Origin of the sequence: Stenotrophomonas sp. CASM110, from assembly GCF_049384345.1 — a bacterium.
GTDB lineage: Bacteria > Pseudomonadota > Gammaproteobacteria > Xanthomonadales > Xanthomonadaceae > Stenotrophomonas > Stenotrophomonas muris.
Genome location: NZ_JBMRGI010000005.1, coordinates 170,861 through 228,531 on the forward strand (window position 1 = coordinate 170,861; position 57,671 = coordinate 228,531).

At 66.5% G+C, this 57,671-nt stretch carries 45 protein-coding genes (2 of these 45 running past the window's edge); 20 read left to right on the plus strand and 25 right to left on the minus strand.

Annotated elements, in window-relative coordinates:
- The 6 genes from mrcB to VG561_RS05875 form a co-directional block, all read left to right on the plus strand.
- Positions 1 to 1,446 carry the 3' portion of a penicillin-binding protein 1B gene (gene mrcB / locus VG561_RS05850; protein ID WP_014648100.1) on the plus strand. 993 nt of this gene lie to the left of the window's left edge, so the window shows 1,446 of its 2,439 coding nt (coding positions 994–2,439); its start codon lies off the left edge, out of view; its stop codon occupies positions 1,444 to 1,446.
- Positions 1,443 to 1,979 carry a hypothetical protein gene (locus tag VG561_RS05855; protein ID WP_014648099.1) on the plus strand — a complete coding sequence of 179 codons (537 nt, stop codon included), beginning with the start codon at positions 1,443 to 1,445 and terminating at the stop codon, positions 1,977 to 1,979. The genes mrcB and VG561_RS05855 overlap by 4 nt, the downstream gene beginning before the upstream one ends.
- Positions 1,980 to 2,687: 708 nt before the next feature.
- Complete coding sequence (locus VG561_RS05860) at positions 2,688 to 4,958, plus strand: methyl-accepting chemotaxis protein (RefSeq protein ID WP_111206957.1); 2,271 nt, start codon at positions 2,688 to 2,690, stop codon at positions 4,956 to 4,958.
- Between the two features lie 37 nt (positions 4,959 to 4,995).
- Positions 4,996 to 5,865: a CheR family methyltransferase gene (locus VG561_RS05865; protein ID WP_423179455.1), complete on the plus strand. Its 870-nt coding sequence runs from the start codon at positions 4,996 to 4,998 to the stop codon at positions 5,863 to 5,865.
- Positions 5,862 to 6,458, plus strand: coding sequence for a chemoreceptor glutamine deamidase CheD (gene cheD, locus VG561_RS05870; RefSeq protein WP_014037083.1), 597 nt, complete (start codon positions 5,862 to 5,864; stop codon positions 6,456 to 6,458). Before VG561_RS05865 ends, cheD begins: the two co-directional genes overlap by 4 nt.
- On the plus strand, positions 6,455 to 7,528 hold the full coding sequence (locus VG561_RS05875) for a protein-glutamate methylesterase/protein-glutamine glutaminase (RefSeq protein WP_423179456.1): 1,074 nt from the start codon (positions 6,455 to 6,457) through the stop codon (positions 7,526 to 7,528). The genes cheD and VG561_RS05875 overlap by 4 nt, the downstream gene beginning before the upstream one ends.
- Before the next feature lie 125 nt (positions 7,529 to 7,653).
- Here VG561_RS05875 and VG561_RS05880 read toward each other — a convergent pair whose 3' ends face one another.
- From VG561_RS05880 to VG561_RS05905, 6 genes are all read right to left on the minus strand, one after another.
- Positions 7,654 to 7,803, minus strand: a complete 150-nt coding sequence (locus VG561_RS05880) for a hypothetical protein (RefSeq protein ID WP_423179474.1) — start codon at positions 7,801 to 7,803, stop codon at positions 7,654 to 7,656.
- Between the two features lie 26 nt (positions 7,804 to 7,829).
- The gene (locus VG561_RS05885; protein WP_423179457.1) at positions 7,830 to 8,453 is read right to left on the minus strand and encodes a hypothetical protein; all 624 of its coding nucleotides are present in this window, start codon (positions 8,451 to 8,453) and stop codon (positions 7,830 to 7,832) included.
- A 2-nt stretch (positions 8,454 to 8,455) separates the two neighbouring features.
- Positions 8,456 to 9,622 carry a DUF262 domain-containing protein gene (locus VG561_RS05890; RefSeq protein ID WP_423179458.1) on the minus strand — a complete coding sequence of 389 codons (1,167 nt, stop codon included), beginning with the start codon at positions 9,620 to 9,622 and terminating at the stop codon, positions 8,456 to 8,458.
- 175 nt (positions 9,623 to 9,797) lie between these two features.
- The gene (gene acnB, locus VG561_RS05895; RefSeq protein ID WP_423179459.1) at positions 9,798 to 12,389 is read right to left on the minus strand and encodes a bifunctional aconitate hydratase 2/2-methylisocitrate dehydratase; all 2,592 of its coding nucleotides are present in this window, start codon (positions 12,387 to 12,389) and stop codon (positions 9,798 to 9,800) included.
- Positions 12,390 to 12,432: 43 nt separating this feature from the next.
- A complete protein-coding gene (locus VG561_RS05900; RefSeq protein WP_005416402.1) occupies positions 12,433 to 12,831 on the minus strand; it encodes a type II toxin-antitoxin system VapC family toxin in 399 nt (132 codons plus the stop codon).
- Between the two features lie 6 nt (positions 12,832 to 12,837).
- Positions 12,838 to 13,062 carry an AbrB/MazE/SpoVT family DNA-binding domain-containing protein gene (locus VG561_RS05905; protein WP_005409505.1) on the minus strand — a complete coding sequence of 75 codons (225 nt, stop codon included), beginning with the start codon at positions 13,060 to 13,062 and terminating at the stop codon, positions 12,838 to 12,840.
- A gap of 302 nt (positions 13,063 to 13,364) precedes the next feature.
- Here VG561_RS05905 and acnA point away from each other — a divergent pair, with 302 nt between their 5' ends.
- Positions 13,365 to 16,118 carry an aconitate hydratase AcnA gene (gene acnA / locus VG561_RS05910; RefSeq protein WP_423179460.1) on the plus strand — a complete coding sequence of 918 codons (2,754 nt, stop codon included), beginning with the start codon at positions 13,365 to 13,367 and terminating at the stop codon, positions 16,116 to 16,118.
- Between the two features lie 128 nt (positions 16,119 to 16,246).
- On the opposite strand, the gene VG561_RS05915 is transcribed toward acnA, so the two are convergent.
- On the minus strand, positions 16,247 to 17,797 hold the full coding sequence (locus VG561_RS05915) for a BCCT family transporter (protein ID WP_014647012.1): 1,551 nt from the start codon (positions 17,795 to 17,797) through the stop codon (positions 16,247 to 16,249).
- 168 nt (positions 17,798 to 17,965) lie between these two features.
- On the opposite strand from VG561_RS05915, the gene betI reads away from it, so the two are divergent.
- The 5 genes from betI (at position 17,966) to VG561_RS05940 (ending at position 24,782) form a co-directional block, all read left to right on the plus strand.
- On the plus strand, positions 17,966 to 18,556 hold the full coding sequence (betI, locus tag VG561_RS05920; protein ID WP_014647011.1) for a transcriptional regulator BetI: 591 nt from the start codon (positions 17,966 to 17,968) through the stop codon (positions 18,554 to 18,556).
- Between the two features lie 38 nt (positions 18,557 to 18,594).
- Complete coding sequence (betB, locus tag VG561_RS05925; RefSeq protein ID WP_014647010.1) at positions 18,595 to 20,067, plus strand: betaine-aldehyde dehydrogenase; 1,473 nt, start codon at positions 18,595 to 18,597, stop codon at positions 20,065 to 20,067.
- Between the two features lie 101 nt (positions 20,068 to 20,168).
- Positions 20,169 to 21,851 carry a choline dehydrogenase gene (betA, locus tag VG561_RS05930; protein WP_014647009.1) on the plus strand — a complete coding sequence of 561 codons (1,683 nt, stop codon included), beginning with the start codon at positions 20,169 to 20,171 and terminating at the stop codon, positions 21,849 to 21,851.
- A 220-nt stretch (positions 21,852 to 22,071) separates the two neighbouring features.
- The gene (locus tag VG561_RS05935) at positions 22,072 to 23,748 is read left to right on the plus strand and encodes a long-chain fatty acid--CoA ligase (RefSeq protein ID WP_014647008.1); all 1,677 of its coding nucleotides are present in this window, start codon (positions 22,072 to 22,074) and stop codon (positions 23,746 to 23,748) included.
- A 161-nt stretch (positions 23,749 to 23,909) separates the two neighbouring features.
- Positions 23,910 to 24,782: a crotonase/enoyl-CoA hydratase family protein gene (locus VG561_RS05940; protein ID WP_423179461.1), complete on the plus strand. Its 873-nt coding sequence runs from the start codon at positions 23,910 to 23,912 to the stop codon at positions 24,780 to 24,782.
- A 70-nt stretch (positions 24,783 to 24,852) separates the two neighbouring features.
- On the opposite strand, the gene VG561_RS05945 is transcribed toward VG561_RS05940, so the two are convergent.
- The 8 genes from VG561_RS05945 to VG561_RS05980 all read right to left on the minus strand — a co-directional run bounded on the left by VG561_RS05945 (position 24,853) and on the right by VG561_RS05980 (position 36,860).
- Positions 24,853 to 27,030, minus strand: coding sequence for a response regulator (locus VG561_RS05945; RefSeq protein WP_046430396.1), 2,178 nt, complete (start codon positions 27,028 to 27,030; stop codon positions 24,853 to 24,855).
- The gene (locus VG561_RS05950) at positions 27,027 to 28,172 is read right to left on the minus strand and encodes a response regulator (RefSeq protein ID WP_032959453.1); all 1,146 of its coding nucleotides are present in this window, start codon (positions 28,170 to 28,172) and stop codon (positions 27,027 to 27,029) included. Before VG561_RS05950 ends, VG561_RS05945 begins: the two co-directional genes overlap by 4 nt.
- Positions 28,173 to 28,377: 205 nt before the next feature.
- Positions 28,378 to 29,889 carry a lysine--tRNA ligase gene (gene lysS, locus VG561_RS05955; protein WP_049440102.1) on the minus strand — a complete coding sequence of 504 codons (1,512 nt, stop codon included), beginning with the start codon at positions 29,887 to 29,889 and terminating at the stop codon, positions 28,378 to 28,380.
- 187 nt (positions 29,890 to 30,076) lie between these two features.
- The gene (locus tag VG561_RS05960) at positions 30,077 to 31,717 is read right to left on the minus strand and encodes an acetolactate synthase large subunit (RefSeq protein WP_111206961.1); all 1,641 of its coding nucleotides are present in this window, start codon (positions 31,715 to 31,717) and stop codon (positions 30,077 to 30,079) included.
- 62 nt (positions 31,718 to 31,779) lie between these two features.
- Entirely contained in the window at positions 31,780 to 33,165 is a 1,386-nt protein-coding gene (locus VG561_RS05965; protein ID WP_423179462.1) for an NAD-dependent succinate-semialdehyde dehydrogenase, read from the minus strand.
- Positions 33,166 to 33,864: 699 nt separating this feature from the next.
- Entirely contained in the window at positions 33,865 to 34,647 is a 783-nt protein-coding gene (locus tag VG561_RS05970) for a helix-turn-helix transcriptional regulator (RefSeq protein ID WP_021204557.1), read from the minus strand.
- 156 nt (positions 34,648 to 34,803) lie between these two features.
- Positions 34,804 to 35,929, minus strand: a protein-coding gene (gene prfB, locus VG561_RS05975) for a peptide chain release factor 2 (protein WP_014037064.1) whose coding sequence is annotated in 2 segments (ribosomal slippage) — positions 34,804 to 35,853 and positions 35,855 to 35,929 — 1,125 coding nt in all. Because the reading frame shifts where the segments join, the coding sequence is not laid out codon by codon here.
- Positions 35,930 to 35,999: 70 nt separating this feature from the next.
- Positions 36,000 to 36,860, minus strand: coding sequence for a LytTR family DNA-binding domain-containing protein (locus tag VG561_RS05980; RefSeq protein WP_069118454.1), 861 nt, complete (start codon positions 36,858 to 36,860; stop codon positions 36,000 to 36,002).
- Between the two features lie 175 nt (positions 36,861 to 37,035).
- Here VG561_RS05980 and VG561_RS05985 point away from each other — a divergent pair, with 175 nt between their 5' ends.
- A complete protein-coding gene (locus VG561_RS05985; protein WP_049418897.1) occupies positions 37,036 to 38,235 on the plus strand; it encodes an acyltransferase family protein in 1,200 nt (399 codons plus the stop codon).
- 102 nt (positions 38,236 to 38,337) lie between these two features.
- Here VG561_RS05985 and VG561_RS05990 read toward each other — a convergent pair whose 3' ends face one another.
- Positions 38,338 to 41,250 (minus strand): VIT domain-containing protein, encoded by a 2,913-nt coding sequence (locus VG561_RS05990; protein ID WP_423179463.1) that lies wholly within the window; start codon positions 41,248 to 41,250, stop codon positions 38,338 to 38,340.
- A gap of 142 nt (positions 41,251 to 41,392) precedes the next feature.
- Positions 41,393 to 43,150: a single-stranded-DNA-specific exonuclease RecJ gene (gene recJ / locus VG561_RS05995; protein ID WP_142234666.1), complete on the minus strand. Its 1,758-nt coding sequence runs from the start codon at positions 43,148 to 43,150 to the stop codon at positions 41,393 to 41,395.
- Positions 43,151 to 43,296: 146 nt separating this feature from the next.
- Here recJ and VG561_RS06000 point away from each other — a divergent pair, with 146 nt between their 5' ends.
- The gene (locus VG561_RS06000; protein WP_423179464.1) at positions 43,297 to 44,337 is read left to right on the plus strand and encodes a DUF1176 domain-containing protein; all 1,041 of its coding nucleotides are present in this window, start codon (positions 43,297 to 43,299) and stop codon (positions 44,335 to 44,337) included.
- A gap of 112 nt (positions 44,338 to 44,449) precedes the next feature.
- Here VG561_RS06000 and VG561_RS06005 read toward each other — a convergent pair whose 3' ends face one another.
- The 5 genes from VG561_RS06005 to dapB form a co-directional block, all read right to left on the minus strand.
- Positions 44,450 to 45,367: a phosphoglycerate mutase gene (locus tag VG561_RS06005; RefSeq protein ID WP_423179465.1), complete on the minus strand. Its 918-nt coding sequence runs from the start codon at positions 45,365 to 45,367 to the stop codon at positions 44,450 to 44,452.
- Positions 45,368 to 45,371: 4 nt separating this feature from the next.
- Positions 45,372 to 45,836, minus strand: coding sequence for a transcription elongation factor GreA (greA, locus tag VG561_RS06010; protein WP_026347191.1), 465 nt, complete (start codon positions 45,834 to 45,836; stop codon positions 45,372 to 45,374).
- Positions 45,837 to 45,844: 8 nt separating this feature from the next.
- A complete protein-coding gene (gene carB, locus VG561_RS06015; RefSeq protein ID WP_046429957.1) occupies positions 45,845 to 49,087 on the minus strand; it encodes a carbamoyl-phosphate synthase large subunit in 3,243 nt (1,080 codons plus the stop codon).
- A gap of 149 nt (positions 49,088 to 49,236) precedes the next feature.
- On the minus strand, positions 49,237 to 50,364 hold the full coding sequence (gene carA, locus VG561_RS06020; protein WP_014646993.1) for a glutamine-hydrolyzing carbamoyl-phosphate synthase small subunit: 1,128 nt from the start codon (positions 50,362 to 50,364) through the stop codon (positions 49,237 to 49,239).
- 336 nt (positions 50,365 to 50,700) lie between these two features.
- Entirely contained in the window at positions 50,701 to 51,420 is a 720-nt protein-coding gene (dapB, locus tag VG561_RS06025) for a 4-hydroxy-tetrahydrodipicolinate reductase (protein WP_080052982.1), read from the minus strand.
- Positions 51,421 to 51,509: 89 nt separating this feature from the next.
- Between dapB and VG561_RS06030 the strand changes: the two genes are divergently transcribed.
- The 4 genes from VG561_RS06030 to VG561_RS06045 all read left to right on the plus strand — a co-directional run bounded on the left by VG561_RS06030 (position 51,510) and on the right by VG561_RS06045 (position 53,917).
- On the plus strand, positions 51,510 to 52,271 hold the full coding sequence (locus VG561_RS06030; protein ID WP_423179466.1) for a 3-oxoacyl-ACP reductase: 762 nt from the start codon (positions 51,510 to 51,512) through the stop codon (positions 52,269 to 52,271).
- 4 nt (positions 52,272 to 52,275) lie between these two features.
- Positions 52,276 to 52,671: a MerR family transcriptional regulator gene (locus VG561_RS06035; RefSeq protein ID WP_075077086.1), complete on the plus strand. Its 396-nt coding sequence runs from the start codon at positions 52,276 to 52,278 to the stop codon at positions 52,669 to 52,671.
- Between the two features lie 55 nt (positions 52,672 to 52,726).
- Positions 52,727 to 53,308 (plus strand): NAD(P)H-dependent oxidoreductase, encoded by a 582-nt coding sequence (locus tag VG561_RS06040; RefSeq protein ID WP_049408776.1) that lies wholly within the window; start codon positions 52,727 to 52,729, stop codon positions 53,306 to 53,308.
- A gap of 147 nt (positions 53,309 to 53,455) precedes the next feature.
- Positions 53,456 to 53,917 carry a DUF4304 domain-containing protein gene (locus VG561_RS06045; protein WP_423179467.1) on the plus strand — a complete coding sequence of 154 codons (462 nt, stop codon included), beginning with the start codon at positions 53,456 to 53,458 and terminating at the stop codon, positions 53,915 to 53,917.
- Between the two features lie 127 nt (positions 53,918 to 54,044).
- Here VG561_RS06045 and VG561_RS06050 read toward each other — a convergent pair whose 3' ends face one another.
- The 3 genes from VG561_RS06050 to VG561_RS06060 are packed head-to-tail and all read right to left on the minus strand — an operon-like array spanning position 54,045 to position 56,406.
- Positions 54,045 to 54,290, minus strand: a complete 246-nt coding sequence (locus VG561_RS06050) for a DUF6587 family protein (protein WP_032959473.1) — start codon at positions 54,288 to 54,290, stop codon at positions 54,045 to 54,047.
- A complete protein-coding gene (feoB, locus tag VG561_RS06055) occupies positions 54,290 to 56,155 on the minus strand; it encodes a ferrous iron transporter B (protein WP_032959475.1) in 1,866 nt (621 codons plus the stop codon). Before feoB ends, VG561_RS06050 begins: the two co-directional genes overlap by 1 nt.
- Positions 56,152 to 56,406, minus strand: a complete 255-nt coding sequence (locus VG561_RS06060; RefSeq protein ID WP_005416370.1) for a FeoA family protein — start codon at positions 56,404 to 56,406, stop codon at positions 56,152 to 56,154. Before VG561_RS06060 ends, feoB begins: the two co-directional genes overlap by 4 nt.
- Positions 56,407 to 56,525: 119 nt before the next feature.
- Here VG561_RS06060 and VG561_RS06065 point away from each other — a divergent pair, with 119 nt between their 5' ends.
- Positions 56,526 to 57,314, plus strand: coding sequence for an enoyl-CoA hydratase/isomerase family protein (locus tag VG561_RS06065; protein ID WP_014037048.1), 789 nt, complete (start codon positions 56,526 to 56,528; stop codon positions 57,312 to 57,314).
- A gap of 2 nt (positions 57,315 to 57,316) precedes the next feature.
- Positions 57,317 to 57,671, plus strand: partial view of a VOC family protein gene (locus VG561_RS06070; RefSeq protein WP_197621131.1) — the 5' portion only. 47 nt of this gene lie beyond the right edge of the window; the window shows 355 of its 402 coding nt (coding positions 1–355); its start codon is at positions 57,317 to 57,319; its stop codon lies off the right edge, out of view.

A 57,671-nucleotide genomic window follows, 5' to 3' on the forward strand; every position in this document is an offset into this window, starting at 1 on the left:
CCGGAGCGCGCGCTGGATCGCCGCAACTTCGTGCTGGGCAAGCTGCACGAGGCCACGCTGATCGACGATGCCGAGTACCAGCGCGCGCTGAAGGCACCGCTGGGCGTGCCCAAGACGCCGGGCCTGGTGGCAGCCAACCGCTTCCCGGCCTACGTTGACCTGGTCCGCCGCCAGCTCGGCCATGACTATCCGGAATCGGCGCTGCAGGGCGCGGGCCTGAGCGTGATGACCGGCATGTCGCCGTCCGCGCAGGCCTATGCCGAAGGCGCGGTGACCCGCACCATCAAGTCGCTGGAAAGCAAGCGCCGCCCCGAGCTGCAGGCCGGCATGGTGCTGACCGACGTGCACAACGGCGACGTGCTGGCGGTGATCGGCAGCCGCGAGGTGTCCGAGGTCGGCTTCAACCGCGCGATCGAGGCGCAGCGTCCGGTCGGTTCGCTGCTCAAGCCGTTCGTCTACCTGCTGGCCCTGGCGCAGCCGGACCGTTACTCGCTGGCCAGCTGGGTGGATGATTCGCCGGTGACGGTGCAGCTCGGCCGCGGCCGCAACTGGAGTCCCGGCAACGCGGACAACCGCAGCCACGGCACGGTGCGCCTGATCGACGCACTGGCGCATTCCTACAACCAGGCCACGGTGCGCGTGGGCATGCAGGTCGGCCCGGAGCGCGTGACCCAGCTGATCCATGTCCTGGCCGGCATCAAGGCTGACGCCAACCCGGCGGTGATCCTCGGCTCGACCGACCAGAGCCCGTACGCGATGGCGCAGCTGTACCAGTTCCTGGCGTCCGGCGGCGAGATCCAGCCGCTGCACGCGGTGCGTGGCGTGCTCGATCCGCAGGGCAAGCTGCTCAAGCGGTACGACAAGACCCCGGCACCGGCGCAGGAAGGCGACTCGATTGCCGCCAACCTGATCAGTGTCGGCCTGCAGCAGGTGGTCGCCAGCGGTACCGCGCAGCGGCTCAATGCCGATGGCCTCGGCCGCCTGCAGCCCGCCGGCAAGACCGGCACCACCAACGATGGCCGTGACAGCTGGTATGCCGGCTACACCGGTGATCACCTGGCAGTGATCTGGATCGGCAACGACCAGAACGCGCAGGCCGGCCTGTATGGCGCCACCGGCGCGATGCGGGTCTGGTCGGGCATCTTCCAGCGCCTGCCGAGCGCGCCGCTGCGGGTCAGCAACAAGGGCCTGGACTGGCAGTCGGTGGCCCCCACCGGCCTCAACAGCACCGATGAAGGCTGCCCCGGCGCGCGTCGTTTCCCGTTCGTGGTGGGCTATGCGCCTGCCTATGCGCCGTGCGCGCCGGCCGCGTCGCCGGAGGGGCAGGGCGAGGCCGAAGGCGAGGGCGGTGGCTGGCGCAGCTGGTTCGGCCTGGACCGCAAGCCGGAAGCGCCTGCCGAACCTGCCGCGGCACCTGCCGCCGCCACTCCTCCCCCGAGCCGATGATGCCGATGAACATGCGATCCCTGCTGCAGCCCCTGGCCCTGACCGGCCTCAGCCTGGCCCTGGCCGCCTGCGTGAGCAGCGCACCACCGGTGGTCAAGCCGGTCGATACCACCACGCCGGCGCAGCGCCTGGCTGCGGTGGATGCTGCAGCGGGTCCGGACGACAAGGAATTGTCGGTACAGCCGCTGCGTGATTCGCAGGTGGAAGATCTGCGGGTAACCGCACTGGCACAACGCCAGGCGAACGACCTGGCCGGCGCGGCCAGCAGCCTGGACCACGCGCTGGAGATCGTGGCGGGTGACCCGGCAGTGCTGCAGGAACGTGCCGAACTGGCGCTGCTGCAGGGCCAGTGGGCGCAGGCGGAGACGTTCGCGCGCAAGGCGGTGGATCTGGGCTCGAAGACCGGGCCGCTGTGCCGCCGGCATTGGGCGACGATCGAGCAGTCGCGCCTGGCGCGGGGCGAGAAGGAGAATGCGGTGTCGGCGCATGCGCAGATTGAGGGCTGCACGGTGCCGGGGATCAAGCGGTACTGAATTTCCAGCCAACGGCGCAGCCCCTCGTGGCTGTGGGTTGGTCGCTGAAGCCAGAAGCAAAAGCCGCGCTTGGCCGGGCGGGGTGGGTTCGCGGGGGACGCCGTGAACCCGTCCCTGGGGGCTTGGCCGCGGCATCCATGCCGCGGACACCCCCGCGAACCCACCCCGCCCAACCTCTGACAGTTTCCGTGTGCGTCCAGCCACGGAAAAGAAAAAGAAAATCAAAAGCGGGTCGCGCGCTGCGCGCACTCGTTGTGGGGTCGTATCCGTTTTCCGCAGGAAAACGGATACGACCCCTTCTTGTTTCCGTTCCACCCACCGCTTCTGAAAGGGCAGTCGAGCAAGCTCGACGCGACGCCGCGCGTGCATCCGTCACTGGAAACTGTCGAGGGTGGGGCGGGAGGGGCAGGCAGGACCGTTGGCGCCATGGATGGCGCCATCGAGCCCCCATGGATGGGTTCACGGCGTGTCCTGCCTGCACACCCCGACCCGGCCAACCCGTAGCTACCCATCGCCATGACCTGCCGTTGCCGTTGCTTCAAAAGCCTGCCGCAGGCAGCGCCGCAGCCGCCGCTGCAAGGAAACCTGAATACGTTCGGACACCGCACCTCAATCCCCCGCCCGCGCGGCCGATAACGGGGTTGTCACGGCGTATCCCGCCGCTGACCGGCACGGCGCCGCCCGCCCGCTTCGACCTGGTCCTGCTCGATGAATCTCCTGCATCGCTGGCAACACTACTTCCGCAATCTTTCCGTCCGGCGCAAGCTCAACCTGCTGACGCTGCTCATCGCGCTCGGCGTGATCGCGCTCTCGGTGATCGCCGCCCGCATGCAGTACCTGGACCTGACCGAAACCCGCAAGAGCGCGCTGAAGACCCAGGTCCAACTGAGCTACGGCATCCTGCAGCACTACCACCGCCTGGCCGGTACCGGCGAGCTCAGCGAAGAGGCCGCCAAGAGCGCCGCGCTGCAGGCGCTGGAGGTCATGCGCGCCGGGAACGATACCTACTACTTCAACATCTACGACACCGGCTACCGCCTGCTGATGCACCCGTTCCGCAAGGACCTGGTCGGCAAGGACATGAAGGACTTCCGTACCGACGACGGCGTACGGATCTACTACGACCAGGTCGAAGCGGCTCGCGCCGGCGGCGGCTTCGTCAACTACCGCTGGGCCAAGCCGGGCAGCAAGGGCGAGGTCGAGAAGGTCGCCTATGCCGGCCTGTTCGCGCCCTGGAACTGGGTGGTCAGCAGCGGCGTCTACATGGACGACGTGCAGAAACAGGCGCTGGTGTTCACCGCCATCATGGCGGTCTCTGGTGGCGTACTGGTGCTGATCGTGCTGGCCCTGAGCTGGGTCATCGGCAACCGCATCGCCGTGCCGCTGAAGCAGGCCACCGCCGTGGCCGAAGGCATCGCCGGCGGCAAGCTGGACAGCCACATCGGCCCGCAGCCGCACGACGAAACCGGCCGCCTGCTGGAGGCCATGGCCGGCATGCAGCAGCAGCTGCATGCGGTCATCACCGGCCAGCGCGAAATGGCGCGCCGTCATGACGGCGGCGAACTGAGCTACCGCATCGACGCCAGCGCCTTCCCCGGCGAGTACGGGCTGATGGTGCAGGAAACCAACGCCCTGGTCGGCGGCCACGTGCAGACCCTGCACGACGTGCTGGACGTGGTGCAGCAATACGCGGTCGGCGATCTCAGCCGCGACATTGCACGCTACCCGGGCGAAAAGGCCGCGATGACAACCACCGTTGATACGGTCAAGGCCAACCTCGGCCGCATCAATGCCGAGATCAAGCAGCTGGCCAGTGCCGCCGCGGCCGGCGACTTCAGCCTCCGTGGCGATGCGCAGCGCTTCGATCACGATTTCCGCCTGATGCTGGAGAACCTCAACGCGATGATGGCGGTCAGCGATGACAACCTCGGCAAGCTCTCGCAGCTGCTGTCGGCCATCGCCGAAGGTGACCTGACCGCACGCATGCACGGCGACTACCAGGGCGTGTTCGCACGCATGCGCGACGATGCCAACACCACCGTTGCACAGCTGACCCAGATCGTCGGCCAGATCCAGGCCAGCGCGTCCAGCATCACCCTGGCCGCCGGCGAGATCGCCTCCGGCAACAGCGACCTCTCGCGCCGCACCGAGCAGCAGGCCGCCAACCTGGAAGAAACCGCCGCCTCGATGGAGGAACTGACCTCCACCGTGCGCCAGAACGCCGAGCACGCACGCCAGGCCAACCAGCTCGCCATCGGCGCGCACGGTGTCGCCTCGCAGGGCGGTGACGTGGTCGGCCAGGTGGTCACCACCATGTCGGCCATCGAAGCCTCGTCGAAGAAGATCGCCGAGATCATCTCGGTCATCGACGGCATCGCCTTCCAGACCAACATCCTGGCGCTGAATGCCGCAGTGGAAGCCGCGCGTGCCGGCGAACAGGGCCGCGGCTTTGCCGTGGTCGCCAGCGAAGTGCGCACCCTTGCCCAGCGCTCGGCCGCCGCCGCCAAGGAGATCAAGGGCCTGATCGACGACTCGGTCGGCAAGGTTGCCGAAGGCTCGGCGCTGGTACACAAGGCCGGCGCGACCATGGGCGAGATCGTCGCCTCGGTGCAGCGCGTGACTGACATCATGGCCGAGATCTCTGCGGCCTCGCAGGAACAGTCGGCGGGCATCGAGCAGGTCAACCAGACCGTGGTGCAGATGGACGAAACCACCCAGCAGAATGCTGCGTTGGTGGAAGAAGCCACTGCTGCGGCACGCGCAATGGAGGACCAGGCCGGCCAGCTGGCTGACGCCGTGGCGATCTTCCGCCTCGACAACCAGGTGTCCGCCGCAGTGAAGGCCGTGGCCGCGCGCGCGGAGCCGGCCCGTATCACCACCGTGGCACGCCCGCAGCCGACCAGCACGCCCGCTCCGGTCCGCCGCAGCAGCAACGCCAGCACCTTCGCCGCCAGCGACAGCGACTGGCAGGAATTCTGAGACCCACCCGCGGCGGCTGCGGCCGCCGCCTCTGCCGATGGACACGTCCCCCGTGCAAAGTCCTACCCCCATCGTCACCGGCCCGCGCGAATTCGAGTTCGCCGACCGCGATTTCCGCCGCGTCTGCGACCTGATCTACCAGCGCGTGGGCATCGCCCTCGCGCCGGCAAAGCGCGACATGGTCTATGGCCGCCTGTCGCGCCGCCTGCGCACGCTGGGCATGCGCAGCTTCCAGCAGTACCTGGACCATCTGGAACAGGAAGATGGTGACGAATGGCAGGCGTTCACCAACGCGCTGACCACCAACCTGACCTCGTTCTTCCGCGAACCGCATCACTTCGACAAGCTGCGCGAGGAACTCCAACAGCGCTCCAGCCGCGCCCCACTGCTGCTGTGGTCGTGCGCGGCGTCCACCGGCGAAGAGCCCTACTCGATGGCGATCACCGCCTGCGAGGCCTTCGGCACGTTGAAGCCGCCGGTACGCATCATTGCCACCGACGTCGATACCCAGGTGCTGGCCACCGCCGGCCGCGGCGTCTACAACATCGATCGCGTCGCCAGCCTCGATCCGGACCTGCGCCGCCGCTACTTCCAGCGCGGCAGCGGCCCCAACGAGGGCCAGTGCCGCGTGCTGCCGGCGCTGCGCGAACTGATCGAGTTCCGCCCATTGAACCTGCTCGCCCCGCGCTACGACGTCGGCGGCCCGTTCGACGCGCTGTTCTGCCGCAACGTGATGATCTACTTCGACAAGCCGACCCAGCGCGCCATCCTCGGTCGCCTCTTCCAGCACCTGGCCGATGACGGCCTGCTCTACACCGGCCACTCGGAGAACTACCTGCACGCCGCCGACCTGATCCAGCCCTGCGGCCGCACCCTGTACCGCCGTGCGGCAAAGGCCGGCGCATGAATGCCTCGCTGCGTACCGACGATGTGATGCGCTACCAGGATGCGCGCTTCCAGACCATCGCCGCCAAGCTGCTGCCGACCCAATACCTGGTGGTCGATGACACCACTGCGCTGACCACCACGCTGGGCTCCTGCGTGGCGGCGTGCCTGCGCGACCCGGTGCTGAAGATCGGCGGCATGAACCACTTCCTGCTGCCGGAGGGCAACGCCGGTGACGGCGCACCCGCACGCTACGGCAGCTATGCGATGGAACTGCTGATCAACGACATGCTCAAGCGGGGCGCCCACCGCAAGCGCATCGAAGCCAAGGTGTTCGGCGGCGCCAACGTGCTCAAGGGCTTCACCAGCAATCCAGTGGGCACCCGCAACGCCGAGTTCGTGCGCCAGTACCTGCAGGCCGAGCACATCCCGATCATCGCCGAGGACCTGTGCGGCATCCATCCGCGCAAGATCTGGTTCTTCGCCGACACCGGCCGCGTGGTGGTGCAGCGCCTGCCGCATGCGCATGAGGCCGAAGTGGCCGCCACCGAATCGGCGGTGCGTGCGCGCCTGTCCAAGGCGCCGGTCACCGGTGGCGTGGAGCTGTTCGAATGACCTTTACCGGCAACGCCCCCTGCCGGGTGCTGATCGTCGACGACTCTGCCGTCGTGCGCCAGATGCTCACCGAGATCCTGTCCAGCGATCCCGCCATCGACGTGGTCGGCACCGCCGCCGACCCGCTGCTGGCCCGTGAAAAGATCAAGCGACTGGCCCCGGACGTGATCACCCTGGACGTGGAAATGCCGCGCATGGACGGGCTGGCGTTCCTGGAAAACCTGATGCGCCTGCACCCGTTGCCGGTGGTGATGATCTCCTCGCTCACCGAGCGCGGCGCCGACACCACCCTGCAGGCACTGGCGCTGGGCGCCGTGGATTTCGTGTCCAAGCCGAAGTTGGACGTGGCCCGCGGCCTGCAGGGCTACGCCGACGAGATCATCGCCAAGGTCAAGATGGCGGCGCGCTCGCGGGTACGTCCGCTGGTGCGCGCTGCCGCGCCGAAGCTCATGCTGGACGCCGCGCCCGCGATACGCCCGGCCGCGCCGCAGTTCCGCACCACCGACCGGCTGATCGCGATCGGTTCCTCGGCGGGCGGCACCGAAGCGCTGCGCGTGGTGCTGGAAGGCATGCCTGCCGACGCGCCCGCCGTGGTGATGACCCAGCACCTGCCGGCCAGCTTCAGCAGTGCCTTCGCCGAACGCCTGGACCGCCACTCGGCGATGGCGGTACGTGAGGCCAGCGACGGCGAAGCGGTGCTGCCCGGCCACGCCTACCTGCCGCCGGGCGGCAAGCACCTGCGGATCATCCGCGACGGTGCGCGCTGGCGCTGCCGCGTCGACGATGGCCCGGCAGTGAACCGCCACAAGCCGGCAGTGGACGTGCTGTTCCGTTCGGTCGCGCAGAACGCCGGTGGCAACGCCATCGGCGCCATCCTCACCGGCATGGGCGATGACGGTGCACGCGGCCTGCTGGAAATGCGCCAGGCCGGCGCGCCGACGTTGGTGCAGGACGAAGCCACCAGCGTGGTCTGGGGCATGCCCGGGGCAGCGTTCAAACTCGGTGCCGCTGAGGAACAGGTACCACTGGAACGCATCGCCGAACGCCTGCTCGCCCTCGCCCGCAGCTGACGCGAAGTAGTTTCACGCAATGCGTGGATGCCAGCGACGAGGCGCCGGCCAGCGGCCGGCACTACCGTGCATCGTCGGCTCACAGAAAAACCCCCGGCGCGAGCCGGGGGTTTTCCGTTACCGCATCAGGCAGCGACCGTCTTGGCCACGTCCTGGTATTCCTCGATCTGGTCGAAGTTCATGTAGCGGTAGATCTCCGCACCATTGGCGTTGATCACGCCGATGTCCGCCATGTACTCCTCCTTGGTCGGGATGCGGCCCAGGCGCGAGCACATCGCGCCTGGGCCTGCCAAGAAGAAGCCTACGCCTCGTAAAACTGCTCTATCAGGCCAATAATCCTATCAACCCTGCCACGCTCAATCTCCGGCGACTCAAAAGTATTCGTCGCATAAACCCAACTGTTATGAGCAACCGTCCCGCGCAGCGATCCGTACTTATTAAGATCCTCCACCAACACGCCATCAAGCTCATCGGGGAAATAGCCCATTATGGCCGACAGCGTTTGAACTGATTTTTCCTTTATTCCGTTATTGGCCTTTATGAATTGACGGGCGAATCCATGCGCTTCATTTGCCAGCGAAGCGAAGGATGCTTTATCAACCCCCACAGGAGGGGCAACCCACCGCTGCCAGTCAATTTCCCTCCTCTCCATCCAGGCACGAAGCGCAATAAGCGATGCATTCTTCATTGTCAGTGCCGATTGACCTTCGCACGCCTTAATGGCATCAAGCGCGCGATTCTCAAAATAGCACTCTAGTTCCGAGTGAATTAGAAGTCTGCAAGCGGCCATATTGTCGAAATCAGGATCAGGAGGCACATCCCCATCTGCCAAAGCAGCGTCTATAGCTGCTATTTGAGGGTCAATGTATTTTGCGAGAAGGAGACCACATCTGCTCTTAAGGTGCCCAAAATGTGCCGTGGTCATGTTTAGACCATTCTGAAGGTTGACTTATCAAGAGCCATTCCAATGACTGGACCGAGCGCCTCCCCCCAGAGCGCGAGTCGCTGCAGAGTGGCATCCCTCGTCTTTGTGGTGCGTTCAATCGAATTTCTAAAAACTTCATTATTTGAACAAAGTTCAACGAACGCCGCCTTTACTTGATTAGGCGACGCCTCGGCTGCGGCCGCGACATCTGGCTGCGAAAAGTAACGAGTCATTACGTCAAATACCGCACGATTAGTGCGCCGCTCAAACTTAACCCCATTCCATTTCTTGAAGCTGTCTTCACCAAAAATTATACGAGTCGTCTTGATAGCCCTCGCCATTCCATCAAGCGAATTCTTTATCGCGGCCTCAGAACGCGGCCAAGCCCGATCGGTAGAAATAACAAGATTATCCAAGAATCTCTTCAAATTCCCGTCATAGCTGTCAAGGTTCGTGTCGACACCGACGTAGCGCAGCGCCATCTCCACGTCTCGCATGCGGGGATCCGGATTATCCCCAAACACAGATTTAAACTCCACACTCCCCAAGAGGAAATCATCAATGAAATTAAGGAGATGCCCGCCATGAAGTGCACGCCTAAGCTCTTGCGGCGAAAGCGGAAGGCTTCCACTATTTAGCCTAAAGAATACTGTGTATAGATAATCCTCATCGGGCCAACTCCTAATAATTACCGTGCGTATTGGATAGTTTTCAAGAGACGCAATATCCTGATCGCCGGCGAGCTCAATATCGGAGAATCGCTTAGAATTAAGATCATCCCGAATGGTAAGACCCTTAAGCTCGAAGTTCCCATCAAAGAAGCTCTTAATGGTATGCAGCCTCTGCTTACCATCAATTACTATGTACTTCCCCCGCTGACCTTTCTTTTCCGCCAGAACAACATTGGGAATAGGAAGATTGCAGAGTATTGACTCGACGAATCTGCTCTGACGATCAATTTTCCAAGCTTCGCGCCTCTGGAACTGAGGGTCCAAATCAACGTTCCCCTTGTCAATCTGACGAAAGAGCGTCTCAACCGTCCAGTCGGTATTGAATATTACGGCGTCGTTAGTCGCCTGAGCATCGAGGGAAACGTCATCTTCCGACTCATCCTGATCGAGCGGAACAATCATTTCATCCAAAAGGTCGTTGCCATTTGCACCTGCCACTCCATCCCCCTTAGGTTTGATTTTTCAAAAATTCTTCTAACAAATTCGGCTTTCATATCAACTAAAGCTTTCAGCGTCGCCGAGCATACCACCCACAACTATTTTTTTTCACCAAAGCAGAACCCCCGGCTTTCACCGGGGGTTCGTTGTTTACATCATCAACCGATCAGCAGGATCAGGCAGCGACCGTGCTGGCCACGTCCAGGTATTCCTCGATCTGGTCGAAGTTCATGTAGCGGTAGATCTCCGCACCATTGGCGTTGATCACGCCGATGTCCGCCATGTACTCCTCCTTGGTCGGGATGCGGCCCAGGCGCGAGCAGATCGCCGCCAGTTCCGCCGAACCCAGGTACACGTTGGTGTTGCGGCCCAGGCGGTTCGGGAAGTTGCGGGTCGAGGTCGACATCGCGGTGGAGCCTTCACGGATCTGCGCCTGGTTGCCCATGCACAGCGAGCAGCCCGGCATTTCCATGCGCGCGCCGGTAGCGCCGAAGGTGCCGTACACGCCTTCCTTGGTCAGCTCCGAAGCATCCATCTTGGTCGGCGGGGCCACCCACAGGCGGGTCGGCAGGTCACGCTTGCCTTCCAGCAGCTTCGCAGCGGCGCGGAAGTGACCGATGTTGGTCATGCACGAACCGATGAACACTTCGTCGATCTTGGCGCCGGCCACTTCGGACAGGGTCTTCACGTCGTCCGGGTCGTTCGGGCAGGCCACGATCGGCTCGTGGATGTCGGCCAGGTCGATCTCGATGACGGCGGCGTATTCGGCGTCGGCATCCGGCTCCAGCAGCTGCGGGTTGGCCAGCCACGCTTCCATCTTCTCGATGCGACGCTGCAGCGAACGCGGGTCCTGGTAACCCTCGGCAATCATCCACTTCAGCAGGGTGATGTTGCTGGTCAGGTACTCGATGATCGGTTCCTTGTTCAGGCGCACCGAGCAACCGGCCGCCGAACGCTCGGCCGAGGCATCGGACAGTTCGAACGCCTGCTCGACCTTCAGCTCCGGCAGGCCTTCGATTTCCAGGATGCGACCGGAGAAGATGTTCTTCTTGCCAGCCTTGGCCACGGTCAGCAGGCCCGACTTGATCGCGTACAGCGGGATCGCGTTGACCAGGTCACGCAGGGTCACGCCCGGCTGCATCTTGCCCTTGAAGCGCACCAGCACCGACTCCGGCATGTCCAGCGGCATCACGCCGGTGGCCGCGGCGAAGGCGACCAGGCCCGAACCGGCCGGGAACGAAATACCCACCGGGAAACGGGTGTGCGAGTCACCACCGGTGCCGACGGTGTCCGGCAGCAGCATGCGGTTGAGCCAGCTGTGGATCACGCCGTCGCCCGGGCGCAGCGAAACGCCGCCACGGGTGGAGATGAACTCCGGCAGGGTGTGGTGGGTCTTCACGTCCACCGGCTTCGGGTACGCGGCGGTATGGCAGAACGACTGCATCACCAGGTCGGCCGAGAAGCCCAGGCACGCCAGGTCCTTCAGCTCGTCGCGGGTCATCGGGCCGGTGGTGTCCTGCGAGCCCACCGAGGTCATCTTCGGTTCGCAGTAGGTGCCCGGGCGCATGCCCTGGCCTTCCGGCAGGCCACAGGCGCGGCCGACCATCTTCTGCGCCAGCGAGAAGCCCTTGCCGGTGTCGACCGGCTGCACCGGCAGGCGGAACAGATCGGTCGGGGCCAGGCCCAGCGCTTCGCGCGCCTTGCCGGTCAGGCCACGGCCGATGATCAGCGGAATGCGGCCACCGGCACGCACTTCGTCGAACAGCACGTCGGACTTGACCTGGAACTCGGCGATCACCTCGCCGTTCTTCAGCGCCTTGCCTTCGTACGGACGCAGCTCGACCACATCGCCGTGTTCCATCTTCGACACGTCCAGCTCGATCGGCAGCGCGCCGGCATCTTCCATGGTGTTGTAGAAGATCGGGGCGATCTTCGAACCCAGGCAGACGCCACCGGCGCGCTTGTTCGGGATGAACGGAATGTCATCGCCGGTCCACCACAGCACGCTGTTGGTGGCCGACTTGCGCGAGGAACCGGTGCCGACCACGTCGCCGACGTAGGCAACCAGGTGGCCCTTTTCCTTCAGCGACAGGATCTGCTGGATCGGGCCGCGCTTGCCGTCTTCTTCCGGGGTGAACGGCGCGTCGTCGCGCTTGTTCTTCAGCATCGCCAGGGCGTGCATCGGAATGTCCGGGCGGGTGGTCGCGTCCGGTGCCGGCGACAGGTCGTCGGTGTTGGTCTCGCCCGGCACCTTGAACACGGTGACGGTCAGGCTCTGCGGCACTTCCGGATTGCTGGTGAACCACTCGGCATCGGCCCAGCTCTGCAGCACGGCCTGGGCGTTGGCGTTGCCGGCCTTGGCCTTTTCCTGCACGTCATGGAACGCATCGAACACCAGCAGGGTCTTCTTCAGGCCGTTGGCGGCGATGGTGCCGACGCTGGCGTCGTCCAGCAGCTGCACCAGCGGGGCGACGTTGTAACCGCCGAGCATGGTGCCCAGCAGTTCGGTGGCGCGCTCGCGGCTGATCAGCGGGTTCTGCTCGCTGCCCAGGGCGATCGCCGCCAGGTAAGAGGCCTTGACCTTGGCCGCGTCATCGACACCGGCCGGCACGCGATGGGTCAGCAGGTCGAGCAGGAACTCGGCCTCGCCCTGCGGCGGGTTCTTCAGCAGTTCGATGACATCGGCCGTCTGCTGCGCGCTCAGCGGCAGCGGCGGGATGCCAAGCGCAGCGCGCTCGGCGACGTGGTGGCGGTAGGCTTCCAACATGACAACTCCCGGGTAATGCGTAGGTTGAAATAACAAAGTGGGCTCAGGCGTGCGGCACGATCAGCTTCAGGCCCTTGAAGTAGTCGCGGTAAAACGTGTCGTTCCAGGTGATCAGGCCGTCACACTGCAGCAGTGCGTGGGCGCCGACCATGAATTCGTCCAGGCTGCGGCGGCTGCCGCCGCGCTGGCGATGACGGCGGTGCATCTCGCCGGCGCGCAGCGCCGACTTGGCTTCCATCGGGTTGAAGTGCACGCCCATTTCTTCCAGCGCTTCGAGCACCTCGGCGCCGCCGCGCAGCGATGCGCAGACCTCGGCCAGGGTCGCGCCACAGACCACCACGCGGCCACCGACCAGGCTCTGCCGGAGGATGGCTTCCACGGCATCGGCCTGCGGACCATTGCTGAGCAGCTCGACCAGCACCGGTGAATCGACGGCGATCATCACGGCTTATTCCTCGTCACGCACCGCGCGTACCGCTGCGTCGGACGATTCGAAGCCGTCCAGCGCAAACTTGCCGCGCGCCCGTGAAATCGCATCGTCAACACTCTTGCGCAGGATGATGCGGCTGCCGTCCAGCTCGACCTTCAGCAGCGTGCCCTTGGTCAGGCCGAGGGCATCACGCACCGCCTTGGGCAGGGTGATCTGTCCGCGTTCTGCAACAGTGGCTTCCATCGGTAGGCCCTCCAGAGTATGCACAAATTATACATACTTCCCCGGGCATACTTCCACCCTGAACAGGACCGGCGCCCCGCCAGCCCTTGCCTCGCAAAGGATCGGCCACAAACGTGACATACGCCATACACCTTCCCCTGTAGTCTGGAACCGATGCCGCAGGCCGGAACCCGGCCCGGATGAATCCATTCAGTCTGAGGTTCATACTGGGACGACCGGGGCCGTCAGGCCCGCGGCGACCGCAAGCAGGCCCGCCCATGCGCGGGCCACTGCAAGCCATCCGCAAGAAGGAGTTACCCCGCATGAGCGATTCGTTCTCCACCCGCAGCCAGCTGAACGTCGGCGGCAAGACCTACGACTACTTCAGCCTGCCCACGCTGGGCCAGCGCTTCGATATCTCCCACCTGCCCTACTCGATGAAGATCCTGCTGGAGAACCTGCTCCGGCACGAGGACGGCGGTATCACCGTCGGCAAGGACCACATCGAAGCCGTGGCCCGCTGGAACCCGGCGGCCGAGCCGGACACCGAGATCGCCTTCATGCCGGCGCGCGTGGTCCTGCAGGACTTCACCGGCGTGCCCTGCGTGGTCGACCTGGCCGCGATGCGCGACGCGGTCGTCAAGCTGGGCGGCTCGCCGGAGCAGATCAACCCGCAGATCCCCTCCGAACTGGTCATCGACCACTCGGTGCAGGTCGATGTGTTCGGCAAGCCGGACGCGCTGGACCTCAACGGCAAGATCGAGTTCCAGCGCAACCAGGAACGCTACGGCTTCCTGCGCTGGGGCCAGAAGGCCTTCGACAACTTCAAGGTGGTGCCGCCGAACACCGGCATCGTCCACCAGGTGAACCTGGAGAACCTGGCCCGCGTAGTGATGACCGCCGACAAGGACGGCAAGGCGATCGCCTACCCCGATACCGTGTTCGGTACCGACAGCCACACCACCATGATCAACGGCATCGGCGTGCTTGGCTGGGGCGTGGGCGGCATCGAAGCCGAGGCCGCCATGCTCGGCCAACCGTCGTCGATGCTGATTCCGCAGGTGGTCGGCTTCAAGCTGACCGGCAAGCTGCCCGAGGGTGCCACCGCTACGGACCTGGTGCTGACCGTCACCCAGATGCTGCGCAAGCTGGGCGTCGTCGGCAAGTTCGTCGAGTTCTACGGTGACGGCCTGCAGCACCTGCCGCTGGCCGACCGAGCCACCATCGGCAACATGGCCCCGGAGTACGGCGCCACCTGCGGCATCTTCCCGATCGACGCCGAATCGCTGAACTACCTGCGCCTGTCCGGCCGCAGCGAAGAGCAGATCGACCTGGTCGAAGCCTATGCCAAGGCACAGGGCCTGTGGCACGAACCGGGCAGCCCGCATGCCCAGTACAGCACCACGCTGGAACTGGACATGGGCACGGTGAAGCCGTCGCTGGCCGGCCCGAAGCGTCCGCAGGACCGCGTGCTGCTGGAGGACGTGCAGAAGAACTACCGCGAAGCACTGGTTGGCATGACCAGCAACCGCGACAAGCGCAGTGATGATGTTTCCTCGTTCGTCAATGAAGGCGGCGGCGCGGCGGTCGGCAACGAGCAGCTGGCCAAGGGCTTCGCCGACATCGAGATCGAAGGCCGCAAGGTGCGGCTGAAGGATGGCGCGGTGGTCATCGCCGCCATCACCTCCTGCACCAACACCTCCAACCCGGCGGTGATGATCGGTGCCGGCCTGCTGGCCCGCAATGCGGCCGCCAAGGGTCTGAACCGCCAGCCGTGGGTGAAGACCTCGCTCGGGCCGGGCTCGCGCGTGGTCACGGACTACCTGGAAAAGGCCGGCGTGCTGAAGGAGCTGGAGAAGATCGGCTTCTACGTGGTCGGCTACGGCTGCACCACCTGCATCGGCAACTCCGGCCCGCTGCCGACCGAAGTCAGCGCCGGCATCGCCGCCGGCGACCTGGTGGTCACCTCGGTGCTGTCCGGCAACCGCAACTTCGAGGGTCGCGTGCACCCCGAAGTGAAGATGAACTACCTGGCCAGCCCGCCGCTGGTGGTGGCCTATGCCATCGCCGGCACCACCGACATCGACCTGACCACCCAGCCGCTGGGCACCGGCAGCGACGGCCAGCCGGTGTTCCTGCGCGACATCTGGCCGAGCAACAAGGAAATCGGCGATGTCATCGCCGCCACCATCGGCCCGGAGATGTTCAAGCAGAACTACGCCGACGTGTTCAAGGGCGACACCCGCTGGAACACCATCGCCTCGCCGGACGGCAACCTGTACGCGTGGAGCGATGCCTCCACCTACATCAAGAACCCGCCGTACTTCGATGGCATGACAATGCAGACCGGCAGCATCGACGACGTGCACGGCGCACGCGTGATGGGCCTGTTCGGCGATTCGATCACCACCGACCACATCTCCCCGGCCGGCAACATCAAGAAGGACTCGCCGGCGGGCCGCTTCCTGCAGGAACGCGGCGTGCAGCCGGCCGACTTCAACAGCTACGGCAGCCGCCGCGGCAACGATGACGTGATGGTCCGCGGCACCTTCGCCAACATCCGCATCAAGAACCTGATGTTCGGTGGCGAGGAAGGCGGCAACACCCTGTACTACCCCGCCGGCGGTGGCCAGCCGGAGAAGCTGGCGATCTACGATGCGGCCATGAAGTACAAGGCCGACAAGGTGCCGCTGGTGGTGCTGGCCGGCAAGGAATACGGCACCGGTTCGTCGCGCGACTGGGCGGCCAAGGGCACCCTGCTGCTGGGGGTGAAGGCGGTCATCGCCGAAAGCTTCGAGCGCATCCACCGCTCCAACCTGGTCGGCATGGGCGTGCTGCCGCTGCAGTTCCGCAACGGCGAGAACGCGCAGAGCCTGGGCCTGGACGGCTCGGAAGTGATCGACATCACCGGCCTGCAGGACGGTGCCAGCAAGCGCGCCACGGTCACCGCGACCAAGGCCGATGGCACGAAGAAGACCTTCGAGGTCTCGGTGATGCTGCTGACCCCGAAGGAAGTCGAGTACTTCCGTCATGGCGGCCTGCTGCAGTACGTGCTGCGCCAGCTGGCAGCCAAGTAACGGAAAAGGGCCGGATCCTTGCGGGTCCGGCCCTTTCCGTCTGCGATGCCCCCCTGTAGAGCCGAGTCTGCGCTCGGCTGCTTCTGCGCCAACAGCAGCCGAGCATGGGCTCGGCTCTACAGAGGCGCTCAGCGGCGGGGTGCGTCCGGGTCGGTGCGCAGCGCCTTCAGCAGGCCCCACATGTAGAACGCCAGGGTGAACGAGAACGGCAGGCCACACAGCACCACCGCCGTCTGCATCGCACTGAAATTGCCCGCCAGCAGCAGGCCGACGCTGGCCACGGTGATGCCGGCCGCCCAGAACACGCGCAGCCAGATCGGCGCGTCATGGCCGTCTTCCACACCATCGTCAACGCGACGGGTGCACAGGTTGGCGATCATCAGCGTGCCCGAGTCGACCGGGGTCAGGAACAGCACGAAGCCGATCACCACTGCGGCACCGGCCACGTACGGCGCGCCGGGCAGGTATTCCAGCAGCTTGAACAGCGTCATCGCCGCATCGTGCTGGGCCACCTCACCCAGGATCGCCTGGCCGTGGTTGAGCACCAGGTCGATGGCGGTGTTGCCGAAGATCGACAGCCAGGCCAGGGTGAAGCCGAGCGGGATCAGCAGCACGCCCATGATCACTTCGCGGATGGTGCGGCCGCGCGAGATGCGCGCCACGAAAAGGCCGACGAACGGCGCCCAGGCGATCCACCAGGCCCAGTAGAACAGCGTCCACGAGCCCATCCACTCACGGCCCTTCGGATCGTTGAGGTACATGTCGAAGCTCTTGCGCACGAACGCGCCGAGATAATCACCAGTATTCTGGATCAGGCCATCGAACAGGTGCAGGGTCGGGCCGGTGACCAGCACGAACAGCAGCAGGCCACACAGCAGGCGCACATTGAGGTTGGACAGCCAGGCAATGCCCTTTTCCACACCGGCGACCACGCCGATGGTGGCCACCACCATCATCACCAGCACGATGGCCACCAGCACCTGCGGCGTATCCGGGATGTGGAACAGGTAGACCAGGCCGGACTGCACCACCAGCGCGCCGATGCCGAGGTTGGTCACCATCGAGATCAGCGTGGCCAGGATGCCGAAACCATCGACCATGTCGCCGATGCGGCCGTGGATGCGCTCACCGAAGATCGGGTACAGCGCCGAGCGCAGCGCCAGCGGCAGGTCGCGGCGGTACGCGAAGTAGCCCAGCGCCACGCCGACCAGCGCGTACAGCGCCCAGCCGTGCAGGCCCCAGTGCAGGAAGGTCAGCACCATCGCTTCGCGGCCGGCGGCCACGGTCCCGCCGGGTTGCCCGGGCGGATGCAGGAAATGGTCCAGCGGCTCGTAGGCGCCGTAGTACAGCAGCGCGATGCCGATGCCGGCCGAGAACAGCATCGAGACCCAGGCAACGTAGCCGAAGGCCGGTGACTCCTCGTTGTGGCCCAGGCGGATGCGGCCATACGGCGAGAACGCCAGCCACAGCACGAAGCCCAGGCACAGCACGATCAGCAGCATGTACCACCAGCCGAACGCGGCCGACACCTCGGCCTGCGCCCATTGCAGCCAGTGCTCGCTGCCTTCGGGATAGAGAACGGTGAGCAGCCCGAGGATGCCGATCGACACCGAGGAGCTGAGAAACACAAAACGGTTCAAGCGCAGGGGCGAACGCTTGGGATGAGCCAGGGAAGACATGGGATCGTCTCATCAGTCCGGGGGAGCACATGGGCGGGGCCGGACCGGTAAACCGGGCCCATGGCGTGGGGCGCGAGCGCATCCTAGGGTTTATTGATTGAACGTTCAATCAATAAAAAGCATAATGGCGGGCAGCCGATCCTTCGGGTCGCAATCCGTGGAGAGACAATGCCGAAGAAAGGCGTGGAACCGGTACGGCGCGAACAGCTTATCCGGGCCACTTTCCAGACCATCGACGAGATCGGCATGGCCGACGCGACCGTCGCCACCATCGCGAAGAAGGCAGGGCTGTCCAGCGGCATCGTCGCCCACTACTTTGGCGACAAGGACGGCCTGCTCAATGCTGCAATGCGGCAGATCCTGCGCGAACTGAAGGACGCCGTCGCCCGCTACCGCGCCGAGGCCAGCGATGACCCCCGCGAGCAGTTGCGTGCCATCGTCGATGGCAACTTCGACGACAGTCAGATCAACGGTACCGCAATGCGCGTCTGGCTCACGTTCTGGGCCGCCAGCATGCACCAGCCGGAACTGGCCCGGCTGCAGCGCGCCAACGACCAGCGCCTGTTCTCCAACCTGTGCCACCAGTTCAACCGCCTGCTGCCCCACCCGCAGGCCCGCCTGGCCGCCCGTGGCCTGGCCGCGATGATCGACGGCCTGTGGCTGCGTGGCAGCCTGGTCGGCGGCCAGTTCAACGCCGACAAGTCGCGGCGCATCGCCTACGGCTACATCGACTTCCAGTTGCAGGCTGCCGCGCTATAAGCGCTTCAGCACCCGCCCCCTTCCAAGGAGTACGCCCCATGACCACCCTGCCCGTCCAACAGCTCTACATCCACGGCCAGCGCGTCGATGCCACCAGCGGCAAGACCTTCAAGACCGTCAACCCGGCCACCGGTGAGGTGATCGCCGAAGTGCAGGTTGCCAGCCAGGCCGACGTCGAGCGCGCCGTGCAGAGCGCGGCCGAAGGCCAGAAGGTGTGGGCCGCGATGACGGCCATGGAGCGCTCGCGCATCCTGCGCCGCGCCGTCGAGCTCCTGCGCGAGCGCAACGACGAACTGGCCCACCTGGAAACCCTGGACACCGGCAAGGCGCTGGCCGAGACCACCACCGTGGACATCGTCACCGGCGCCGACGTGGTCGAGTACTACGCTGGCCTGGCCACCGCCATCGAAGGCATCCAGCTGCCGCTGCGCGAATCGAGCTTCTTCTACACCCGCCGCGAACCGCTGGGCGTGGTGGCCGGCATCGGCGCCTGGAACTACCCGATCCAGATCGCCATGTGGAAGTCGGCCCCGGCCCTGGCCGCCGGCAATGCGATGGTGTTCAAGCCGTCCGAAGTGACCCCGTTGACCGCGATCCGGCTGGCCGAGATCTACACCGAAGCCGGCGTGCCGGCCGGCGTGTTCAACGTCGTGCAGGGCCCGGGCCGCGAGATCGGGCAGTGGCTGACCGAGCACCCGGTGATCGAGAAGATTTCCTTCACCGGCGGCGTCGCCACCGGCAAGAAGGTCATGGCCAGCGCCGCGTCCTCCTCGCTGAAGGAAGTGACCATGGAGCTGGGCGGCAAGTCGCCGCTGGTGATCTGCGATGACGCCGACCTGGACCGCGCCGCCGACATCGCGGTGATGGCCAACTTCTTCAGCTCCGGCCAGGTCTGCACCAACGGCACCCGCGTGTTCGTGCCGCGCAGCATGCTGGCCGCGTTCGAGGCCGCCGTTGTCGAGCGCGTCAAGCGCATCCGCATCGGCGACCCGATGGCCGCCGAGACCAACTTCGGCCCGCTGACCAGCTTCCCGCACATGGAAAACGTGCTGCGCTACATCGAAAGCGGCAAGGCCGAAGGCGCCCGCCTGCTGACCGGCGGCGGCCGTGCCACCGAAGGCGCGCTGGCCAATGGCGCGTACGTGCTGCCGACCGTGTTCTCCGACTGCCGCGATGACATGACGATTGTCCGGGAAGAGATCTTCGGGCCGGTGATGAGCATCCTCGCCTACGACGACGAAGACGAAGTGGTGCGTCGTGCCAACGACACCACCTTCGGCCTCGCCGCCGGCGTGGTCAGCAAGGACGTCAGCCGCGCCCACCGCATCATCCACCGCCTGGAAGCCGGCATCTGCTGGATCAATACCTGGGGCGAATCGCCGGCCGAAATGCCGGTCGGTGGCTACAAGGAATCCGGCGTCGGCCGCGAGAACGGCATCTCGACCCTCGGCCACTACACCCGCATCAAGTCGGTGCAGGTCGAGCTGGGCGACTACGCCAGCGTGTTCTGACCGGCGCGCCGCCAGCACGCCCCATCGTCCGGCCACCGCGCCGATCCGACATTCCGCCGGGACGCCTGCATGCAGCGCGCCCCGGCCTGCAGGAGACACCCATGAGCACCCACAACGAGTACGACTACATCATCATCGGCGCCGGTTCGGCCGGCAACGTGCTGGCTACCCGCCTCACCGAAGATGCCGATGTCAGCGTGCTGCTGCTGGAAGCCGGTGGCCCGGACTACCGGCTCGACTTCCGTACCCAGATGCCGGCGGCACTGGCCTTCCCACTGCAGGGCAAGCGCTACAACTGGGCGTACAAGACCGATCCGGAGCCCTTCATGAACAACCGCCGCATGGACTGCGGCCGCGGCAAGGGCCTGGGCGGCTCGTCGCTGATCAACGGCATGTGCTACATCCGCGGCAACGCGATGGACTATGACAACTGGGCCAGCATGCCGGGCCTGGAAGACTGGACCTACCTGGACTGCCTGCCCTACTTCCGCAAGGCCGAAACCCGTGATATCGGCCCCAATGACTACCACGGTGGCGACGGCCCGCTGCGCGTTACCACGCCCAAGGCCGGCAACAACGAGCTGTTCGCTGCGATGGTCGAAGCCGGCGTGCAGGCCGGCTACCCGCGCACCGACGACCTCAACGGCTACCAGCAGGAAGGTTTCGGCCCGATGGACCGCACGGTGACCCCGAAGGGCCGTCGTTCCAGCACCGCCCGCGGCTACCTGGACCTGGCCAAGCCGCGCCCGAACCTGACCATCGTCACCCACGCGCTGACCGACCGCATCCTGTTCTCGGGCAAGCGTGCGGTGGGCGTGCAGTGGCTGCACAGCGACCAGCCGCAGCGCGCCACCGCCCGCCGCGAAGTGCTGCTGTGCGGCGGCGCCATCGCCTCGCCGCAGATCCTGCAGCGCTCGGGCGTCGGCCCGGCCGACCTGCTGCGCAGCCTGGACATCGACCTGGTGCACCACCTGCCGGGCGTCGGCGCCAACCTGCAGGACCACCTCGAAATGTACCTGCAGTACGAGTGCAAGAAGCCGGTGTCGCTGGCGCCGGCACTGAAGCTGTACAACCAGCCGGCGATCGGTGCCGAGTGGCTGTTCCTGGGCACCGGCATCGGCGCCAGCAACCAGTTCGAGGCCGGTGGCTTCATCCGCAGCGACGCCGAATTCGACTGGCCGAACCTGCAGTACCACTTCCTGCCGGTGGCGATCAATTACAACGGCTCCAACCCGATCAAGGCGCACAGCTTCCAGATGCACGTCGGTTCGATGCGCTCACCCAGCCGCGGCCGCATCCACGTGCGCTCGAAGGACCCGCGCGAACATCCGAGCATCCTGTTCAACTACATGTCGCACGACCAGGACTGGCGCGAGTTCCGTGCGGCGATCCGCATCACCCGCGAGATCTTCGCGCAGCCGGCGCTGGCCCCGTACAGCGGCCGCGAGATCTCGCCGGGAAGCGCGCTGCAGACCGACGCGCAGATCGATGCGTTCGTGCGCGAGCACGCCGAGACTGCCTATCACCCGTCGTGCTCGAACAAGATGGGCCATGCCGACGATCCGATGGCGGTGGTCGATGGCCAGGGCCGCGTACACGGGCTGGAAGGCCTGCGCATCGTCGATGCCTCGATCATGCCGCAGGTGGTGACCGGCAACCTCAACGCGCCGACCATCATGATGGCCGAGAAGCTGGCCGACGTGATCCGCGGCCGCACCCCGCTCGCCCGTAGCACCGCGCCGTACTACAAGGCCAACGGCGCACCCGTTCGCAAGCAGGGTTGACGCAGCCGGCCCGTTTGGGGCCACGGTAGTGGCGGCCGCTGGCCGGCATCCATCGTATGGTCCGTCCAGCGCAGATGCCGGCCAGCGGCCGGCACTACCCAGCAAGGAGGCTCTTCGGGGCCTCTTCGCGTTTTCCCTACGGCGGGGTATGCTGCAATGACCGGCCGTTGTCGATACGCTCAGGGCCGGACCTAAACATCACGATTCCTGGAGGGGGAATATGAGTCTGGATCGTCCCTGGCTGCAGAGCTATCCGAAAGGCGTTCCCGCCGAGATCGACGTCAACGAGTTCCATTCGGTAGCTTCGGTCTTCGACGCTTCCGTCGCGAAATTCCGCGACCGTCCCGCCTACTCCAGCTTCGGCAAGGTCCTCACCTACGGCGAGACCGACGCGCTGGTCGAACAGTTCGCGGCCTACCTGCTCGGTGAGCTCAAGCTCAAGAAGGGTGACCGCGTCGCCCTGATGATGCCCAACTGCCTGCAGTACCCGGTGGCCACCTTCGGCGTGCTGCGCGCCGGCCTGACCGTGGTCAACGTCAACCCGCTGTACACCGCCCGCGAGCTCAAGCACCAGCTGGTCGATGCCGGCGTGACCGCGCTGGTGGTGGTCGACAACTTCGGCGACACCGTCGAGCAGGTCATCGCCGATACGCCGGTCAAGCATGTGGTCACCACCGGCCTGGGCGACCTGCTCGGCGCCAAGGGCGTGATCGTCAACTTCGTGCTGAAGTACATCAAGAAGATGGTGCCCAACTACCATCTCAAGGGCGCGGTGCGCTTCCGCCAGGCGCTCAAGCTCGGCAGCCGCCACAGCCTGCCCAAGGTCGAGATCGACCACGACGACATCGCGTTCCTGCAGTACACCGGCGGCACCACCGGCGTGGCCAAGGGCGCGATGCTGACCAACCGCAACCTGATCGCCAACATGCAGCAGGCCTCGGCCTGGATCAGTGCGTCCGGCATCGAGATGGGCAAGGAGTGGATCATCACCGCCCTGCCGCTGTACCACATCTTCGCGCTGACCGCGAACGGCCTGGTCTTCATGAAGTTCGGTGGCTGCAATCACCTGATCACCAACCCGCGCGACATGAAGGGCTTCGTCAAGGAGCTCAAGTCGGTGCGTTTCACCGCCATCACCGGCGTCAACACGCTGTTCAACGGCCTGCTCAACACCCCCGGTTTCGACACGGTCGACTTCTCCTCGCTGAAGGTCACCCTGGGCGGCGGCATGGCGGTGCAGCGCGCCGTCGCCGAGCGCTGGAAGAAGGTTACCGGCGTGACCCTGGTCGAGGCCTATGGCCTGACCGAGACCTCGCCGGCAGCCTGCATCAACCCGCTTACCCTGACCGAGTACAACGGCTCGATCGGCCTGCCGATCCCCTCCACCGATGCCTGCATCAAGGATGACAACAGTGCCATCCTGCCGCTGGGCGAGGTCGGCGAGCTCTGCATCAAGGGCCCGCAGGTGATGAAGGGCTACTGGCAGCGCCCGGAGGAAACGGCCAAGGCCATCGACGCGGACGGCTGGCTGCATACCGGCGACATGGCCAAGATGGACGAACACGGCTTCTTCTACATCGTCGACCGCAAGAAGGACATGATCCTGGTGTCCGGCTTCAACGTGTACCCGAACGAAGTCGAGGACGTGATCGCGATGATGCCGGGCGTGCTGGAAGTGGCCGCGGTCGGCGTCCCGGACGACAAGTCCGGCGAGGTGGTGAAGGTGGTCATCGTGAAGAAGGACCCGAACCTGACCGCCGAAATGGTCAAGGAGCATGCCCGGGCCAACCTGACCGGCTACAAGCACCCCAAAATCGTTGAATTCCGAAAGGAGCTGCCGAAGACCAACGTCGGCAAGATCCTCCGTCGCGAACTCCGCGATACGCCCGCCCAGTAAGGGTTTGCGGCAATCTGGACAGTGCAGGGCCCGGGGCGGAAACGTCCCGGGCCCTTTCGCATGCGACGCCGCTGAGGCGGTGTAGCATCGCCGCGTGTGTGGACCGTTCGGCCCGCCGGCCACCCACCTGACACTGCGGGCCGCATGCCGAGGACCCTTCCATGAGTACCATCGAAAAGCTGCCTTCAAGCGGCTCACCGTTCGCCACCATCCGTACCGAAGACAGCGCCGACGGCGCTGCCCACTGGCTGTTCATGCACGCCGATGCCGCCACCGGGATCCGACCCTGCTGCCGCGAGGACATGCTCGACGAAATGTGGAGCTACATGGCGGCCATCACCCGCAGCCCTGCCGAACGCCACAACGGGACATTGCGGCATTTCGTGCTGGCCTCCGATGCCGTCGCCTACAACCTGGGCGGCGACCTGGACCTGTTCACCCGCCTGATCCGCGAAGGCAACCGCGACCTCCTGCTGAACTACGCCCAGCGCTGCGTGGAGGGCGTGCACCACCTGCATACCGGGTTCGGCGGCGATGTCCGTTCGATCGCGCTGATCCAGGGTGACGCCCTCGGCGGCGGCCTGGAAATGGCCCTGGCCTGCCACACCATCGTCGCCGAGGAAGGCAGCGGACTGGGCCTGCCGGAGGTGCTGTTCGGCCTGTTCCCGGGCATGGGTGCGTACTCCTTCCTGTGCCGGCGCGTGTCCCCCCATCTGGCCGAGAAGATCATCCTCGACGGCCGGGTCTACAGTGCCGAGGAGATGCATGCCATGGGCGTGGTCGACGTGCTGGTGAAGAAGGGCGAAGGCCGGGCGGCGGTCGAGGAACTGATCCGCCAGCAGCAGCGCACGCCGCAGTCCTATCTGGCGATGAATGCCGCACGCGCCATCGCCCAGCCGGTCAGCTACGACGAACTGCTGGAGATCACCAAGGTATGGGTCGATTCCGCCCTCGCACTCGGCGACCGCTCGCTGCGCACCATGGATCGCCTGATCAAGGCCCAGACCCGTCGCGCCAGTCTCGACGCGGCCTGATTCCTCCCCTCCCCCAGGATGGGTTCAAGCCCGGCTGGCCACCGGGCTTTTTTTGGGTTCACGCCACGCCTCAGCGCGCTTCACCATCATCGGCGGCGCCGCGCATGCGGCGTTCGGCCCGCGCGTCCAGCGCGCGCCGACCTTCCTTGATCGCCTCCTGCAGGATGCCCAGGCGCTGACGCCATTCGGTCTTGAGCTGCCAGTCGGCCATCCGCATCAGCTCGCCGGCACGGTTGGACGCGCGCATCAGGCCGAGATTGCTGGCCACGCCCTTGATCGCGTGGGATTGTTCGCGGAACACATCCCACTGCGTGGCCTCGCCGGCCTGCTCGGCCTTGCCCATGCAGCTCGCCACGTCCTCCAGGCACTGGCGGATGAACTCACGTTCGAAGCCCTCGCCCATGCCCAGCGAAGCCAGTTCGTCCAGCACGCTGCTGTCGAGCACGCCATCCTGCAGCGGCGCCGCCGGTCGCACCACCGGTGCGGCCATGGTCTTCAGCTGGGCATTGCTGGCGATCTCGGCCAGCGTATCGAGCAGGCGCACCGCAACGACGGGCTTGGCCAGGAAGGCATGTGCGCCGGCCTGGGTACAGCGCTGGATCGCCTCGGGCGTTACATCCGCACTGAGTACCAGTACCGGCGTGCGCGGACCGCCGCCGGCCTGCATCACCCGCAGTTCCTTGAGCATGTCCAGCCCGCTCATGCCCGGCATGTGCAGATCGACGATGACCGCGTCGAACTCGCTGTCGGCCAGCGCATCCAGCACCGCCTCACCGCCGTCCACGCACAGCACGCGATGGCCGGCCTTCTGCAGCAGGCGCTGCAGGACCATGCGGTTGGCCTCGTGGTCGTCGGCCACCAGGATCTGCATGCTGCGCACGCGGGCGCGATGGCGCAGGAACGGATCGGCAAAAGCGATCACGTTGCCGCCCGGGCCCGCGTCTTCGTCGCCGCTCAGGCTCGGCACCGCGCCCGGCACCTGCGGCTGCGGCGGCGCGAACGGCAGCTCGACCCAGAAGTGGCTGCCGCGCGGCGGGTTTTCCAGATAGCCGATGTCACCGTCCATCGCCTCGACCAGGCCCTTGGCGATGGTCGTGCCCAGCCCCGTCCCCTCGTGGCGGCGCGCCATGCTGACATCGGCCTGCTCGAACGCGTCGAACAGCCGTGCACGCATGGCAGGTGGCACGCCGATGCCGGTGTCGAGGATGTCGAAGCGCAACCGCACCGCCCCGCTGGCATCGGCCTGCACCACGCCGACACGTATCTCGACCCGGCCATGGTCGGTGAACTTGACCGCGTTGCCGGCCAGGTTCAGCAGGATCTGCCGCAGGTGCCCGACATCGCCGCGCACGCGTGGCGGCACACCATCGGCCACCTTCACCCGGTAATCCAGCCGTTTGGCCTTGGCCTGTGGCAACAGGATCAGACCGATCGCCTGGATCACGTCGGCCACGGCGAAGTCCTCGGCCACCACGCGCAGCTTGCCGGCCTCGATGGCCGAGATGTCCAGCACTTCCTCCACCAGTGCCAGCAGGCTGCGCGACGACGCCTGGATGGTGTTGAGGCACTCGCGCTGCTCGTCATCCAGGCGCGTGGTGGCCAGCACTTCGGTCATGCCGTTGAGACCGTTCAACGGCGTGCGGAACTCATGGCTCATGTTGGCCAGGAACCGGCTCTTGGCCTCGCTGGCGCGGCGCGCCTCGGCCATCGCTTCGGTCAGCTGCCGCAGCAATGTCGAGAAGTACAGCGGCACCGCTGCCAGGCCCAGCCAGAGGCCGATGGCCAGGCGGAAATTCTGTTGCCAGTAAGGCGTCAGCATCACGGTGCAACCGAAGCTCACCATCGCCATGGCCACCGCCACGTACAGATAGTGGTTGCCAAAGCGCATGCCATTGCCGACCGTCACCCACATCACCACGATGTAGACCCAGGCCAGCGGCTCACCCATCTGCACCATGCCGGCAGCAATGAGGCCGTAGTCAGCCAGCATGCCCAGCACGCGGCGGGGATCGGAACGCGCCGGCCGCCACAGCAGCCAGCCGAACAGCAACAGTGACAGGCTCAGGCCGGTCAGCACGATCGCCAGCACACCGACGTACTGGGTGTGCGGCAGATCGTGGCGCGGTGCCGGCAACAGTACGTAGGCCAGGATCAGGCTGATCAGCACGATGCGGACGATCTGCTGGCCGTGCTCGCTGTCCTGACGCTGGGACAGGCGCAGTCGCAGCTGCGACAACAGGCGTTTCACGCGCCCAGCCCCGGGCGCGCGGACGCCATCGAATGCTCGGCGCAGATCTGGTCGAGCTGTTCGCGGCCGCGCAGCAGCGCGTCCACGCATCGGGGATCGAACAGGCGGCCACGCTGGGCGTAGAGATAAGCCAGGGTGGCTTCCATGGTCCATGCTTCCTTGTACGGACGGGGCGAAATCAGGGCGTCGAAGACATCGGCGACGGCCACGATGCGCGCTTCCAGCGGAATCGCGTCGCCGACCAGCCCATCGGGATAGCCACTGCCGTCGTAGCGCTCATGATGACGCAGTGCGATCAACGCGCCAACCTGGATGAAGCGATTCTGGCTGCCGCTCAGCAGTTCATGGCCAATCCGCGGGTGCCGGCGCATGATCGCCAGCTCTTCCTCGTTGAGCTTGCCCTGCTTGAGCAGCACCGCATCGGGAATGGCGATCTTGCCCATGTCATGCAGCGGCGCAGCCATTTCGATCAGGCGCACCTCCTCTTCGGGCAGCCCGAGCTGTTCGGCGATCAGTCCGGCCACGCGCGCCATGCGCTCCAGGTAGGCGCTGGTGCCGGCATCACGGAACTCGATCGCGCGTGCCAGCCGCGACAGCGTCTCGCGCTCGCGCTCTTCGACCTCATGCATGCTGGCCAGCAGGCGCTGCTCCAGCGACAGCGCCCGCTGCTTCACGTTCTCGGTCTGCTGGCGCAGCTGCAGCAGGTTGTAGCAGCGCGCACGCAGCTCGCGCGGGCGGATCGGCTTGACCAGGAAGTCGATGACGCCTGCTTCCAGTGCCGCTTGCCGGATCGGCTCGTCACCGACCACGGTGATCAGGATCACCGGAATGTCACGGTGCTTGGGCAGGCGACGGAAACGACGGGCGAATTCCAGCCCATCCATCTCCGGCATGCGGTAATCGAGCAGCAGCAGGTCGACCGGATGGGCTTCGCACCAGGCCAATGCGGTCAGCGGGTCTCCGAAGTCATACACGCTCAGTTCCGGCGCGATGTCTTCGATGACGTGACGCAGCATCGTCCGGGCCGAAGTCTGGTCGTCAACTATGACGATGTTCAACGCGTACTCTGCCTGGTTTCTCGACCACGCTGGATCATCAGCAGGCGAGGATACTCTGCCGCTGCGAACGCTCGCACCCTGCATCGGCCTGACTCCCGTGTCATGCGTCCTGATTCATGATCGTCATCACAATGTGAAGCGGACTCCCCACACCGTGCCCTCCCCCTGCCGCCGATCAAGCCATAACAGGCGTCAAGGTAGTGCAATTACGATACGCCGAGTGCGGGACGCGTCAATCGCGCCGTCTCGTTTCGGGACGGCGCGCACAATCGGGAGTCAAAAAGGCGACTTACTGCTCCGGACGCATGTACGGGAACAGCAGTACATCGCGGATCGAGCTGCTGCCGGTCAGCAGCATCACCAGGCGATCCACGCCGATGCCGAGGCCGCCGGTCGGTGCCATGCCGTACTCCAGCGCACGGATGTAGTCGGCGTCGTAGTGCATGGCCTCGTCATCGCCACCTTCCTTCGCCGCCACCTGGGCCTGGAAGCGCTGGGCCTGGTCTTCCGGATCGTTCAGCTCGGAGAAGCCGTTGGCCAGCTCCTTGCCGTTGACGAACAGCTCGAAGCGGTCGGTGTAGCCCGGGTCATTGTCGTTGGCACGGGCCAGCGGCGAGACCTCCACCGGATGGTCGGTGATGAAGGTCGGCTGGATCAGGGTGTGCTCGACGGTGGCCTCGAAGATCTCCAGCAGCAGCTTGCCCCAGCCGTAGGACGGCTTGACGCGGATCTTCAGGCGCTCGCAATGACGCAGCAGCGCATCGCGGTCGGTGCAATCGGCGACGGAGATTTCCGGGTTGTGGTGGCGGACTGCCTCGTCCATGCGCCAGCGGCGGAATGCCGGGCCCAGGTCGATCTTCGCGCCGTCCCATTCGACCTCGGTGCCACCGTTGACGGCCTTGGCCACGTCACGGATCACGCCTTCGGTCAGGTCCATGATCTCGTTGTACGTGGCATAGGCCTCGTACAGCTCCATCATGGTGAATTCCGGGTTGTGGCGGGTGCTGACGCCTTCATTGCGGAAGTTGCGGTTGATCTCGTACACGCGCTCAAGGCCACCCACGGTCAGGCGCTTGAGGTACAGCTCCGGCGCCACGCGCAGGTACAGGTCCAGGTCCAGCGCATTGTGGTGGGTGGTGAACGGCTTGGCCGCCGCGCCGCCGGGGATGTAGTGCATCATCGGCGTCTCGACTTCCAGGAAGTCGCGGTTGTCCAGCCACGCGCGCATGGCGCGGATGATCTTCGAGCGCTTGATGAACACCGCGCGCGACTCCGGGGTCACGATCAGGTCGACGTAACGCTGGCGGTAACGCTGCTCGACGTCGGCCAGGCCATGCCACTTGTCCGGCAGCGGGCGCAGCGACTTGGTCAGCAGGCGGATCGATTCGGCCTTGACCGACAGCTCGCCGGTCTTGGTACGGGTCAGGCCGCCTTCGACGGCGATGATGTCGCCCACGTCCCAGCCCTTGAAGGCGGTATAGGCATCGCCCAGCACCGCGCCCTGCAGGAACAGCTGGATGCGGCCGGACTCGTCCTGGATCTGCGCGAAGCTGGCCTTGCCCATGATGCGCTTGGCCATCAGGCGGCCCGCCATCTTCACCTGGCGGCCGTTGCCTTCCAGGGCCTCGGCGGTCCAGGTTTCGGCATCTGCGAATTCTTCCTGCAGGCGGCCGGCGAAGTCCTCGCGACGGAAGTCGTTCGGGTACGCGATGCCCTGCCCACGCAGCGCTTTGAGTTTCTCACGGCGCTCGGCGATCAACTTGTTTTCGTCGACGGGGGGGGTATCGGTAGCTTCGCTCATGGATCTGCGGGAATCGTGTAGTGAGGGGGGATGCAGCGCCCGGCACAGCCGGTTGCCCAGCATACCAAAACCGCCCAGTCCCAGCCCTGGGCCGGGCCCGCCCCGGTAGCCGCCAACCTTGGTTGGCGCTGTGCGTGTCGACCAAGGTCGACACCTACCGGGCGGATCGGCCGGCCCTGCTCCGCCGCTACCTGTTGCCGGGGAACGCCTGGCGCAACTCATCCACCAGCACCCGCTGGTTCTCCGAATAGTCCACCGGCACCGACACCAGGTGCACCCCGCCCTCGTTGAAGGCCGCTTCCAGGGTCGGGATGAACTGCTCGATGGCCGTCACCTCGTGGCCCTTGCAGCCATAGGCCTCGGCGTACTTCACGAAATCGGGGTTGCTGAAGGTCATGCCGTAGTCGGTGAACCCGTCCACGGCCTGCTTCCAGCGGATCATGCCGTAGGCACCGTCGTTGAGGATCAGCACCACCAGGTTCAGGCCCAGCCGGCGGGCCGTCTCCAGCTCCTGGCTGTTCATCATGAAACCGCCGTCGCCGCACACCGCCAGCACCCGCCGCTGCGGATACAGGATCGAGGCCATGATCGCCGACGGCAGGCCCGCGCCCATCGTCGCCAGCGCGTTGTCCAGCAGCAGCGTGTTGGCCACCTGGGTGCGGTAGTTGCGCGCGAACCAGATCTTGTACATGCCGTTGTCCAGCGCCACGATGCCATCCGGCGGCATCACCTGGCGCACGTCGTGCACCAGCCGCTGCGGGGTGAACCCGACCTCTTCGGCCCGGTCGGCCAGGTGTTCGAGGATGGTCGCGCGCAGCGGCAGCAGCGCAGCGGCATTCGGCACCGCGCCCTCGATGCGGTCGGCCAGCTGGGTCAGCGAACGACCGATATCGCCGATCACCTCCACCTGCGGGAAATACACCTGTTCCACCGCCGCCTGCGAGTACCCGATATGGATCACCGTCGGCCCACCCGGGCGCATCACGAATGGCGGCTTCTCGGTGACCTCGTGGCCGATGGTCACGATCACGTCGGCCTGGTCGATCGCCATATGCACGTAATCGCGCTCGGTCAGCGCCGCGGTGCCCATGTACAGGCCTGAACCACCGGCCACCGCGCCCTTGCCCATCTGCGTGGTGAAGAACGGGATGCCGGCGCGCAGCACGAACGCGGACAGCGCGTCGCTGGACTGCGGCCGCGAGGCCGCCGAAGCGATCATCAGCAGCGGCCGCTTTGCATTGCGGATGAGCTCTGCTGCCCGATCCAGCGCCTCCGGGCTGGCAATGGGACGGTCCACCGCGTGCGGCGGAATCAGCGCCACGCCCTCGACCTCATCGGCAGCAATGTCTTCGGGCAGCTCCAGCAACACCGGGCCCGGGCGCTCTTCCTGGGCGACACGGAACGCCTCGCGGACGATGGTCGGAATGGTGCGTGCCGAGACGATCTGCCGCGCCTGTTTGGTCAGCGGCTTCATCGTGCCGACGATGTCGACGATCTGGAAGCGCGCCTGCTTGCTGGCGACGATGCCCTTCTGGCCGGTGATCATGATCACCGGCCACGCACCCAGCAGCGCATAGGCGGCGCCGGTGGTGAAGTTGAGCGCGCCCGGGCCGAGCGTGGCCAGGCATACGCCCGGCTTGCCGGTCAGGCGGCCGTAAGTGGCCGCCATGAACACCGCCGCCTGTTCGTGGCGGGTGATGACCAGTTCGATGCTGGAATGGCGGAGCGACTCGACCACGTCGAGGTTTTCTTCGCCGGGAATGCCGAAAATGCGCTCGACGCCTTCGTTCTCAAGTGCGGCGACGAGCAGATCTGAACCCTTGGACATCGGATGCCGTCCTTTGTGCTGGACTGATGGTGGATCGTTGCAGGAAGGATGAGAGCCGCGCGTCAATGCTTGTCGAACCACACTGTCTGCGCGTTGACGAATTCACGGATGCCGAAGTGCGAGAGCTCGCGGCCGAAGCCACTCTTCTTCACACCGCCGATCGGCACGCGAGGGTCGGAAGCGGAGAAGCCGTTGACGAACACACCGCCGGTCTGCAGCCGGCGCGCCAGCTGCATGGCCCGCGCGCGGTCACCGGTCCACAGGTTGCCGCTGAGGCCGAACTCGCTCTGGTTGGCCAGTTCCACCGCGTGGTCGGCATCGCGGGCGCGGCTGATCGAGGCCACCGGCCCGAACGTTTCCGTGTCAAAGGCCTGCATGCCCGGCTCCACGTCCGCCAGTACGGTGGGCGCGTAGAACGCGCCCGGGCGATCGAGCTGATGGCCGCCGACGAGCAGCTTCGCGCCTGCGTCCACCGAGGCGCGCACCTGCGCGTCCAACTGTTCCAGCAGGTCCTGGCGTGCCATCGGACCAACGCGATTGCCCGCTTCACGGCCATCACCGATGGTCAGCGCCTGCACCTTCTGGCAGAACTGCGCCACGAAGCGGTCGTACACCGCGTCTTCAACGATGATGCGCTTGCCGGCAATGCAGACCTGCCCGGTGTTCTGGAAGCGCGAGGTCACCGCCGCATCGACGGCCGCATCCAGGTCAGCGTCGGCCAGCACGATGAACGGATCCGAGCCGCCCAGTTCCAGCACCACCTTCTTCAGCGCCTGCCCGGCCTGGGCGGCGATGCTGCGGCCTGCGGCCACGCTGCCGGTCAGGGTGACGGCGGCGATGCGGTCATCGGCGATCGCACGGCTGGTACCCTCGCGGCTGATGTTGGCGGCGATGAAGGTTCCTTCCGGCAGCCCGGCATCACGCCAGGCGGCATCGAGCAGCTGCGCGGTGCCGACGATGTTCTCGGCCGGCTTCAGCAGGAAGCCGTTGCCGCCCATCAGGATCGGTACCGCCGCGCGCATCACCTGCCAGTACGGGAAATTCCACGGCATGATGCCCAGCACCACGCCCAGCGGCAGGTAGGACACGTAAGCCTTGTCGTCGGGCACCTGGGTCGGCTCGTCGCGCAGGAACTGCGCACCGTGGTCGGCGTACCAGTCGCACAGCACGGCACACTTCTCGATCTCGGCCAGTGCTTCGGCCTGGACCTTGCCCATTTCGGCAGTGGCCAGCGCGGCCAGCTTTTCACGGTCACGGCGCAGTACGGCGGCCATTGCACGCAGCACTGTGGCCCGCTGTTCGAGGCTGCTGGCGCTCCAGGCGGCGAAGCCGGCCTGGCCACGCTCGAGGATCGCTTCCAGCTCGGCATCCGTGGCGAAGGGATGGCTGGCGATCTGCTGGCCGGTGGCCGGATCGCGGGAAATGGCGGTGGTGGGGGCAGCGGACATGCAGGTCTCCTGGTGTCTCGTCGACGGGCGGCGGCCCGTCTCCTGCACAGGAATGTGGACCCGATTGGCGGAGGCAACAAGGCGTCTGCTTATCCTGTGACCTGCACTTACCTGTCTGAATGGGGGCTCTTGCAGGGCTGCGCCCTGCACCCGCAGAGGCAACTGCAACAGCCGAAGCAGCAGCAACAGCGGGCTATCCGTGGGATGGCGAGGTGGGTCCGGTTGCCGGAGACGCCGTAAACCCGTCCTTGGGGGCTTGGCCGCGGCATCCATGCCGCGGACACTCCCGCAACCGGACCCACCCCGCCTTCGACGGTTTTCCGCGATCTGTCGGGGCGGCGCTCTGCGTTGCTGTTGGTAGATGTCGACCTTGGTCGACACAGTAGACCCACGCCATCCGTGGATGACTCATTCGATATCTGAGAGAAAAATCGTGTCGACCAAGGTCGACACCTACCAACAGCCGCGCGGAACAAAGCCGCAGTTGCCAACAGCCGCGTGAACCTGTCGAAGGTGGGGCGGTGTCGGCGTGCGGGGTGTCAGCCGCATGGATGCGGCTGCCAAGCCCCCAGGGACGGGTTTACGGCGTCCCCGCACTCCGACACCGCCCCGCCAACCCACGGAATCCAGCTCTAGCTCTGGCTCTGGCTTTGGCCGTTGCATTGAGCAGGTGCAGGGCTGCAAGCCCTGCCGACCAACCTACCTACGCGGCAGGTAAGTGACCAGGGAAAGATCGTGCCGGCTCTCCGGCACCAGCGCCACGTACTGCAGGTCCAGCAACCCGCGCGTGGGATGGTTCAGCTTCTTCGCCCCTTCATCGAACCGACGCACGTCGTGCTCCGGCCACCACTGGCGGAACTCCTCGCTGTGCGCCGCGATGTCCTCCACCAGCGCCAGGAACGGCGCCTTGTCCGGCGCCTGCGCCATCGCCGCACGGAAGCCTGCCAGCAGGCCGCGGGTCATTTCTTCCCAGTTGAGGATCAGCGTGCGGTACGGCGGGTACAGGAACATCAGCCGCAGCGTGTTGCGCTCATGCGGCGCCAGTTGGCTGTAGTCCACGAACAGATCGGCGATGGCCGGGTTCCAGGCCAGGATGTCGAAGCGGGTGTTGCGCACATAGGCCGGGATCGGCTGCATCGCCTCCACCAGCTGGCGCAAGCCGTCGGTCACGCTCTCGTCCGGTGATTCCAGCGGCACGCCGTAGCCGGACAGCGCGAACGCGTAGGCGCGTTCGTCGTCGCTCATGCGCAGCACCTGCGCCAGGCGCTCCAGAACCTCGGGCGAGGCGCGCACTTCACGGCCCTGCTCGATCCAGGTGTACCAGCTGACGCTCACCCCGATCGCCAGCGCGACTTCCTCGCGCTTCAGGCCCGGGGTACGCCGGCGCCCGGCCGGCAGGCCGAGCGTGGCAGGATCGACACGGGCGCGGCAGGCCTTGAGAAAGCCGCCGAGTTCCTTGCGTTCACTTTCGCTGCGCATCATCGCTACCGCCGTACCCGTTGTAGCGTCGAGCCATGCTCGACGCATCTGCTACTGCGCCAACAGCAGCCGAGCATGGGCTCGGCCCCACATCGGAAGCGTGATCAGCCACCCTCGGCGTTGCGCACGAGGGTGACGATATCCGCGCAGGCGCGCCGATCAGGCATCGACGCGCTTGGAGCCCACGGCCAGGCCGGCCTTCAGGCTGGCCTCGACGAACTCGTCCAGGTCGCCGTCCAGCACCTTCTGCGTGTCCGACCGTTCGATGCCGGTGCGCAGGTCCTTGATGCGGCTCTGGTCGAGCACGTAGTTGCGGATCTGGCTGCCCCAGCCGATGTCGGACTTGGTGGCTTCCACCGCGTCCTTCTCGGCGTTGCGCTTCTGGATCTCCAGTTCATACAGCTTGGCGGCCAGCATCTTCATCGCGTTGTCGCGGTTCTGGTGCTGGCTGCGGCCGGTCTGGCAGGCCACGACGATGTTGGTCGGGATGTGGGTGATACGCACCGCCGACTCGGTCTTGTTCACGTGCTGGCCACCGGCACCGGACGAACGGTACACGTCGGTACGCAGGTCGGCCGGGTTGATGGTGATGTCGATGTTGTCGTCGATTTCCGGCGACACGAACACCGAGGTGAAGCTGGTGTGGCGGCGGTTGTCCGAGTCGAACGGCGACTTGCGCACCAGGCGGTGCACACCGGTCTCGGTCTTCAGCCAGCCATAGGCATAGTCGCCTTCCACGCGCAGCGTGGCCGACTTGATGCCAGCAACGTCGCCGCCGGAGACTTCCATCAGCTCGGTCTTCCAGCCACGCGATTCACACCAGCGCAGGTACATGCGCAGCAGGATCTCGGCCCAGTCCTGGGCTTCGGTACCACCGGCACCGGCCTGGATGTCGACGAACGCGGCCGCATTGTCCATCTCGCCGGAGAACATGCGCTGGAACTCCAGCTTCTCCACGTGGGCCTGGTGCTTGTCCAGGTCGGCGACCACGGCCAGGGCGGTGTCCTCGTCCTGCTCGGACTCGGCCAGCTCCAGCAGCTCGGTGGCGTCGTTCAGGCCATCCAGCACCGAGGCGATGCCGCCCACGGTCTTTTCCAGGCTGGAACGCTCGCGGCCCAGGTTCTGGGCGTATTCGGCGTTGTTCCAGACGTCGGGGCTTTCCAGCTCCCGCGTTACTTCTTCAAGACGCTCTTTCTTGGCGTCGTAGTCAAAGATACCCCCGAAGCGACAGCACGCGATCGGTCAGATCGGTGATGCGCTGGCGGACAGGATTCAGTTCGATCATGTCGGCGGTCGTGCATTCAAAAGATGACTGGTAATGATACCGCAGGCTGCGGGTGCCCGGAATGAGGGCCTCACCCTGCCCCCAGCGCCTGCCGCAGCAGCGGCAGCTGGCGCCGGCTGCACGGCACTTTCGCCCCGTCGGCCATGTGCAGCAGGGCCTCGCCACCGTCCAGCGGCTCGATCGAGCGCAGCTGGCCCCGATGGATCAGCCAGCTGCGGTGCGGGCGCAGGAACTCGCCCGGGTCGAGCCGCTGCTCCAGCACCGCCATGGTGATCCGCAGCGGATAGTCGTGGCCGCGTACCCGCAGGTTCACATAGTTCCCCGCGGCCTGGGCATACTCCACGTCCGCCGTGGCGACCAGGAACTCCTTGCCCAGCTTGCGCACCAGGAAGTGCTGGGGGCGCTCGACCGGCTCCACCGGCGGGCCGACGTCCGGCTCGGCCAGCAGGCTCGCCTCGCCCTGCCTGCGCCGGCCGAACCAGCTGGCAAAGTGCTCCAGTGCCACGAACATCGCAAACGTGCGTACATCCTTCAGGTATTCGTAGGCAAAACGCTCCAGCCAGCCGGCATCATCCTGGTAGCGATGGCCCAGCGACCCGTAGGCCAGGTGCCGCAGCAGCACCATCCCCACCACGTGCAGCAGCGACCAGCCGACGCTGGCCAGCAGATACAGCGGCAATCGCCGCTTCCAGGTATCGGCATGCAGCGGCCAGCGCTCGCAGCCCCACCACAGCAGCGGCAGGGTCAACAGGACCAGGCCGAGGCTGCTGAACTCCCAGATCATCGGCTCCCACAGCCCGAGATCGCCGCCGCGGCGACTGGCGTCCATCACTTCCACCAGCGCATTGGTCACTGCCGAGGCCGACAGGATCGCCGCCCATACCAGCAGCCGGGTTGAAGTACGCCAGCGCGATGGTCGGCCCTGAGTCATTGCTGCATCCATGTCGTTGCGGTGCTCCAGCCTGCCTCAAGGGACAAAGGGTAGCGGCTCCATTGATCCCACCACCCCCGCCATTGGTCACTGCGTCGGTTCCAGCGGCCCCTTGCCAGTCGCCGCACGGACCGGGCGGCGTCACCTTGGCTCGACTCTCCGGCACACCACCACCATGACCCGACGCTACGACATCGACGCCCTGCGCGTGTTCGCCTTCGCCCTGCTGATCCTCTACCACACCGCCATGGCCTACGTGGACGACTGGGGCTTTCACCTCAAGAGCGTGCATACCGCCGAATGGCTGCAGTGGCCGATGCTGTTCGTCAACCGCTGGCGGATGTCGCTGCTGTTCCTGATCTCGGGTATCGCCATCGCGCTGATGCGGCCGGAAGGCAGGTTGCTGCGCTTCGCCGGCCTGCGCACCTGGCGGCTGCTGCTGCCGCTGCTGTTCGGCATGTTCGTGATCGTGCCGATCCAGCCCTATTGCGAAGGCGTGGCCAACGGCCACGTGGCACCCGGCTTCGGCCAGTTCCTGCTGCGCTACTGGCAGGTGCGGCCGTGGCCGGAAGGCAGCTTCGCCGGCTGGCAGTACGGCATCACCTGGAACCACCTGTGGTACCTGGCCTATCTGTGGAACTACACGCTGGCCTTGGCCCTGTTGATGCCATTGCTGGGAACGGCGGTGGTTCGCCGCGCGATGGCGCTCTGCGCAGCATCGCCGATGCTGCTGATCGGCCTTCCGTCCGCCCTGCTGCTGGCCTGGGTGATCTGGCTGGAGCCGATCTACCCGTCCACCAATGCCCTGCTCGGCGACTGGTACCAGCACGCGAAGTACGCGACGGTGTTCCTGGCCGGCTACCTGCTGGGTCGTGAACCGGTGTTCTGGGAGCGCGTGGTCGCCCTGCGCCGCACCACGCTATGGCTGGCGCTGGCTGCCGTCGGCTGGTATCTGGGGTTGCGCATCCTCGGCCAGGTATTGCCCGCCGATTCCCCGCTGCGGCAATGGCCCGAACCGTTCTGGGACCTGCAGGGCCGGGCCAGCCAGTCGCTTTACGTATGGACCGCGCTGCTGGCCATCCTCGGCTGGGGAAAGGTCTTCCTCGATCGCCCGTTCCGCTGGCTGCCGTACTGCACCGAGGCGATCTATCCCTGGTACATGCTGCACCAGAGCCTGATCATCGTGCTGTTGTTCTGGCTCAAGCCACTTCAGTTGGGCCCGTGGATGGAACCGGCCCTGCTGCTGGCCGGTACTGTCGGCGGCTGCCTGCTGATCCATGAGTTGCTGATCCGTCGCGTGCGTTGGCTGCGGCCCCTGTTCGGCCTGCGTGCGAATCCGCCGGCGGCGCCAATGGCGCGCACCGCAGTAGTGTAGAGCCGAGCCCACGCTCGGCTGCTTCTGCCATGAGCCGAGCGCAGGCTCGGCTCTACATTGAGGCAGTCGAGCCAGCTCGACTCTACACGGGTGCCCGAGCGATCAACGCACCTCGAACTCGCCCACCAGCACGGTTTCGGCGCGATCCTTCAGCCGCATCGTCACCATCTGGTCCTTCTGCTTGGCCGTGCCCCAGTGGGTGGTCAGGCGCAGCATCAGGGTCGTCGCACCGGTCACCAGCTGCTGGCGACTGCCGAAATAGTTCGCCTCGACCTTGTACTTGCCCGGCTTGGCGTTGCGCAGCGAGAACTGCTCGGGGCCATAGCCGCCGGTGAAGTCCTGCGACATCCGCCCGCCCTGGTAGGTCTGGCGGTTGCCGTAGTAGGCACGCTCGCCGTTCGGGTCGGTCACCCACAGGTCCATGTCGCTGTTGTCGGCATCCCACGACAGCACCACGCGCAGGTCCAGCGGCATTGCCTGCAGCAGGCGCGGGTCGATGGCCGAGGTATCCAGCCGTGGCGTGCTGCGCGCCACCAGGTTGGTCAGCTCATCCAATGCGATCAGGGCGATGCCATCGAAGCGGCTGTCCCACGGCCGCACCACCACCTGGTACAGCGGCGCCAGCGCCTGCTGCGGCTTGCCGGCCGCTGCCAGCGCCAGGCCCAGGTCGCGGAAGCTCTGCGGTTCTTCCTGGCCCATCGCCAGCACCTGCTCGAACACCGGCACCGCCAGTGCCGGGGCATCAGCCTGCATCAGCCGGTAGCCGAGCACGCGCAGCAGATGCCGGTTGTCCAGATCCATCTCGGCCAGGTTCGACAGTACCCGCAGTGCCAGTTCGCGCTGGCCCTGCCCCAGCAGCAGGTCGGCCACATCGAGGAAGAACGCGCTGCTGTCGGCGTGGGCATCGCGCTCGGCCAGATAGCGGTCGTAGAGTTGCGACGGCGGACCCTGGCGCAGGCGCCGGGCGATGGCCGAGTCCGGCTGCCAGGCCGCCAGCTGGATGCCGAGTTGGCCGTCGTTGGCAGCAGCGGGCGCAGCGACACGGCCACCAGTGACCGTGATTGAATCCAGGGCCTTGTTCGATGCAGGCGCTGAGCGACGCGCACGCGCGCTGCTGGCTTCCATGCGCTGCTCGGCGGCGGCGGCCATCGGTGCCGGGGCGGGTGGTGCCGCCGGGGCCGGCGCGGCGAGCATCGCCACCGGCGCTGATTCCATCGCGTAGTCCGCGGAGGCCACTTCGAGTGCCCCGCCCTTCGGCTGCGGCGGCACACCCTTCGGCCAGCTGCGGTTCCACCACTGCTGGCGCTCCTTCCAGCGAGCGGCCACTTCATCCAGGCGCTGGCGATCGGCTGCGGCGCGATCACTTACCTGCACTGCAAACCTGGCGTCGTACTCGGCGCGCAACGTGCCCGAAGGGCGGATCGCATAGCGCAGGTAGTCCTCCAGCGTCTCCAGCACGATCAGCGAGGTATCCGGCCCGACCAGGCCGAACTGTTGTGACAGGCGCTGCATCGCCTCACGGTTGCCACGGCGGTCGGCGGCCAGCTGCTGCAGGCGCGCCTGCGCCCACAAGCCTGCCAGCAGTTCACCGTCTTTGCTCTTCTGCGTGGCGGGCAGCGCCTGCCATTCGCCGCCACCCACGCGCACCCGCATCGGCACACCGTCGGCCGCCAGTCGTGCATGCAGCCACAACCAGCCCTGGGCTTCACTGCGACGATCGATCACCACGTCCTGCACGCCGCGCCCTGCATCGACCTGCACATCCAGCGGCGACGACAGCAGCTCACGGGCGGCCAATTCGACATCCTTCCCCAGCGCGACGAAGCGACCACCATGCGCTTCGCTCCAGCCACGCAGTCGCACGGCATCGGTGCGCGCACCGGCGCCGCTGACCGCAAACAGGCGTTGGTCCGGCGCCATCGCCGGCAGCTGTTCCGGCCCATAGGTCAACAGTCCATCGCTGACCAGCAGGTATTCCTTCACGCCCGCCTGCGGCTGCCACTGCGCCAGTGCGCTGGCGCCGTCCGGACGCACGGCCTGCAGTGCTGCGCGCAGCTCGTTCCAGTTGCCGGCGCGGATGCGGAATCGACGCACCGGCTCGGCGCGATCGCGCAGCACGGTCAAGGCCACGGTGCCGTCACCCATCGCAGCGAAGTAGCGATCCAGCAGGGCGAACTCCCGTGAGCGATCGCGCTGTCCCGCCGAACCGGAGCCGTCCCACAGCAGGCCGATCTCGCTGGGCAACGTGCGCGGCATACTGCTGGCCTCCACCGGCAGCTGTGCCAGCAGGTAGTGCCCATCCTGCCAAGGCGCCACCTGGACCTGCGCCTGACGTACTGCCGGCAGGCTCCACTGCAGCTGCTTCGGCAACTGCGCGCCCTTGCCCTGCCACTGCAGCTGGCCCGCGCTGATGCGGAAGGGCGCCGTACCAGCAGTGGTCGCGCCGGGGGCCTGCAGCTTCAGTTCAACCGAGGCTGCACCGGCGGCGAACTGCAGCGGCAGCGTCCACTGCCAGCCTTGGCCGGCGAAGGCCAACGGCTCGCGAATCACCAGTTCCACGCGCCGGCTACCGCCGGCCGGCAGCGGGTAGATGCGCAACCGGAACTGGTTGCCAGCGGTCTGTTCCAGCAGGCCCGGGTCGACGCCGCGGCGGGCGATCTCCTCGAACACCTGGCGGCCGCGGTCCTTGGGCACCGGCACCGCGTCACGCATCTCGCCGTTGATATCCAGCGCGAAGCCGCTGATCTGCTGACCGTCGGCCAGCGGGAACTGCAGCTCGCCCTCCAGCACGCGCCGGTTCGGGTTGTGGAATTCCAGTGTGATCCGGGTCTGGGCGATGCCGGCCTGGACTTCGCCTTCGATGCGGGCGTGTCGTAATTGAACCGACTGCTCAGCCGCCGGCGCGATCAGCAGCGGCGTGGCGGCCTGCGGCCGGGAGATCGTCGGCGACTGTGCGCCAACGGGCCAGGCCGCAACGGCCAGCAGCAATACGGTGCAGCAACGGGCGAAGACCATGACCGGACTCCAGTGGGATCGTGAACCTTTGAACGCACCAGCAACCGTAATGGGGTTGGCGCCCCCAAAAAGGGGACGGAGGGGATTAAGTCGCAATTGGCAAACGAGGCACAAGCGACTTAATCCCCTCCGTCCCCTTTTTCTATGCGGGCAGGCAGTGCTCCACGATCAGCTGGATGGCGCTGCCGCCGCGATAGTCGTCGCAGGCGAGGCGATAGGCGAGATGCACATGGCGACCGGGCGCGTTGCCGTGCCAGCCGCCGAAATGGATGGCGTTGATCGTGCCGGGTACACCGGGCAGGCGCAGTTCCAGCTTCAGGTGACGCTCCTTCAGCACGCGCCAGTTGGCCACTTCGAAGTGGCCGTCGAACAGCGGCTCGGGGAAGCCCTGGCCCCATGGGCCTGCCAGACGCAGCGCATCGGCATGGCGATGATCGAGTTCGTTGGCGGCCAGCTCACCGTCGCTGAGGACCTGCTGCTGCAGTGCCGCCGGATCGAGCATTTCCAGCACCACGGCGACGAAGGCGGCCTTGAAGTCATCGACGTGGTCACGCCGCAGGCTGAGCCCGGCCGCCATGGCGTGGCCGCCGAAGCGTTCGATCAGGCCCGGATGGCGCGCGTCGACCAGCGCCAGGGCGTCACGGATGTGCAGGCCGGGAATCGAGCGCGCCGAGCCACGCAGGGTGTCGGCGCCCGGTTCGGCCGGGGCAAAGGCGATCACCGGGCGATGCAGGCGGTCCTTCATCTTCGACGCGACCAGGCCGACCACGCCCGGATGCCAGTCGGCATCGAACAGGCAGGCCGCCACCGGTCGCTGACCGGCCATGTCCAGCACCACCCGGGTCAACGCCTGCTCGGCATCGTCGGTCATCGACTGCTGCACGGCGCGCCGTTCCGAATTGATCTGCTCCAGCGTCTGCGCGATCTCGCGCGCCTGGCGCGGGTCTTCGGTCAGCAGCAGCGCGATGCCCAGCGCCATGTCTTCCAGCCGGCCCGCGGCATTCAGGCGCGGGCCGAGCGCGAAGCCGATGTCGGTGGCTGTGAGCCGCGCGGCATCACGGCCGCTGGCTTCGATCAGCGCACGCAGGCCGACACAGCCCTGCCCCGCGCGCAGACGCCGCAGGCCCGCGCTGACCAGTGCCCGGTTGTTCGGATCCAGCGCCACCAGGTCGGCGACGGTGCCGACCGCCACCAGGTCCAGCAGCGTGGTCAGGTCCGGCCCCTTGCCATCGGCGAAGACGCCGGCCTCGCGCATGTGCCGGCGCAGCGCCATCAGCACGTAGAAGATCACGCCGACGCCGGCCAGCGACTTGCTGGGGAAGGCATCACCGTCGAGATTGGGATCGACGATGACATCGGCCGGCGGCAGCTGCGGCCCGGGTAGGTGATGGTCGGTGACCAGCACCTGCCAGCCCCGCGCCTTGGCCGCGATCACGCCCGCATGGCAGGCGATGCCGTGGTCGACCGTGACCAGCAGGTCCGGCTGCAGCTCGGCCAGCTCCTCCACCAGTGAGGGTGACAGGCCGTAGCCGTGCACCATTCGGTTCGGCACCGCGTGGAAGACATGCTGCGCGCCGAGCATGCGCAGTCCACGCACGCCGACCGCACAGGCGGTGGCGCCATCGCAATCGAAATCGCCGACCACCAGGATGCGCTTGTCATTGGCGATGGCCTCGATCAGCAGACCCACCGCATCATCGATGCCGGTCAGCAGCTCGGGGGCGTGCAGATGGCCCAGTTTCGGCTGCGCCAACTCCGGTGTACCCGCGCCCCGGTTGGCATAGAGACGCGCCAGCAGCGGCAGCGTGCCCTCCGGCCAGCTGCCGGGCGCAACCGCATCGCGGCGGCGGATCGTCGGCGTATCAGGGAATGGCTGCACAGCATCGGCGGCAAGGGACATCGGCATCGCCGGGTTGCGGAAGACATTCCCATGATAGCGCGGGGTCGGATCTCTCTGCCCGCAGGAGGCTCCCCCCCTGATCGCGAGCATTTGGAATCTGCCAGCATATCTTCCATGCTTGTCGGCCCTGAAATGGACTTCAACGCATGCATCGCACGCTGCTTCCCGCGCTGCTGGGCCTCGCACTGGCCCCGGCCGCCCACGCCGCCACGCCCGAACCGAAGGCCGGCGTGCAGTTCCAGCACAACGACTGGTCGCTGGCCTGTGACAACACCCGCACCTGCCGCGCCGCCGGCTACAGCCCGGAAGAACCCGGCAATCTGCTCAGCCTGATGCTGGAACGCGCGGGCGGCCCGGGTACGAAGGTGCTCGCGCGGCTGCGCAATGGCGAGGATGGCGAAAGCCCGACGCCGACCGGGGCGCTGCGCCTGCGCCTGAACGGCAAGGACCTGGGCCCGGTGCACGACACCGGCGACGGGGACAACGTGTTGTTGCAGCAGGCACAGACCGATGCACTGGTCGCCGCACTGCCGCGCCAGGCACGCATCGAGATCATCGACGGCAAGGGCAAGGCGTGGCCGATCTCCGACAGCGGCGCAGCGGCCGTACTGCTGAAGATGGACGAGGCCCAGGGCCGGCTGGGCACGCCCGGTGCGCTGGTGCGGCGTGGCGACAAGCCCGAGGCGAGCGTGCCTGCGGCGTTGCCGGTGCCAGTGATCGTGCGCGGCACGCTGATGGCACCGCGCGCCTCGGACGCGGCGCTGGCCAAGGCACCGGGCCTGCGCAACGCGCTGATCGCCAGCCTGCCGAAGCCGGATGAGTGCGACCGCCTGAGCGATGGCGGGACAGATGAGATCGAGATCCAGCGACTGGACGCCCAGCATGTACTGGCAAGCACCAGTTGCTTCGTGGGTGCCTACAACATGAGCAACGCCTACTGGGTGGTGCGAGACAAATCGCCGTACCAGGCGAGCTTTGTCACCAACCTGGCCGAAGATTTTGACCGCGATGACGCTACGCTGCGAGGCCGCTCCCGAGGCCGCGGTGTCGGCGATTGCATCTCCGCCAATGACTGGGTGTGGGACGGGGAGCGCTTCGTGAAGAGCAGCGATTTCACGACGGGCCAGTGTCGCAATATGCTCGGCGGGCACTGGACACTGCCGACGGTGGTCAGCGAGGTCCGTTGAGGCGCCGCTACCTGCAGTAGTGCCGGCCGCTGGTCGGCAACCCCGACAAACCCTGGGAGTCAGAGCCGTTTTCCGATGGAAAACGGATCCGACCCCGATCGGTCGACCCCGATCAATCGTGAAGCTGCCGCGGCTTCTTCCAGATCTGCCAGCGCTGGCCGCGGTCCAGCTGGAACTGCAGGCCGTCCTCGAAATCGAGCACCAGCCGCTGCAGCTCGCCACGCTTGAGCGCGGCCAGCAGCGGCCGGATTGCATCATTGCCGAGCTGCTGCAGCGAACGCAGCTGGCGCAGGTCGACCAGTGCATCCACCGCCTGTTCGCCATCCACGGCTACGCCAGCCGCCAGGGCCAGGCCCTGCAGCAGGGCATCGCGGCTGCGCACCTGTGCGTGCGGCGTGCTGACCGACACCGGCATCACGCCACCGCCCCAGAACCACAGCGAATTGATCGGCTGTTGTCCCTGAGCGGCGCGCTGCTGGTTCCAGGAATGGTTGTGCAGCAGTACCTGCGCTTCGGTCATCAGCGCCCGCCAGCGACGGCCGCCCTCGCCCTCCGGCAGATGCGAGAACAGGTCATCGCCCAGCACCTCGTCCGGACTATTGAAGTCCGGCAGCACCAGGTCGATTGGAAGCCGCAGGTACCAGCGCGACGGGTCCGGTGCGTCAAGCACGAACCCGGCATCGGCAAACAAGGGCTGCAGCACCGGCAGCAGGGCCAGGCTGTCGGCCAGCGTCGGCCGCAGCGTTTCGCCGTAGGCCATCATCCGCGCGCCATGCATGTCCGGCACCATGCAGGCCGGATCGGCACGCAGCCAGCTGGCGCCGGCCGCATCGCCGACGTCGCGCTGGCGGGTCAACGCGGCCACCGGCCAGTGCGGCGCGGCGACCGCGAAATGGCGCGTCAGCTGCGCGCGTTCGCCCGGCGCGACCTGCACGGTCGTGGCACGGCCGAGCGCACGTGCCACATCGTCCGGCAACGCAGCCGCGGCAAAGCGGCTGCGGGCCGGCAACAGCAGGGTCGCCGTTGCCACCGTTTCAGTCCACGTAGCTGACGCTGACGATCTCGTACTCGCGCTGGCCGGCCGGGGCGTCGATCACGATCGAATCGCCTTCCAGCTTGCCGATCATCGCGCGCGCCACCGGCGAGGAAATCGCGATCAGGCCCAGCTTGATGTCCGCTTCCAGGTCACCGACGATCTGGTACTTCTTCTCTTCGTCGGTTTCCACGTCGGCCAGCGTCACGCTGGCGCCGAACACCACCTTGGAGCCGGCGTTGAGCTTGCTCACGTCGATGATCTCGGCGTGCGACAGCTCGCCTTCCAGCTGCTTGATGCGGCCTTCGATGAAGCCCTGTTCCTCGCGCGCGGCGTGGTACTCGGCGTTCTCCTTCAGGTCGCCATGCTCACGCGCTTCGGCGATGGCGGCGATCACCTTCGGGCGCTTGACCGACTTCAGGTGATCCAGTTCGTCGCGCAGCTTCTGCGCGCCCTTCATGGTGATGGGGGCTCTCATGCATTCAACTCCTTGTGCAGCTCCTGCAGCGACCAGACGGGACCGGTGCCGCGGAATTCCAGTGAATCCACCAGCGCCTTGGCGCCGGCAATGGTGGTCGAGTAGGTGACGCGATGCTGCAGCGCCTCGCGACGGATCGAGAACGAGTCGTTGATCGCCGAACGACCTTCGGTCGTGTTGACGATGTAGACGATCTCGCCGTTCTTGATCGAGTCGACGATGTGCGGACGGCCTTCGACCACCTTGTTGATGATCTCGCAGTCCATGCCGTGCTGCTGCAGCCAGGCGGCGGTGCCACGGGTGGCGACCAGGCTGTAGCCACGCGCCAGCAGCGCCTTGGCCACCGGCAGCACGCGCTTCTTGTCCGGATCACGCACCGAGACGAAGGCCTTGCCAACCGGCGGGGCCTTGATGCCGCCGGCTTCCTGCGCCCGCGCGAAGGCGGCGTTGAAGGTGCGGCCCACGCCCATCACCTCACCGGTGGAGCGCATCTCCGGCCCGAGGATCGGATCGACGCCCTGGAACTTGGCGAACGGGAAGATCGCTTCCTTCACCGAGTAGTAGTCCGGCACGATTTCCTTGGTCGCGCCCTGCTCGGCCAGCGTCTTGCCGGCCATGCAGCGGGCGGCGATCTTGGCCAGCGGCATGCCGGTGGCCTTGGACACGAACGGCACGGTGCGCGAGGCACGCGGGTTCACTTCCAGCAGGTAGATGGTGTCGGCACCCTCGTCGCTGGTCTGGATCGCGAACTGGGTGTTCATCAGGCCGACCACGTTCAGGGCCTTGGCCAGCTCCACCACCTGGCGGCGCAGCTCGGCCTGGGTTTCAGCCGACAGCGAGTACGGCGGCAGCGAGCACGAGGAATCGCCCGAGTGCACGCCGGCTTCTTCGATGTGCTCCATCACGCCACCGATCAGGACGTTGCCCTGGGCATCGGCGATGATGTCGACGTCGCACTCCACGGCGTTGTCGAGGAAGCGGTCCAGCAGCACCGGCGAATCGTTGGACACCTTCACCGCGTCGCGCACGTAGCGGGCCAGGTCGGCTTCGCCGTAGACGATTTCCATCGCACGGCCGCCCAGCACGTAGCTCGGGCGCACCACCAGCGGGTAGCCGATCTCGCGGGCCAGCAGCAGGGCTTCCTGGTCGTTGCGGGCGATGCGGTTCGGCGGCTGCTTCAGGCCCAGCTTGTCGACCAGCTGCTGGAAGCGCTCGCGGTCTTCGGCCAGGTCGATCGAGTCCGGGCTGGTGCCGATCACCGGCACGCCATTGGCTTCCAGCGCGCGCGCCAGCTTCAGCGGGGTCTGGCCGCCGTACTGCACGATCACGCCCTTCGGCTGTTCCAGTTCGACGATCTCCAGCACGTCTTCCAGGGTCAGCGGTTCGAAGTACAGGCGGTCGGAGGTGTCGTAGTCGGTCGACACGGTTTCCGGGTTGCAGTTGACCATGATGGTTTCATAGCCATCCTCGCGCAGCGCCAGTGCCGCGTGCACGCAGCAGTAGTCGAACTCGATGCCCTGGCCGATGCGGTTCGGGCCACCGCCCAGGATCATGATCTTGTCGCGGTTGCTCGGCGCGGCCTCGCACTCGTCCTCGTAGGTCGAGTACAGGTAGGCGGTGCCGGTGGAGAATTCACCGGCGCAGGAGTCCACGCGCTTGTAGACCGGGCGCACCTTGTGCGCACGACGCAGCGCGCGGATGGCGGCTTCATTGGTGCCGGTCAGCTGCGCCAGGCGCGCATCGGAGAAGCCAGCACGCTTCAGCTTGCGCAGGCGTGCGGCATCCAGCGCGTCGATGCCACCGGCAGCGACTTCGCCTTCTGCAGCGATGATTTCCTCGATCTGGTCCAGGAACCAGTGGTCGATGAACGACAGTGCGTAGATCTCTTCCACGCTCATGCCGGCGCGGAACGCGTCGGCGACGAAGAACAGGCGCTCCGGGCCCGGCGCCTTCAACTCGCGACGCAGGGTCTGCAGGTCGTCTTCGTTGGCCAGGTCCAGGCCGGTCGGGTCGAAGCCGACCTTGCCGGTTTCCAGGCCACGCAGGGCCTTCTGCACCGACTCCTGGAAGGTACGGCCCATCGCCATCACCTCGCCCACCGACTTCATCTGGGTGGTCAGGCGGGCGTCGGCGGCCGGGAACTTCTCGAAGGCGAAACGCGGGATCTTGGTGACGACATAGTCGATCGACGGTTCGAACGAGGCCGGGGTCAGGCCACCGGTGATTTCGTTCTTCAGTTCGTCCAGGGTGTAACCCACGGCCAGCTTGGCGGCGACCTTGGCGATCGGGAAGCCGGTGGCCTTGGAGGCCAGCGCCGAGGAACGCGACACGCGCGGGTTCATCTCGATGACGACCACGCGGCCGGTCTTCGGGTTGATGCCGAACTGCACGTTCGAGCCACCGGTATCGACGCCGATCTTGCGCAGCACGGCGATGGAGGCATCGCGCAGGCGCTGGTACTCCTTGTCCGTCAGGGTCTGCGCCGGCGCCACGGTGATCGAGTCACCGGTGTGCACGCCCATCGGGTCCAGGTTCTCGATCGAGCAGACGATGATGCAGTTGTCCGCGGTATCGCGGACCACTTCCATCTCGAACTCCTTCCAGCCCAGCACCGACTCTTCCACCAGCACCTCGGTGGTCGGCGACAGTTCCAGGCCGCGGCTGACGATCTCGACCAGCTCTTCGCGGTTGTAGGCGATGCCGCCACCGCTGCCGCCCAGAGTGAAGCTGGGGCGGATGATGGTCGGGTAGCCGACGCGGGTCTGGATCTCCAGCGCTTCGTCCAGGGTGTGGGCGACGGCGGCGGTCGGGCATTCCAGGCCGATCTCACCCATGGCCACGCGGAACAGCTCGCGGTCTTCGGCCATGCGGATCGCTTCGCGCTTGGCGCCGATCAGTTCGACGTTGTACTTCTCCAGCACGCCGTTGTCGGCCAGGTCCAGCGCGCAGTTCAGCGCGGTCTGGCCACCCATGGTCGGCAGCAGCGCATCGGGCTTTTCCTTGGCGATGATCTTCTCGACCGTCTGCCAGTTGATCGGCTCGATGTAGACGGCGTCGGCCATCTCCGGGTCGGTCATGATCGTGGCCGGGTTGCTGTTGACCAGCACCACGCGGTAACCCTCGTCACGCAGGGCCTTGCAGGCCTGGGCGCCGGAGTAGTCGAACTCGCAGGCCTGGCCGATGACGATCGGGCCAGCACCGATGATGAGGATGGTCTTGAGGTCAGTGCGCTTGGGCATTTTCTTCTCTAAGTCAGTACAGCGTGACAAGGGGGAGTGATCGCACGCTGTCGATCAGGAATCTTGATCCGCAGCGCCGCGCCGGGGGCAGCAGCGATGCGGGGTTTACGGTCCATCGCGACGCCACCGGGGGGCCGGCGGCGTACTGATCACGCCTTGGCCTGCTCCATCAGCACCACGAAGCGGTCGAACAGCGGACCGACATCGGTCGGGCCCGGCGACGCTTCCGGGTGGCCCTGGAACGAGAACGCCGGCACGTCGGTGCGGGCGACACCCTGATTGGTCCCGTCGAACAACGACCGGTGGGTCACGCGCAGGGTCGGCGGCAGGGTCGCTTCATCGATCGCGAAGCCGTGGTTCTGCGAGGTGATCATCACCCGGCCGCTGTCCAGGTCCTGCACCGGGTGATTGGCACCGTGGTGGCCATGGCCCATCTTCATGGTCTGCGCGCCCGAGGCCAGGCCCAGCAGCTGGTGGCCCAGGCAGATGCCGAAGGTCGGGATCTTCACATCGATGAAGGTCTTGATCGCTTCGATGGCGTAGTCACACGGCTCCGGGTCACCCGGGCCGTTGGACAGGAACACGCCGTCCGGCTTCAGGGCCAGCACTTCGGCGGCCGGGGTCTGCGCCGGTACCACGGTCACTTCGCAGCCACGCTCGGCCAGCATGCGCAGGATGTTGGTCTTCACGCCGAAGTCGTAGGCCACGACCTTGAACCGGGCCGGCACGCTGACGAAAGCGTTGGCATCCAGGTCCAGCTGGCCCTCGGTCCAGGTGTAGGTCTTCTCGGTAGTGACGACCTTGGCCAGATCCATGCCCTTCAGCCCCGGGAACTTGCGGGCGGCTTCCAGTGCCTTTTCCACGTCGATGTCGCCGGCCATCAGCGCACCGTTCTGCGCGCCCTTCTCGCGCAGGATGCGGGTCAGCTTGCGGGTGTCGATGCCGGCGATGGCGACCACGCCACGCTGGATCAGCCAGTCCTGCAGCGACACCTGGCTGCGCCAGTTGCTGGGGCGGCGCGGAACGTCGCGCACGATCAGGCCGGCCGACCACACCTTGGACGCTTCGTTGTCCTGGTCGGTCATGCCGGTGTTACCGATATGCGGATAGGTCAGCGTGACCATCTGCCGGGCGTAGGACGGGTCGGTCAGCACTTCCTGATAGCCGGTCATGGCGGTGTTGAACACCACCTCACCGACGGACAGGCCGGGCGCGCCTACGGATTCGCCCTCGAATACGGTGCCGTCTTCGAGGACGAGGATTGCGGCTTGGGTCACGGGAATCTCACTTTGGCTACCGAGGGGGCTGCCGAAGTCACGCCTGCGCTTCACGGAAATCCGGTTGCAAAAAAGCGCGGACGTACGGTCTGGGACCGGTCCGGCTTTCGTGATTCGGCGAGTGCGAATTGTAGCGCTGCCGGGGCGCTCGCGCCAGCGGTTATCGCGCTTCATGAACAGGCGATTGCGCATTCATTTCAATCCGATGGCGTATGCGGGCCGGAGGCGGGGTCGGATCCATTTCCCGAATGGGAAAGGCTCTGACCCCAGGCGCCCTCGGATGGGGTCAGAGCCCTTTCCGCAGGAAAGGGATCCGACCCCAGGAATCAGCCCGCCCTACTGCAGCAGATCCCTTACCCGGTAGCTGCCCGGCGCCCGCCCCTGCAGCTGGCGGGCGGCGAACAGGGCGCCGCGGGCGAAGATGTCGCGGTTGGTGGCCCGATGCACCAGCTCGATGCGCTCGCCCAGACCGGTGAACTGCACCAGGTGCTCGCCCACGATGTCACCGGCACGCAGGCTGGCGTAGTGCGGCTCCGCCCCGCCCCGTTGCGCGGCCGCGCCCAGGGTCAGCGCGGTGCCCGATGGCGCATCCTTCTTCTGGGTGTGGTGCGATTCGACGATGTCGCAGTCCCAGCCGGCCAGCGCCTGCGCCGCGCGCTCCACCAGCTCGTCCAGTACCGCCACGCCCAGGCTGAAGTTCGAGGCCCATACCAGCGGGATCTTCGCCGCCGCGGCCTCCAGCGCCTGGCGCTGCGTGCTGGAGATACCGGTGGTGCCCGACACCAGCCCGGCACCCCGCTCCACGCACAGCGCCAGCATCGGGTCGAAGCCCTCCGGCAGGCTGAAGTCGATCGCCACATCGAACACCGGCGCGCCGGGCAGCTCACTGGCGCCGAAGAACGGCACGCCGTCGACCACGCGCTGTGCCGGCGCACGGCCGGTCACTGCGGCCACGATCTGCAGGGTTTCGGGATGTTCGGCGGCCAGCCGCAGCAGGGCCTGGCCCATGCGCCCGGAGGCGCCGTGAATGAGCAATCGCAGGGGAGTCTGGTTCATGCCTGCAGGCTAGCGGCAGCACGCCTGCTCCGGCAAGCGCCTCACTGCTACGCTGCATGCCCTTTCATGCAATGGATGGCAGCCCCTTCATGCAGATCAGCGAACAGCTGGTGCTGGTCACCGGCGCCGGCCGCGGCCTTGGCCAGCACATCGCCCGCGCGTTCGCGTCGCAGGGTGCGCGCGTCATCGTCAACTACCACCGCAGCGAAGGCCCCGCACGGGCGCTGGCCGCCGAGCTGGGCGGACAGGCGATCGCGCTGCCGGCCGACGTCACCGACCGCAGCCAGGTCGATGCAATGCTGCAGCACGCCCTGGCCCACTTCGGCCAGGGTGTCACCACGGTGGTCAACAACGCGCTCGCCGCGTTCTCGTTCAATGGTGATGCCCGCGACGGCGCCGCCGATATCGGCTGGTCGGCGTTCCAGGCGCAGTTCGAGGGCAGCGTGCGCGGCGCGCTGAACACCGTGCAGGCCGCCCTGCCCGGCATGCAGGCCCGCCGCTTCGGCCGCATCATCAACATCGGCACCAACCTGTTCCAGAACCCGGTCGTGCCCTACCACGACTACACCGCCGCCAAGGCCGCGCTACTGTCCCTCACGCGCACGCTGGCCGGCGACCTCGGCCCACATGGCATCACCGTGAACATGCTGTCCGGCGGCCTGCTGCGCACCACCGATGCCAGCGCTGCCACGCCGGAGGCAGTGTTCGACTACATCGCCGCCAACACGCCACTGCGCAGCGTTACCACGCCAGCAGAATTCGCCGATGCCGCGCTGTTCTTCGCCAGCCCCTGGTCGCGCGCGGTGACCGGACAGAACCTGGTGGTCGATGGCGGGCTGGTGCGGGACTGAGCCAATGCGCATTTCCGAGGTCAGCCGCCTGACCGGCGCCAGCGCCAAGGCCATCCGCCTGTACGAGGCGCGCGGACTACTGCCGCCGGTGCCGCGGCTGAACCGCTATCGCGACTACAGCGAACAGGATGTGGCCTGGGTGCAGCTGATCCGCCAGGCGTTGGCGCTGGGCATCACCCTGGCCGCGATCTCCCGCCTGCAGGGCCGCGACGGACGGCTCGACTGGCCCGCGGTGCTGGCCCTGCTCGAGCAACAACGCAGCCGCATCGCCAGCGAGCGGGCACGGCTGGCGCAGGTCGAGCTCGACCTGCAGCAGGTCAGCGACGAACTGCGGCAGTGGCTGCACTCCGGCAGCGGTGACTGCATCCTGGAGCCCAGCTGCTGCGCCGCTGGTGGTTGACTCTGCCCCAAGGGCATAGCCCAACCTCGCGCACTTTCCATTGCCCGAGGTTGCCGTGTCCCGTTCCATCCTGATCCTGCTCGGCCATCCCGACCGCGACAGCCTGTGCGGTGCCCTCGCCCAGCGCTACGCCACCGCCGCCGAGAATGCTGGCCATCGGGTGCGCCTGATCGCACTGGGCGAACTCGAGTTCGATCCGGTGCTGCGCCATGGCTACCGCCAGATCCAGCCGCTGGAAGCCGACCTGCAGGACACTGCGGATGCGATCGAGGCCTGCGACCATCTGGTGCTGGTCTATCCCACCTGGTGGGGCGCGATGCCGGCGCTGCTGAAGGGCTTCTTCGATCGCGTGCTGCTGCCGGGGTACGCCTTCCGCTACCGGCGCGATTCAGTCTGGTGGGACCGGCTGCTGGCCGGTCGCAGCGCACGGGTGATCACCACGCTGGATACGCCGCCCTGGTATTACCGCTGGATCTACCGCGACCCGGGCATCACCCAGATCCGCGCCACTATTCTGGAATTCTGCGGCATCCGCCCGGTGCGGGTCAGCCGACTCGGTGCGGTGCGCAGCAGCTCGCCGGAGCAACGCAACCGGTGGCTGGCGTTGGCAGCGGAGCTGGGCTCACGGGCCAACTAGCTAGAGGAGCGTGCGAACCAAGGTTCGCACCCACCTGGAGCGTTCGCGCCCACATGGGGCGCTCGTTGCGGGTGTCGCGTTTGCCAATTGACCGTCAGGCACTGCGCCTCAAGGCTGTGGGCCCTTGTTACGGCCCAGGCAAAGCCCATGAAATCCTCGACTGTCTTCAGCAAGTGCGCCAGGAAGACCGGCTTTGCCGGGACGTCGACGACCCGCTACCGCTTGCTGGACGCCGCGCTGCTTGTCGTGAATCACCAGCGCGCCAGCGAAAGCCGGGGCTTCTATGTGAATGCTGGACTCTACTTTCCGGAACTGCTCGCGTATCCCCTCGCGCCTGACGATCTTGAAACGGCTTTCCGGTACCGCTCCAGCATCCCCACGCCCCATGTCGACTGGCGGATCAAAGAAACGCCGGGCCTGCGCCGGACCTTCATCCAGCAGGATCTTGAAGATCTGCTGGAGGCCGGTAACCGCGACGCGTTGAAGGCCCTGCTGCTCGATGCCCTGGCCGACGTGGCGGGTTTCGCGGCAGCCCATGGGAACAGGGAATCGGTGCGGCGATTGAACCGGGACGGGAGCTTCCGGGCAATCATCCGCAGAGAAGTCTGAACCCCGAGAGCGTGCGAACCAAGGTTCGCACCCACAGGGCGAAGGTTCGCACCCACAGGGCGAAGGCCCGCACCCACCGGCCGAAGGTTCGCCCCCACCAGGCGGCCGCAGCCGAACAGGCTCGACGCTACTTCTTGGTCGGCCCGCAGCTGTCGCAACCGCCACAGGCACCACCACCGCCCGTTGCCGGCGGCGCGATCTTCCGCCCCAGCGCCTGCAGCCAGGCGGCGCGGCCCGGCTTCAACAGGGCCAACGCCAACGCACCGCGCAGCGTGCGCACGGTGCCCGGGAACTGCTTCTTCAGCACCACCCAGGCACTGACCAGCACAGCCACCGCGATGATCAGGTACTGGATCAGCAGGCCGGTATCCATCAGCCGCCTCCCAGCGCCCTGGTCACCTGGTAGGTGATCAGTGCGGCCACATAAGCCGCTGCGAACAGGTAGAACGCGGCAAAGCCCATCTGCTTCCACGAATTGGTCTCGCGCTTGATGGTGGCCAGCGTCGAGATGCACATCGGGGCGTAGATGTACCAGACCAGCAGCGACAGCGCGGTCGCCAGCGACCAGCCATCGCTGATCAGCGGGGTCAGCGCCTGGCTGGCGGCATCGTCATCGGCGGCCGACAGCGCATACACGGTGGCCAGCGAAGACACCGCCACCTCGCGCGCGGCCAGGCCCGGGATCAGCGCGATGCAGATCTGCCAGTTGAAGCCCAGCGGCGCGAAGAACACCGCCATCGCATGGCCGATCTGGCCGGCGTAGCTGTAGTCGATGGCTGGCATCGTGGCGTCGGCCGGTGCCGCCGGGAACGACAGCAGCACCCACAGCAGGATGGTGAGCGCCAGGATGATGCCGCCGACGCGCTTGAGGAAGATCATGCCGCGCTCGTACAGCCCCACCGCCAGGTCGCGCACATGCGGCAGGCGGTACGACGGCAGCTCCAGCATCAGCGGGTGCTCGCTCTTGTCGCGACGCCACTTCTTCATGATCCACGACATCGCCAGCGCGCTGAGAATGCCCGCCGCATACAGGCCGAACAGCACCAGGCCCTGCTGGTTGAACACGCCCCACACCGTCTTCTGCGGAATGAACGCACCGATCAGCAGCGCGTACACCGGCAGGCGCGCCGAGCAGGTCATCAGCGGCGCCACCAGGATCGTGGCCAGGCGGTCACGCGGGTCCTGGATGCTGCGCGTGGACATGATGCCCGGCACCGCGCAGGCGAAGCTGGACAGCAGCGGGATGAACGAGCGGCCGGACAGGCCGGCGGCCGCCATCATGCGGTCGAGCAGGAACGCTGCACGCGGCAGGTAGCCGGACTCCTCCAGCACCAGGATGAAGAAGAACAGGATCAGGATCTGCGGCAGGAACACCACCACGCCGCCGACGCCTGCGATGATGCCGTCGGTCAGCAGGCTGGCCAGCGGGCCTTCCGGCAGCACGCTGCCAACAAAGGTGCCGAGCCAGGCGAAGCCAGCCTCGATGCCGTCCATCAGCGGCGTCGCCCAGGCGTACACCGCCTGGAAGATCAGGAACATCACCACCGCCAGGCTGACCAGGCCGAACACCGGGTGCAGCAGCCAGCGGTCCAGCGCGTCGTCGATCTTCGCGGTCCGCGCCGGCATGCGCACGGCGACTGACAGGATCCCGCGCACCTTGGCGTGGTAATCGATGCCACCTTCCGGGCCCGGCACCGGTGCATCCAGGTGCGGCACCATCGCGTCCAGGCGCTCGACCAGGGCCTTGGCGCCCTGCTTGCGCACCGCCACGGTCTCCACCACCGGCACGCCCAGTTCGCGCTCCAGCGCGGCCACATCCACCTGGATGCCGCGGCGCTGGGCCGCGTCGACCATGTTCAGGGCCACCACCATCGGCTTGCCCAGTTCGCGCAGCTCCAGCGCGAAGCGCAGGTGCAGGCGCAGGTTGGTGGCGTCGATCACGCACAGCAGCACGTCCGGCGCGGCCTCGCCCGGGTAGAAGCCCCGGCACAGGTCACGGGTGATCGCCTCGTCCAGGCTGGCCGGATGCAGGCTGTAGGCGCCCGGCAGGTCGAGCACGGCGAATTCACGGCCGGACGGCGCGCGCAGGCGGCCCTCCTTGCGCTCGACGGTGACGCCGGTGTAGTTGGCGACCTTCTGCCGGCTGCCGGTCAGCTGGTTGAACAGCGCGGTCTTGCCGCTGTTGGGGTTACCGACCAGCGCGATGCGCAGGGGGGCAGTGGCGGCGATTGCGGTCATGCACGTCGTTCCTGGCTGGCGGCGTCGACCACGACCCGCTTGGCTTCACTGATCCGCAGCGCGAACCGGGTGAACCCGACCTGCACCAGCAGCGGCTCGCCGCCCACCGGGCCCTTGGCCACCAGGCGCACTTCCTCGCCATTCACGAAACCCAGCTCGCGCAGGCGACGGGCAATGGCATCGTTGGCATGCAGGTCCTGCACGGACTCGACCACGGCCGAGGTGTGCAGCGGCAGTTCGGACAGCGTCATCTAGCGTGTTCTCTGCTGGATGTAAATGGTTCTCGATTCTAACATTCCCGCGTCGCGTCATGGCCCATGACCAATGGCCCGCTATGATCCATACAGGTATGGAGTGACCCTGGAATCCCATGAACGATGCTTTGCAGATCGAGCGCCGTGGCGCCGTCCTCACCCTCTGGCTGAACCGGCCGGAGCTGCACAACGCCTTTGACGCCAGCCTGATCGCCCGGCTGACCGCCGCGCTGGAAGCCGCCGGCCGCGATGATTCGGTCCGGGCCGTGGTGGTCGCCGGCCACGGCGCCTCCTTCTCGGCCGGTGCCGACATGCAGTGGATGCGCGGCATGGCGGCGGCCAGCGAGGCCGACAACCGCGAGGACTCGCTGGCACTGGCACGGCTGATGCGCACCCTGGACGAGCTGCCCAAGCCGACCCTGGCCCGGGTCCACGGCGCGGCCTTCGGTGGCGGCGTCGGCCTGGTTGCCTGCTGCGACATTGCCATCGCCAGCACCTCGGCCCGCTTCGGCCTGACCGAAAGCCGCCTTGGCCTGCTGCCGGCGGTGATCTCGCCTTACGTGATCGAGGCCATCGGCCCGCGCCAGGCGCGGCGCTGGTTCGCCACCGGCGAGCACTTCGACGCCGATACCGCACTGCGCATCGGCCTGGTCCACCAGCTGGTCGAGCCCGAGCGCCTGGACGAAGCGCTGGAGCGCCAGCTGGCCCTGCTCGACAAGGCCGGCCCGATCGCCTCGTCCACCGCCAAGCAGCTGGTCCGGCAGGTCCGCGACAGCCATGACCGCGACGCGCTGGATCGGGATAATGCCGCCCTGATCGCGCGCCTGCGGGTGTCCGCCGAGGGCCAGGAAGGCCTGGGCGCCTTCCTCGACAAGCGCGCCCCCCATTGGGTCACGGAAGCCTGAACATGCTCGATCATCTTGGTTTGACCAGCGCCGACCTGGCGCGCAGCAGGACCTTCTTCCTGCAGGCGCTGGCGCCGCTGCAGATCGGCGTGGTGATGGAAGTGAGCGCCGAACAGACCGGCGACCACGACCACATCGGCTTCGGCAGCGACGGCAAGCCGTTCTTCTGGCTCGGCAATGGCGGCACCGCCAGCCACGGCGTGCACGTGGCCTTCGCCTGCGCCAGCCGCGCGCAGGTGGACGCCTTCCACGCCGCCGCCCTCGCCGCCGGTGGCCGCGACAACGGCGCGCCGGGCCTGCGCCCGTGGTACCACCCGGATTACTACGCCGCCTTCGTGCTCGACCCGGACGGCAACA

Excerpts from the sequence above, each read along its gene's own strand:
- betA (WP_014647009.1), top strand. The coding sequence starts at position 20,169 with ATGAGCACCCACAACGAGTACGACTACATCATCATCGGCGCCGGTTCG.
- VG561_RS05935 (WP_014647008.1), top strand. The coding sequence starts at position 22,072 with ATGAGTCTGGATCGTCCCTGGCTGCAGAGCTATCCGAAAGGCGTTCCC.
- VG561_RS06050 (WP_032959473.1), bottom strand. The coding sequence starts at position 54,290 with ATGGATACCGGCCTGCTGATCCAGTACCTGATCATCGCGGTGGCTGTG.
- VG561_RS05940 (WP_423179461.1), top strand. The coding sequence starts at position 23,910 with ATGAGTACCATCGAAAAGCTGCCTTCAAGCGGCTCACCGTTCGCCACC.
- VG561_RS05880 (WP_423179474.1), bottom strand. The coding sequence starts at position 7,803 with ATGTGCTCGCGCCTGGGCCGCATCCCGACCAAGGAGGAGTACATGGCG.
- VG561_RS05860 (WP_111206957.1), top strand. The coding sequence starts at position 2,688 with ATGAATCTCCTGCATCGCTGGCAACACTACTTCCGCAATCTTTCCGTC.
- VG561_RS05985 (WP_049418897.1), top strand. The coding sequence starts at position 37,036 with ATGACCCGACGCTACGACATCGACGCCCTGCGCGTGTTCGCCTTCGCC.
- VG561_RS06030 (WP_423179466.1), top strand. The coding sequence starts at position 51,510 with ATGCAGATCAGCGAACAGCTGGTGCTGGTCACCGGCGCCGGCCGCGGC.
- VG561_RS05875 (WP_423179456.1), top strand. The coding sequence starts at position 6,455 with ATGACCTTTACCGGCAACGCCCCCTGCCGGGTGCTGATCGTCGACGAC.
- VG561_RS05960 (WP_111206961.1), bottom strand. The coding sequence starts at position 31,717 with ATGTCCAAGGGTTCAGATCTGCTCGTCGCCGCACTTGAGAACGAAGGC.
- VG561_RS05915 (WP_014647012.1), bottom strand. The coding sequence starts at position 17,797 with ATGTCTTCCCTGGCTCATCCCAAGCGTTCGCCCCTGCGCTTGAACCGT.
- VG561_RS05980 (WP_069118454.1), bottom strand. The coding sequence starts at position 36,860 with ATGACTCAGGGCCGACCATCGCGCTGGCGTACTTCAACCCGGCTGCTG.
- VG561_RS06065 (WP_014037048.1), top strand. The coding sequence starts at position 56,526 with ATGAACGATGCTTTGCAGATCGAGCGCCGTGGCGCCGTCCTCACCCTC.
- VG561_RS05855 (WP_014648099.1), top strand. The coding sequence starts at position 1,443 with ATGATGCCGATGAACATGCGATCCCTGCTGCAGCCCCTGGCCCTGACC.
- carB (WP_046429957.1), bottom strand. The coding sequence starts at position 49,087 with ATGCCCAAGCGCACTGACCTCAAGACCATCCTCATCATCGGTGCTGGC.
- VG561_RS06035 (WP_075077086.1), top strand. The coding sequence starts at position 52,276 with ATGCGCATTTCCGAGGTCAGCCGCCTGACCGGCGCCAGCGCCAAGGCC.
- VG561_RS06060 (WP_005416370.1), bottom strand. The coding sequence starts at position 56,406 with ATGACGCTGTCCGAACTGCCGCTGCACACCTCGGCCGTGGTCGAGTCC.
- VG561_RS06045 (WP_423179467.1), top strand. The coding sequence starts at position 53,456 with ATGAAATCCTCGACTGTCTTCAGCAAGTGCGCCAGGAAGACCGGCTTT.
- feoB (WP_032959475.1), bottom strand. The coding sequence starts at position 56,155 with ATGACCGCAATCGCCGCCACTGCCCCCCTGCGCATCGCGCTGGTCGGT.
- VG561_RS05885 (WP_423179457.1), bottom strand. The coding sequence starts at position 8,453 with ATGACCACGGCACATTTTGGGCACCTTAAGAGCAGATGTGGTCTCCTT.
- acnA (WP_423179460.1), top strand. The coding sequence starts at position 13,365 with ATGAGCGATTCGTTCTCCACCCGCAGCCAGCTGAACGTCGGCGGCAAG.
- VG561_RS05970 (WP_021204557.1), bottom strand. The coding sequence starts at position 34,647 with ATGATGCGCAGCGAAAGTGAACGCAAGGAACTCGGCGGCTTTCTCAAG.
- betB (WP_014647010.1), top strand. The coding sequence starts at position 18,595 with ATGACCACCCTGCCCGTCCAACAGCTCTACATCCACGGCCAGCGCGTC.
- VG561_RS05905 (WP_005409505.1), bottom strand. The coding sequence starts at position 13,062 with ATGGAAGCCACTGTTGCAGAACGCGGACAGATCACCCTGCCCAAGGCG.
- recJ (WP_142234666.1), bottom strand. The coding sequence starts at position 43,150 with ATGTCCCTTGCCGCCGATGCTGTGCAGCCATTCCCTGATACGCCGACG.
- VG561_RS06000 (WP_423179464.1), top strand. The coding sequence starts at position 43,297 with ATGCATCGCACGCTGCTTCCCGCGCTGCTGGGCCTCGCACTGGCCCCG.
- VG561_RS05865 (WP_423179455.1), top strand. The coding sequence starts at position 4,996 with ATGGACACGTCCCCCGTGCAAAGTCCTACCCCCATCGTCACCGGCCCG.
- cheD (WP_014037083.1), top strand. The coding sequence starts at position 5,862 with ATGAATGCCTCGCTGCGTACCGACGATGTGATGCGCTACCAGGATGCG.
- betI (WP_014647011.1), top strand. The coding sequence starts at position 17,966 with ATGCCGAAGAAAGGCGTGGAACCGGTACGGCGCGAACAGCTTATCCGG.
- VG561_RS05950 (WP_032959453.1), bottom strand. The coding sequence starts at position 28,172 with ATGCAGGGTGCGAGCGTTCGCAGCGGCAGAGTATCCTCGCCTGCTGAT.
- lysS (WP_049440102.1), bottom strand. The coding sequence starts at position 29,889 with ATGAGCGAAGCTACCGATACCCCCCCCGTCGACGAAAACAAGTTGATC.
- VG561_RS05900 (WP_005416402.1), bottom strand. The coding sequence starts at position 12,831 with ATGATCGCCGTCGATTCACCGGTGCTGGTCGAGCTGCTCAGCAATGGT.
- dapB (WP_080052982.1), bottom strand. The coding sequence starts at position 51,420 with ATGAACCAGACTCCCCTGCGATTGCTCATTCACGGCGCCTCCGGGCGC.
- VG561_RS05990 (WP_423179463.1), bottom strand. The coding sequence starts at position 41,250 with ATGGTCTTCGCCCGTTGCTGCACCGTATTGCTGCTGGCCGTTGCGGCC.
- VG561_RS05965 (WP_423179462.1), bottom strand. The coding sequence starts at position 33,165 with ATGTCCGCTGCCCCCACCACCGCCATTTCCCGCGATCCGGCCACCGGC.
- acnB (WP_423179459.1), bottom strand. The coding sequence starts at position 12,389 with ATGTTGGAAGCCTACCGCCACCACGTCGCCGAGCGCGCTGCGCTTGGC.